The 56,186-nt window shown below is 71.8% G+C and carries 51 protein-coding genes and 2 tRNA genes (1 of these 53 running past the window's edge); 20 read left to right on the top strand and 33 right to left on the bottom strand.

Annotated elements, in window-relative coordinates:
- A protein-coding gene (locus tag LXN57_RS24680) for a hypothetical protein (protein WP_251800549.1) crosses the window boundary here: on the top strand, window positions 1-569 show its 3' portion. 25 nt of this gene lie to the left of the window's left edge; only the last 569 of its 594 coding nucleotides appear in the window; its start codon lies off the left edge, out of view; it ends in the stop codon at window positions 567-569.
- Between the two features lie 93 nt (window positions 570-662).
- Here LXN57_RS24680 and LXN57_RS24675 read toward each other — a convergent pair whose 3' ends face one another.
- From LXN57_RS24675 to LXN57_RS24640, 8 genes are all read right to left on the bottom strand, one after another.
- The gene (locus LXN57_RS24675) at window positions 663-1,418 is read right to left on the bottom strand and encodes an SDR family oxidoreductase (RefSeq protein WP_251800548.1); all 756 of its coding nucleotides are present in this window, start codon (window positions 1,416-1,418) and stop codon (window positions 663-665) included.
- A gap of 13 nt (window positions 1,419-1,431) precedes the next feature.
- Window positions 1,432-2,310, bottom strand: a complete 879-nt coding sequence (locus LXN57_RS24670) for a carbohydrate ABC transporter permease (RefSeq protein ID WP_251800547.1) — start codon at window positions 2,308-2,310, stop codon at window positions 1,432-1,434.
- Complete coding sequence (locus tag LXN57_RS24665) at window positions 2,307-3,233, bottom strand: carbohydrate ABC transporter permease (protein ID WP_251800546.1); 927 nt, start codon at window positions 3,231-3,233, stop codon at window positions 2,307-2,309. Before LXN57_RS24665 ends, LXN57_RS24670 begins: the two co-directional genes overlap by 4 nt.
- A gap of 60 nt (window positions 3,234-3,293) precedes the next feature.
- The gene (locus LXN57_RS24660; protein ID WP_251800545.1) at window positions 3,294-4,652 is read right to left on the bottom strand and encodes an ABC transporter substrate-binding protein; all 1,359 of its coding nucleotides are present in this window, start codon (window positions 4,650-4,652) and stop codon (window positions 3,294-3,296) included.
- Between the two features lie 85 nt (window positions 4,653-4,737).
- Complete coding sequence (locus LXN57_RS24655; RefSeq protein ID WP_251800544.1) at window positions 4,738-5,745, bottom strand: zinc-dependent alcohol dehydrogenase; 1,008 nt, start codon at window positions 5,743-5,745, stop codon at window positions 4,738-4,740.
- Between the two features lie 185 nt (window positions 5,746-5,930).
- On the bottom strand, window positions 5,931-6,917 hold the full coding sequence (locus LXN57_RS24650) for a LacI family DNA-binding transcriptional regulator (RefSeq protein WP_251800543.1): 987 nt from the start codon (window positions 6,915-6,917) through the stop codon (window positions 5,931-5,933).
- Between the two features lie 75 nt (window positions 6,918-6,992).
- Entirely contained in the window at window positions 6,993-7,883 is an 891-nt protein-coding gene (locus LXN57_RS24645) for a tagatose-bisphosphate aldolase (RefSeq protein ID WP_251800542.1), read from the bottom strand.
- The gene (locus LXN57_RS24640; RefSeq protein WP_251800541.1) at window positions 7,880-9,262 is read right to left on the bottom strand and encodes an FGGY family carbohydrate kinase; all 1,383 of its coding nucleotides are present in this window, start codon (window positions 9,260-9,262) and stop codon (window positions 7,880-7,882) included. The genes LXN57_RS24645 and LXN57_RS24640 overlap by 4 nt, the downstream gene beginning before the upstream one ends.
- Window positions 9,263-9,340: 78 nt before the next feature.
- Between LXN57_RS24640 and LXN57_RS24635 the strand changes: the two genes are divergently transcribed.
- The 5 genes from LXN57_RS24635 to LXN57_RS24615 are packed head-to-tail and all read left to right on the top strand — an operon-like array spanning window position 9,341 to window position 13,400.
- On the top strand, window positions 9,341-10,570 hold the full coding sequence (locus tag LXN57_RS24635; protein WP_251800540.1) for an HAD-IA family hydrolase: 1,230 nt from the start codon (window positions 9,341-9,343) through the stop codon (window positions 10,568-10,570).
- 44 nt (window positions 10,571-10,614) lie between these two features.
- Window positions 10,615-11,928 (top strand): FAD-dependent oxidoreductase, encoded by a 1,314-nt coding sequence (locus LXN57_RS24630; RefSeq protein ID WP_251800539.1) that lies wholly within the window; start codon window positions 10,615-10,617, stop codon window positions 11,926-11,928.
- 27 nt (window positions 11,929-11,955) lie between these two features.
- Window positions 11,956-12,102, top strand: a complete 147-nt coding sequence (locus LXN57_RS24625) for a hypothetical protein (RefSeq protein ID WP_251800538.1) — start codon at window positions 11,956-11,958, stop codon at window positions 12,100-12,102.
- 18 nt (window positions 12,103-12,120) lie between these two features.
- The gene (locus LXN57_RS24620; protein WP_251800537.1) at window positions 12,121-12,651 is read left to right on the top strand and encodes an RNA polymerase sigma factor; all 531 of its coding nucleotides are present in this window, start codon (window positions 12,121-12,123) and stop codon (window positions 12,649-12,651) included.
- On the top strand, window positions 12,648-13,400 hold the full coding sequence (locus LXN57_RS24615; protein WP_251800536.1) for a hypothetical protein: 753 nt from the start codon (window positions 12,648-12,650) through the stop codon (window positions 13,398-13,400). Before LXN57_RS24620 ends, LXN57_RS24615 begins: the two co-directional genes overlap by 4 nt.
- A 2-nt stretch (window positions 13,401-13,402) precedes the next feature.
- Here LXN57_RS24615 and LXN57_RS24610 read toward each other — a convergent pair whose 3' ends face one another.
- Window positions 13,403-15,430, bottom strand: coding sequence for a heavy metal translocating P-type ATPase (locus tag LXN57_RS24610; RefSeq protein WP_251800591.1), 2,028 nt, complete (start codon window positions 15,428-15,430; stop codon window positions 13,403-13,405).
- Between the two features lie 329 nt (window positions 15,431-15,759).
- Here LXN57_RS24610 and LXN57_RS24605 point away from each other — a divergent pair, with 329 nt between their 5' ends.
- Together LXN57_RS24605 and LXN57_RS24600 are read left to right on the top strand one after the other, a co-directional pair.
- On the top strand, window positions 15,760-16,563 hold the full coding sequence (locus LXN57_RS24605) for an MOSC domain-containing protein (RefSeq protein WP_251800535.1): 804 nt from the start codon (window positions 15,760-15,762) through the stop codon (window positions 16,561-16,563).
- Window positions 16,564-16,637: 74 nt separating this feature from the next.
- Window positions 16,638-17,588 carry an expansin EXLX1 family cellulose-binding protein gene (locus LXN57_RS24600; protein ID WP_251800534.1) on the top strand — a complete coding sequence of 317 codons (951 nt, stop codon included), beginning with the start codon at window positions 16,638-16,640 and terminating at the stop codon, window positions 17,586-17,588.
- Window positions 17,589-17,646: 58 nt separating this feature from the next.
- Here the strand turns inward: LXN57_RS24600 and LXN57_RS24595 are convergent, their stop codons facing one another.
- From LXN57_RS24595 to LXN57_RS24565, 7 genes are all read right to left on the bottom strand, one after another.
- On the bottom strand, window positions 17,647-18,168 hold the full coding sequence (locus LXN57_RS24595; RefSeq protein ID WP_251800533.1) for a GNAT family N-acetyltransferase: 522 nt from the start codon (window positions 18,166-18,168) through the stop codon (window positions 17,647-17,649).
- Window positions 18,169-18,186: 18 nt separating this feature from the next.
- Window positions 18,187-18,270: transfer RNA gene (locus tag LXN57_RS24590), tRNA-Leu, on the bottom strand.
- A 181-nt stretch (window positions 18,271-18,451) separates the two neighbouring features.
- A complete protein-coding gene (gene bcp / locus LXN57_RS24585) occupies window positions 18,452-18,928 on the bottom strand; it encodes a thioredoxin-dependent thiol peroxidase (RefSeq protein WP_221382936.1) in 477 nt (158 codons plus the stop codon).
- Between the two features lie 60 nt (window positions 18,929-18,988).
- Window positions 18,989-19,969, bottom strand: a complete 981-nt coding sequence (locus LXN57_RS24580; protein ID WP_251800532.1) for a hypothetical protein — start codon at window positions 19,967-19,969, stop codon at window positions 18,989-18,991.
- Window positions 19,966-20,706, bottom strand: coding sequence for a DsbA family protein (locus LXN57_RS24575; RefSeq protein ID WP_251800531.1), 741 nt, complete (start codon window positions 20,704-20,706; stop codon window positions 19,966-19,968). Before LXN57_RS24575 ends, LXN57_RS24580 begins: the two co-directional genes overlap by 4 nt.
- Entirely contained in the window at window positions 20,703-21,197 is a 495-nt protein-coding gene (locus LXN57_RS24570; RefSeq protein WP_251800590.1) for a MauE/DoxX family redox-associated membrane protein, read from the bottom strand. Before LXN57_RS24570 ends, LXN57_RS24575 begins: the two co-directional genes overlap by 4 nt.
- Window positions 21,198-21,273: 76 nt before the next feature.
- Window positions 21,274-21,810: a sigma-70 family RNA polymerase sigma factor gene (locus LXN57_RS24565; RefSeq protein WP_251800530.1), complete on the bottom strand. Its 537-nt coding sequence runs from the start codon at window positions 21,808-21,810 to the stop codon at window positions 21,274-21,276.
- Between the two features lie 70 nt (window positions 21,811-21,880).
- Between LXN57_RS24565 and LXN57_RS24560 the strand changes: the two genes are divergently transcribed.
- The 5 genes from LXN57_RS24560 (at window position 21,881) to LXN57_RS24540 (ending at window position 30,656) form a co-directional block, all read left to right on the top strand.
- Entirely contained in the window at window positions 21,881-23,551 is a 1,671-nt protein-coding gene (locus LXN57_RS24560; RefSeq protein ID WP_251800529.1) for a copper resistance CopC/CopD family protein, read from the top strand.
- Between the two features lie 101 nt (window positions 23,552-23,652).
- Window positions 23,653-28,572, top strand: coding sequence for a hypothetical protein (locus LXN57_RS24555; protein WP_251800528.1), 4,920 nt, complete (start codon window positions 23,653-23,655; stop codon window positions 28,570-28,572).
- 297 nt (window positions 28,573-28,869) lie between these two features.
- Entirely contained in the window at window positions 28,870-29,460 is a 591-nt protein-coding gene (gene orn / locus LXN57_RS24550; RefSeq protein WP_285904667.1) for an oligoribonuclease, read from the top strand.
- Window positions 29,461-29,584: 124 nt separating this feature from the next.
- Window positions 29,585-29,660 (top strand) — tRNA-His (locus LXN57_RS24545).
- A gap of 213 nt (window positions 29,661-29,873) precedes the next feature.
- Window positions 29,874-30,656: a maleylpyruvate isomerase family mycothiol-dependent enzyme gene (locus LXN57_RS24540; protein ID WP_251800527.1), complete on the top strand. Its 783-nt coding sequence runs from the start codon at window positions 29,874-29,876 to the stop codon at window positions 30,654-30,656.
- A gap of 7 nt (window positions 30,657-30,663) precedes the next feature.
- On the opposite strand, the gene LXN57_RS24535 is transcribed toward LXN57_RS24540, so the two are convergent.
- From LXN57_RS24535 to LXN57_RS24490, 10 genes are all read right to left on the bottom strand, one after another.
- Window positions 30,664-32,157, bottom strand: a complete 1,494-nt coding sequence (locus tag LXN57_RS24535) for a response regulator (protein WP_251800526.1) — start codon at window positions 32,155-32,157, stop codon at window positions 30,664-30,666.
- Complete coding sequence (locus LXN57_RS24530; protein WP_251800525.1) at window positions 32,154-32,891, bottom strand: sensor histidine kinase; 738 nt, start codon at window positions 32,889-32,891, stop codon at window positions 32,154-32,156. The genes LXN57_RS24535 and LXN57_RS24530 overlap by 4 nt, the downstream gene beginning before the upstream one ends.
- A 99-nt stretch (window positions 32,892-32,990) precedes the next feature.
- Entirely contained in the window at window positions 32,991-34,862 is a 1,872-nt protein-coding gene (locus LXN57_RS24525) for a CHAT domain-containing protein (RefSeq protein WP_251800524.1), read from the bottom strand.
- Window position 34,863: 1 nt separating this feature from the next.
- Window positions 34,864-35,580 (bottom strand): hypothetical protein, encoded by a 717-nt coding sequence (locus LXN57_RS24520; RefSeq protein WP_251800523.1) that lies wholly within the window; start codon window positions 35,578-35,580, stop codon window positions 34,864-34,866.
- A gap of 115 nt (window positions 35,581-35,695) precedes the next feature.
- Window positions 35,696-35,857 (bottom strand): hypothetical protein, encoded by a 162-nt coding sequence (locus LXN57_RS24515; RefSeq protein ID WP_251800522.1) that lies wholly within the window; start codon window positions 35,855-35,857, stop codon window positions 35,696-35,698.
- Window positions 35,858-35,892: 35 nt separating this feature from the next.
- Window positions 35,893-36,276 carry a VOC family protein gene (locus tag LXN57_RS24510; protein WP_251800521.1) on the bottom strand — a complete coding sequence of 128 codons (384 nt, stop codon included), beginning with the start codon at window positions 36,274-36,276 and terminating at the stop codon, window positions 35,893-35,895.
- Window positions 36,277-36,336: 60 nt separating this feature from the next.
- Window positions 36,337-37,116 (bottom strand): hypothetical protein, encoded by a 780-nt coding sequence (locus tag LXN57_RS24505; protein ID WP_251800520.1) that lies wholly within the window; start codon window positions 37,114-37,116, stop codon window positions 36,337-36,339.
- Between the two features lie 197 nt (window positions 37,117-37,313).
- On the bottom strand, window positions 37,314-37,601 hold the full coding sequence (locus LXN57_RS24500; RefSeq protein WP_251800519.1) for a hypothetical protein: 288 nt from the start codon (window positions 37,599-37,601) through the stop codon (window positions 37,314-37,316).
- Between the two features lie 94 nt (window positions 37,602-37,695).
- Complete coding sequence (locus LXN57_RS24495; protein WP_251800518.1) at window positions 37,696-38,679, bottom strand: polysaccharide deacetylase family protein; 984 nt, start codon at window positions 38,677-38,679, stop codon at window positions 37,696-37,698.
- Between the two features lie 195 nt (window positions 38,680-38,874).
- Window positions 38,875-40,083 (bottom strand): YncE family protein, encoded by a 1,209-nt coding sequence (locus LXN57_RS24490; RefSeq protein WP_251800517.1) that lies wholly within the window; start codon window positions 40,081-40,083, stop codon window positions 38,875-38,877.
- 129 nt (window positions 40,084-40,212) lie between these two features.
- Here LXN57_RS24490 and LXN57_RS24485 point away from each other — a divergent pair, with 129 nt between their 5' ends.
- From LXN57_RS24485 to LXN57_RS24475, 3 genes are all read left to right on the top strand, one after another.
- The gene (locus LXN57_RS24485; RefSeq protein ID WP_251800516.1) at window positions 40,213-40,746 is read left to right on the top strand and encodes an RNA polymerase sigma factor; all 534 of its coding nucleotides are present in this window, start codon (window positions 40,213-40,215) and stop codon (window positions 40,744-40,746) included.
- Window positions 40,739-41,461 carry a hypothetical protein gene (locus tag LXN57_RS24480; RefSeq protein WP_251800515.1) on the top strand — a complete coding sequence of 241 codons (723 nt, stop codon included), beginning with the start codon at window positions 40,739-40,741 and terminating at the stop codon, window positions 41,459-41,461. Before LXN57_RS24485 ends, LXN57_RS24480 begins: the two co-directional genes overlap by 8 nt.
- A 121-nt stretch (window positions 41,462-41,582) precedes the next feature.
- Entirely contained in the window at window positions 41,583-45,167 is a 3,585-nt protein-coding gene (locus LXN57_RS24475; RefSeq protein ID WP_251800514.1) for a S8 family peptidase, read from the top strand.
- 28 nt (window positions 45,168-45,195) lie between these two features.
- Here LXN57_RS24475 and LXN57_RS24470 read toward each other — a convergent pair whose 3' ends face one another.
- The gene (locus LXN57_RS24470) at window positions 45,196-46,134 is read right to left on the bottom strand and encodes a helix-turn-helix domain-containing protein (protein ID WP_251800513.1); all 939 of its coding nucleotides are present in this window, start codon (window positions 46,132-46,134) and stop codon (window positions 45,196-45,198) included.
- Window positions 46,135-46,257: 123 nt separating this feature from the next.
- On the opposite strand from LXN57_RS24470, the gene LXN57_RS24465 reads away from it, so the two are divergent.
- The 4 genes from LXN57_RS24465 to LXN57_RS24450 all read left to right on the top strand — a co-directional run bounded on the left by LXN57_RS24465 (window position 46,258) and on the right by LXN57_RS24450 (window position 50,470).
- On the top strand, window positions 46,258-47,400 hold the full coding sequence (locus LXN57_RS24465) for a type III PLP-dependent enzyme (RefSeq protein WP_251800512.1): 1,143 nt from the start codon (window positions 46,258-46,260) through the stop codon (window positions 47,398-47,400).
- Window positions 47,401-47,478: 78 nt separating this feature from the next.
- Window positions 47,479-47,829 carry a nucleotide pyrophosphohydrolase gene (locus LXN57_RS24460; protein ID WP_438872908.1) on the top strand — a complete coding sequence of 117 codons (351 nt, stop codon included), beginning with the start codon at window positions 47,479-47,481 and terminating at the stop codon, window positions 47,827-47,829.
- An 83-nt stretch (window positions 47,830-47,912) separates the two neighbouring features.
- Window positions 47,913-49,313 (top strand): polyprenol phosphomannose-dependent alpha 1,6 mannosyltransferase MptB, encoded by a 1,401-nt coding sequence (mptB, locus tag LXN57_RS24455; RefSeq protein ID WP_251800511.1) that lies wholly within the window; start codon window positions 47,913-47,915, stop codon window positions 49,311-49,313.
- A complete protein-coding gene (locus LXN57_RS24450) occupies window positions 49,310-50,470 on the top strand; it encodes a glycosyltransferase 87 family protein (protein WP_251800510.1) in 1,161 nt (386 codons plus the stop codon). Before mptB ends, LXN57_RS24450 begins: the two co-directional genes overlap by 4 nt.
- Before the next feature lie 9 nt (window positions 50,471-50,479).
- Here LXN57_RS24450 and LXN57_RS24445 read toward each other — a convergent pair whose 3' ends face one another.
- The 6 genes from LXN57_RS24445 to LXN57_RS24420 form a co-directional block, all read right to left on the bottom strand.
- On the bottom strand, window positions 50,480-51,313 hold the full coding sequence (locus LXN57_RS24445) for an SGNH/GDSL hydrolase family protein (protein ID WP_251800509.1): 834 nt from the start codon (window positions 51,311-51,313) through the stop codon (window positions 50,480-50,482).
- Between the two features lie 67 nt (window positions 51,314-51,380).
- On the bottom strand, window positions 51,381-52,442 hold the full coding sequence (locus tag LXN57_RS24440; RefSeq protein WP_251800508.1) for a vWA domain-containing protein: 1,062 nt from the start codon (window positions 52,440-52,442) through the stop codon (window positions 51,381-51,383).
- Window positions 52,442-53,398, bottom strand: coding sequence for a VWA domain-containing protein (locus LXN57_RS24435; RefSeq protein ID WP_251800507.1), 957 nt, complete (start codon window positions 53,396-53,398; stop codon window positions 52,442-52,444). The genes LXN57_RS24440 and LXN57_RS24435 overlap by 1 nt, the downstream gene beginning before the upstream one ends.
- Complete coding sequence (locus tag LXN57_RS24430; RefSeq protein ID WP_251800506.1) at window positions 53,395-54,297, bottom strand: DUF58 domain-containing protein; 903 nt, start codon at window positions 54,295-54,297, stop codon at window positions 53,395-53,397. Before LXN57_RS24430 ends, LXN57_RS24435 begins: the two co-directional genes overlap by 4 nt.
- 1 nt (window position 54,298) lies before the next feature.
- The gene (locus tag LXN57_RS24425; protein ID WP_251800587.1) at window positions 54,299-55,309 is read right to left on the bottom strand and encodes an AAA family ATPase; all 1,011 of its coding nucleotides are present in this window, start codon (window positions 55,307-55,309) and stop codon (window positions 54,299-54,301) included.
- Window positions 55,310-55,344: 35 nt separating this feature from the next.
- Window positions 55,345-56,178 (bottom strand): S1C family serine protease, encoded by an 834-nt coding sequence (locus tag LXN57_RS24420; protein WP_251800505.1) that lies wholly within the window; start codon window positions 56,176-56,178, stop codon window positions 55,345-55,347.
- Window positions 56,179-56,186: the final 8 nt, after the last annotated feature.

Below are 56,186 nucleotides of genomic sequence, written 5' to 3'. Positions count from 1 at the left end.
TGTACGGCCGGCATGTTCGCGCTCGAATGATCGATTTCTTCACACTTGAAGGACTGCCGTGGCCGCGTCGGTTGTGGGACTTCGGTTTGCTGCTAAGGCATCAACCTGAGATCCCTGACGACCTCTCCCAATCGCTGGCGGCCTGTACGACCAACAGGGAACGAGCGTCCGCGGTGGCCGCAGCGCTGTTGGCAGGGAGCACGTTGAATCTCGCAGACCGGTTCCGGCGTGACGCCGACATTGCGGCAGTGCACAGAATGCGCCGGGTCGTCACCCATCCCCGAGGAGAACTCGCCAACGCGGTCACAATCCTTCGGATCGCAATGAGGCGCCTCTACCGGACCCGCAACATCGTGCTGCACGGTGGTTCCACGCAGGGCGTGGCGCTGAAGGCCGCGCTGCGCATCGCCGCACCGTTAGTGGGCGCTGGGCTTGACCGGATCATTCACGCCACCCTTGTCGAGGGCCTTGACCCTCTCGATTTGGCTGCCCGAGCCGACGTCGGGCTGAAGCTCGTGGGGGGCGAAACTGGCCTGGGCGTAGTCGATCTGCTGGAGCCTCGCCGGTGACAGCCGAGGATAACGGCCGAAGCAAGAGGGCCCCGGCCAAATGGCGGGGGCCCTTGCAATGCTGTAGACAAGTCTACAGCATTCCAGGGAGCGCTAGCGGCTCGTGTAGCCACCGTCGATGGGCAGGCAGACGCCGGTGATCATGGCGGCGGCGTCGCTGAGCAGGAAGACGATGGGGGCGGCGATCTCGTCCTCGGTGGCGTACCGGCCCAGGGGCATCTGGCTGAGGAAGGGGCCCTGGATCTCGTCGCGGCCCCAGTAGGAGGCCGACATGGGGGTCATGACCACCGTCGGGTTGACGCTGTTGACGCGGATTCCGTGCTGGCCCAGCTCGTAGGCGGCCACGCGGGTGATCCCGTCCAGGCCGGCCTTCGAGGCGGCGTACGAGGCGTGCCCGTCCAGGGCGACCAGCGCGGCCTGGCTCGAGACGTTGACGATCGCGCCGCCCCGGCCGCCCGCGATCATGCTGCGGGCGGCGTACTTGGTGACCAGCAGGGCGCCCCGGGTGTTGACCGCCAGCACCTCGTCGAAGACGCCGAAGTCGACCTCGGTCAGGGGGCCCACCACGCCGCCGTACCCCGCGCAGTTGACGACCCCCTGCACCGCGACTCCGGTCAGGGCGTCGCGCACGCTGTCCTCGGCGGCCAGGTCGAACGCGAGTGGGCGGGCGCCGGTCTCGGCGGTGATCGCGGTGAGGCTCTCCGGGGTGGGACCGGCCGCGATGACGTCGGCGCCGTGCCGGGCCAGCAGCCGCACCGTGGCGGCGCCGATGCTGCCGGAGGCGCCGGTGACGAGGACGGTGCGGTCGGTGAAGTCGAACATCGGGTTCCCCACTGTCGGTGTGATCATCTCAGGACCATGCTTACTTGACCGCGCCCATCGACAGGCCCCGAACGAGCTTGTTCTGGGCGAGCCAGCCGGCGATGAGCACCGGCAGCGACACGATCGTCGCGGCCGCGCACAGGCGAGCCAGGAAGGCGCCCTCGGACGAGATGAAGCCGACCAGGAAGATGGGGGCGGTGCTGGCGTTGGTCGCGGTGAGGTTGAGGGCGAGGAAGAACTCGTTCCAGGCGAAGATGAAGCAGATCAGCGCGGTCGCGGCCAGGCCGGGGCTGACGATGGGCAGGATGATCTTGCGGATCGAGGTGAGCAGTCCGGCTCCGTCGACCTCGCCCGCCTCGAGCACCTCGCGCGGCACCTCGAGCAGGAACGAGCGCATCATCCAGATCGCCAGCGGCAGGTTCATGCTCGTGTAGAGAACGACCATCGTCCACACGTTGTCGAGCAGCCCGAGGTGCTTGACAACGAGATAGACCGGCAGGAAAGCGGCCACGACCGGCATCATCTTGGTGCTGATGAAGAAGAACAGCGAGTCGCTCCACTTGGCCACGGGGCGCAGCGACAGGGCGTACGCGGCCGGGGTGGCCAGCAGCACGACCAGCAGGGTCGAGAACACCGAGGCCATCAGGCTGTTCAGCAGGAACGGCATCATGTTGCGGTCGAACACCTGCGCGTACTGGTCCAGGGTCGGTTCGAACACCCAGGTCGGCGGGTTGGTCGCGGCCGCGTTCTCCTGCTTGAAGCTGGTGAGCACCATCCAGATGACCGGGAAGACGAACACGATCCCGGCCGCCCAGGCCACGATTCCCCAGACCGAGTTGACCAGCCGGCGTCGCCCCGGACGGCGCGGGGCGGCGGGCGGCACGACGGCGACCGGTTCGGCGGTGGCGGCGGTGCTCATCGGTTGGCCTCCATCTTGAACAGGCTCGAGATGACGCGCAGCGCGAACGTGGCGGCGATGATCGTCAGGATCACCACGATGACGCCGGCCGCGGAGGCCTCGCCGTACTCGAACTTGCGGAACATCGTCAGATAGATCTCGTACGGCAGGTTGGTCGTCGCCGTGCCCGGCCCGCCCTGCGTGATGGTGAAGACCGCGTCGAACGTGTTGACCAGGTAGATCGAGCCCAGCAGCGCGCCCAGCTCCAGGTACTGCCGCAGGTGCGGGATCGTCATCCGGGTGAAGATCTGCCAGGCGTTCGCCCCGTCGACCCGGGCCGCTTCGAGCACCTCCTCGGACTGTGACTGCAGCCCGGCCAGCAGGATCAGCATCATGAACGGCGTCCACTGCCAGACCAGCGTGGCGATGACCGCCGCCTTCGGATATGAGGACACCCAGTCGGTCGAGCCGCCGAAAAGACCGTTGATCAGGCCGTACGTCGGGTTGTAGATGGTGTGTTTCCACAGCAGCGCGGCCGCGATCGGCATCACCAGGAACGGCGTGATCAACAGCGTGCGTACGACGGACCGACCGACGAACTTGCGGTCGAGCAGCACGGCCAGCGCGAGCCCGAGGGCCAGCGAGAAGATCACCGCGCCGGCCGTCAGCAGCACCGTGTTGAGCAGGGCCGCTCGCAGCCGGGTGTCGGTCAGCACGGTCAGGTAGTTGTCGAAACCGACGAACTCCCGCTGCCCGGGCCGCAGCGCGTTCCAGCCCTGGGTGGAGAGATAGAGCGTGACCAGGAAGGGCAACTGGGTCACAACGATCGCGAAGATCAGGGCCGGCAGGAGGGGCGCCCGGCGGACCCAGCGTTCCTTGGCGCCCCGCTGCGGGGGCGGCGGCACGACGGGCGTGGAGGCCGGCCGGGTGGCAAGATCGGTCATGGTTCGGGGGGCCTTCCGGCTGAGGCGGGCGCGCCCGGCTGGGGGCGCGCCCGCACGGCGCTACTTGTACTTCTTCGCCACGTCCTCGGCGAGTTTCTGACCGGCATCGAGCGCCTGGTCGACCGTCTTCTGACCGGTGAGCGCGGCCGCGATCTCCTGCGACACCTTGGTGCCGAGGTCCTGGAACTCGGGGATGGCCACGAACTGGACGCCCGGGGCGGGCCGCTCCTGCAGGCCCGGGTTCACCGGGTCGGCGTTGGCGATCGAGTCGAGCGTGATGTCCGCGAACGCCTTGGCGGACTCCTTGTACTCCGGGATCGAGTACGTCGAGGTGCGCTTGCCGGCCGGGACGCGGGACCAGCCCAGTTCCTTGCCCACCAGCTGCTCGTACTCCTTGCTGGTGGCCCAGCTGATGAACTTCCAGGACTCGTCGGCCTTCTTGGTGGTCTTGGGCATCGCCCAGTCCCACGACCAGAGCCAGCCCGAGTAGTCGGTCTTGTTGACCGGGGCGTACGCGTAGCCGACCTTGCCCGCGACCTTGGAGGCGTTCGGGTCCTCGACCGTGCCGGCGGCCGACGTGGCGTCGTACCACATGGCCGACTTGCCCTGGCTGAAGATGTTCAGGCACTCGGTGAAGCCGGACTGCGCGACGCCGGGCTCGCCGTGCGCGCGGGCCAGGTCGACGTAGAACTTGGTGGCTTCCTTGAACTCGGGCGCGTTCAGCTTCGGCGTCCAGTCCTTCTCGAACCAGGTGCCGCCGTACGTGTTGACGATCGTGGTCAGCGAGGCGATGCCCTCGCCCCAGCCGGGCAGACCGCGCAGGCAGATGCCCGCGACGCCGTTGGCCTTGTCGTCGACCTTGGCGGCCAGGTCGGCCACCTGCTGCCAGGTCGGCTTCTCGGGCATGGTGAGGCCCTTGGCCTCGAACATCTCCTTGTTGTACATGAGCAGCGACGACTCGCCGTAGAACGGTGCGCCGTACATCTTGCCGTCCTCGCCGCTGGCCACGGTGACCATCGGCTTGAGCAGGTCGGCCTTGTCGTAGGCGCTGTCCGCGTCCATCTGCGTCGACAGCTCGTGCAGCCAGCCGTTCTTCGACCAGATCGGCACCTCGTAGGCGCCGATCGTCACCACGTCGTACTGGCCGCCCTGGTTGGCCACGTCCTGCGTGACTTTGTCGCGCAGTTCGTTCTCGGGCAGGATCGTGTACTTGACGGTGATGCCGGTCTGCTTGGTGAAGTTGTCGGCGGTCAGCTTCTGGATGTCCTCCATCTGCGGGTTGCCGACCATCAGCACCGTGATCTCTTTGGCGCCGCCCTCGCCGCTGCTGCTGTCGCCGGAGGTGCCGGCGCCGGAGCAGGCGGACAGGGCCAGGGCGCACGCCGCGACGGCGGCGAGCGTTATTCGTGATCTCCTCATGACATGACCTCCGTTAGGGACGCATGTACCAGCCGGGGAGGGCTCTCTCCGGTGGAAGGTTCGTGGGTCGCTGGAAAGGGGACGTTCAGCCGGCGGTGACGACGACCTTGACGTGACGGCCGCTGCTGGCGGCCGCGAACGCCTCGTCGATCTCGTCGAGCGGATAGCGGGCGGTGACGATCCGGGCCGGGTCGACGGCGCCGGCGGCCAGCAGGGCGATGGCCTGGTCGATGTCCTCGCGGGTGTAGGTGGCGCTGCCCTGAAGGCGCACCTGGAGGTCCTGGATCTGCGGGAGCGGCACGGTGACGGGCGCGGCCGGGACGCCGACGATCATCACGGTGCCGCCCTTGACGGCGATCGCGATCGCCTGGTCGACCGTGCTCTGCACGGCCACGCAGTCGAAGACCACGTCGGCGCTGGTGCCCAGGTCGTCGCGGATGTCGCGGACGAGGCCGGGGGCAGCGGCGTCGTGGACGGAGTCGGCCCCGAGTTCGAGCGCCAGTTCTCGCTTGTCGGGCGAGAGGTCGCTGACCGCGATGCGGCTCGCGCCGGCGTGCCGGGCGGCGGCCAGGGTGAGCAGGCCGATGGTGCCGGCGCCGAGGACGGCGACGGTCCGGCCGGTGAGGTCGGGCCCGGCCAGCCGAACGGCGTGCACGGGCGTGGACAGCGGTTCGATGAGCACCGCGTGCAGGTCGCTGAGCTCGTCCGGCACCGGCACGAGCCGGTCGGCCGGGACGGCGAAGCGGTCGGCCAGGCCGCCGAAGGCCGTCGTGCAGCCGAAGAACGCCATGGTCGCGCACAGGTTGTAGCGGCCGTCGAGGCAGTACTTGCAGTGTCCGCAGGACATGATCGGCTCGACCACGACCCGGCGGCCGTCGCTCTCGACGACGCCGACGATCTCGTGGCCGGGGGAGTAGGGCAGGGACACGAACGGGTGCCGCCCGTGAACGGCGTGGACGTCGGAGCCGCAGATGCCGACCATCCGCATGCGGACCACGGCCTCGCCCCGAGCCGGCGTGAGCGCCGCGGCGCGTCGCAGCTCGACGACTCCCGGAGCGGTGACGACGGCCTGACGGTTGACGGTGCCGGTCATCAGTGTGCCCCCTTCCTGAGCAGTCCGTTAACTCGTTTGAAACGCACAGTAGGTCATGTCATCGGTGTTTGTCACCGGTGTCATGGACGAAAAGTTCGTCAGTATGTCATCGGTGTCATGGCAGCCGGAGCGGCCCACGGCGAAGCGCTCCCGGCGGGGTCACCCCGGGAGGATTCGGGCTGCTGTCAGGGCCGGGCGGTCCGGCAGGACTCGCGCTCGACCAGCGTCACGTCGAGGATGGTGGTGCGCCGCAGCCGGCGCTTCGGGTGGTCGACCCGTTCGAACACGCGGGTCGCGGCGGACCGGCCGATCTGATCCGGGTCCTGGTCGATCACGGTCAGGGCGGGGCGCAGGACGTCGGCCATCGGGAAGTCGCCAAAACCGACGACCGCCAGCTCGTCCCGGGGGATGGCGTGGACCAGCAGCATCGAGGTGCGCGCGTTGGACGAGAAGATCGCCGTCGGCGGGTCGGGCAGCGCCAGCAGCCGGGTCACCTCGGCCTCGACGGTGGCCCGGTCGTGCACGTACGCCGAAACCAGCTCGTCGTCGGGCTCGAGACCGGCCTCGCCGAGCGCGCGGCGGTAGCCGGCCAGACGGTTGACCTCGGTCGACAGGTGCATGATGTCGCCGACGTAGGCGATCCGCCGGTGCCCGTGGCCGATCAGGTGGCTGGTGCCCAGATGGCCGCCGGCCTCGTCGTTGTCGGCGAACGTGTCGGCCGACAGGCTGATCGGCGCGCGGTCGACGAACACCACGGGAGTGCTGTCTTTCCACCGCTTCAGCCACGAGTGGTCGGTGCCGACCGGTGCCACGATCAGCCCGGCCAGCCGCCGGCTCAGCAACGACTCGAGGATGTCGCGTTCGCGCCCCGGGTCGTCGCCGAGGTTGGTCAACAGGGTGGCCACGCCCCGGTCGCGGGCGACGCCGTCGACCGCCCGGGCGATGGCCGCGAAGAAGGGGTCGACGATGTCGGGCACGGCGACGCCGATGGCCGACGTCTTGCCGGAGCGGAACGTCGTGGCCAGCACGTTGGGCACGTAGTTCAGTTCCTGCATGATGCGTTCCACGTGGGAACGGGTCTCGGGCAGCACGTGCGGGTCGTCGTTGAATACCCGGGAGACCGTTTTCGCGCTCACCCCGGCGCGTGCGGCTACGTCCCGCATCGTCGCCATGGCCACCTCCGCGTCGTTTCCTGTGGGCGCCGCCGCAGCATATCGGACCTGCCGGGACGTCCGGACCCACCTCGTTCAGCGGTGTCCGTCGACCACCCCAGCTAGTTCGTGCAGCCGCGGCAGGGCCCGCTTGGTCAGGTAGTCCTTCCGCAGATCGGCCGAGACCGAGAGGCTGTCCTTCCACAGCGAGCGGCCGGCCATGGCCCCGCCGGCGCCGTTGGCCATCGCGGTGCCGACCTGCCCCAGGAACGTCTCGTGGTCGACCCCGGCCGACAACACGGCCCACGGCACGCCGTCGGCGGCGGCGGTGACCGCGGCGCAGCCTTCGGCCGATCCCGGGTACTGCAACTTCAGCACCTTGGCTCCGCACTCGACGGCCAGCCGCGCGCCCTCGGCCACCAGACCCGGGAACGCGTCCGCGTACTGCTCCTCGGTCTCGTCCTCGAGCCGGTAGGTGAGCAGCTCGACGATCAGCAGCACCCCCTCCTCGGTGCAGGCCCGGATCAGCTCGCGCATCTCGGCGGCGACGCGCGAGTCCGCCCCCTGCTTGTCGGGGCGCACGTACCAGAGCATCTTCGCGGCGTCGCCGCCCAGCTCGCGTACGCGGCGAGCGGTCACGCCCGGCACGAACCGGGTGTAGCGCAGCCCGTCGACGGTCTCGAAGCCGGACGCGTCCATGCCGACCACCAGCGAGGTGCCCCGGATCAGGACGCCGTCGTCGACCACGGCCGGCAGCGCGACCTCCGGGTCGAGCAGGATGGCGGGGGCGTTGTTGGCCAGGTAGCGCACCAGGTCGGCCTTGGCCGCGGCCAGTTCGGCGGCGCTGATCGAGTCCGGCCCGCCCGGGGCGTCGTTCATGGCGGCCTTCATGCCGTTGCGCTGGTCGGCGGCGACGATCAGCATCCGGCCGCCGGGGGTGGAGATCGCGGACAGGCCGCGTCGTTCGATGGTGGTCAGGGCATTCACGGTGCGGTTCCAATCTTTGGAGGGGTCGTGCTGAGCAGACGGAGGGCGGACCGGGTGGCCCCGTAAGCGGTTTCCTGGTCGCGGGCCGAGGCCGTCACCGACGGCAGGACGCGGGCACGGGCCCGCCGCACAGCCGCCATGCCGGCCCAGCCGCCGGTCAGGGTGGCCGTGACAGCCGGCGGCAATTCCCGGTCCATGGCCTCGATCAGCAGGGAGATCTCGTCGTTGCTGTGCCGCAGCACCGCGCCGAAGACCTCGGCCGGACTGACGCCGTCGGTGCGGACGGTCAGGTGCAGGACGCCGTCGTCGTTGCGGGCCCCGGACACCTCGATGGCGTCGCCGGGCAGCAGTCCCTCGTACGGCAGAGCCATGACGGCGCCGTCGAGGTCGTCGCGGCCCCGCCGGTCGTGGATGCCGGCCGTCTGGAGCACCCGGCGCAGCAGCAGGCCGGTCTTGACCCCGGCCACCAGCACGTGTTTGCCCGGCACGACGTGGCGGACCTCATTGATCAGATGGTCGGCCAGCCGGCGCCGCGCCGCGTAGCCGAGCGGGGCGTCGATGACCCGCAGCAGCACCTCGGCCGTGCCCATGGAGACGTGGTAGTGGTCGGCCGGCAGCCCGCCGGTGGCCTCGGCCGCGACCAGGTGGTCGTGCCCGGCCACGGTCAGCAGCGCTCCGGCCATCGCGTCCGGAACCGTGCCCGCGCGGGCCTCGCCGAACGGGCTGCCCGCGTCGACCAGCGGGGGCAGGAACGCCTCGTCGAGGCCCAGGGCGTCGAGCATCTGCGGCCACGGATGCCCGGTGTCCTGGTCGAGCAGTCCGGTCCGCGAGGTCAGCGAGAGTTCGAGGGCGGTGCGGCCGCCCAGCGCGGCCGCGACGAACTCCGGCAGGTTGAGCCAGCGCCGGCCGGTCAGGCTGACTCCCTGGTCGCGCAGCCAGGCCAGCTTGGCCACGCTGACCTGGGCGCCGAGCGGCAGCCCGGTGCGGCCGGCGAACTCGTGGCGGATCCCGGGTGGGAGGGCCGCGGCCTGTTCGGCGCCGCGCGGGTCGAACCACGCCATCCCGGGAGCGACCGCGGCGCCGCCGGCGTCGATCACCATGCCCGTCTCGGCCATGCCGGCGATCGCGACGGCGGCGATCGGCGCCGGGCAGACCTTGGCGGCCTCGTGGGTGGCCGCGCCGATCAGCGACCACACGGCGTCGAGCAGCGCTTCGGCGGTCATCTCGGTGCTGCCGCCGGGACCGGAGCGCCACGGCGTCGGCACCTGTGCGGCGCCGATCTCGGTGCCCGCCTCGTCGGTGACGAGCATCTTCAGGCTCGTGCTGCCCAGGTCCAGACCGGCGACCAGGCGTGACGGGGCACCAACAGGGTCTGCCACAGGGGGTCTCCCAACCGCCGGAGTTCTCGTCATGTCACCGGTGTCGCGAGAAGCCATGACACCGGTAACATGCGCATCATGATGTGGCGCTCCTCGCAGGCTTGTCAACCGGCCGAAGCTCTCGTCGTGGCCGTCGCCGGCATCGCCGGCAGCGGCAAGTCGACGCTCGGCCGAGCCCTGGCGACGACGCTCGGCGCGCCGCTGCTGGACCTCGATTCGCTGACGAATCCGCTGCTCGACAGCCTTCCCACGGAGGCGCTCGGCGGGCACTGGCTGGCCTCGCCGCACAGCGAAGCCATCCGCGAGGGTCGCTACTCCGTCCTGCGCGCGGTGGCCCGTGACGTCGTCGCCACCGCGGGCCGGGCCGTCCTGGTCGCCCCGTTCACCGCCGAGCTGCGGGGTGGCGAAGCCTGGGACCGTCTGCGCGACGCTGCCGGCGACGCCGACCTGTGCATGGTTCACATCGACGGCGACGCGGACCTGTTCGCCGCCCGCCGGGCCGAACGGTCCGAGAGCCGGGACAGACACCGGAAGCCGCAGCCGCCGGCGCCGCCGCCGGCTGCGCCCGTCGTGGCCGTCGACGGTGAGCTCAGCACCGGGCAGCAACTCCTGCGGATCCTGACCGTGCTGGGGCACCGGGCCGCCGCCGAGCCGTCCGAGGCTCTGCTCCGGCGGACGTTCGACGCCGTCCTGTTCGACCTCGACGGCACGCTCATCGATTCCACCGCCTCGGTCCTGCGGTCATGGCGGCGGCTGGCGGCCGAGACCGGCATCCCGCCCGGCGCGGTCGCCGCCCACCACGGCCGGCCCGCCCGCGACCTGCTCGCGATGCTGCTGCCGCCTCGCAAGGCCGCAGCCGGGCTGGCCCGGATCACCGAGCTCGAGGTGGCCGACGCGGTGACGGTGCAGTCCACGCCGGGCGCGCTCGCCCTGTTCACGAGCCTGTCCGAGACGCGGCGGGCCATCGTGACCTCCGGGTCGGCTCAGCTGGCGGCGGCCCGCATCCGCGCGGCCGGCCTCCCGGTGCCGTCGGTCATGGTGACGGCCGACGACGTACGCCGCGGCAAGCCGGACCCCGAGCCGTTCGAGCTGGCCGCCCAGCGCCTGGGCGTCGACCCCCGCCGGTGCTTGGCCGTGGAGGACGCGGTGGCCGGGATCCGGTCGGCCCGGGCGGCGGGATGCGCGGTCATCGCCGTGACCGGCACGTCGGCGGCGCACGAGCTGAGCGAGGCCGACCTGGTGGTCGACGGCCTCGACCGGATCCGGCTCGACCAGGGCAAGGGCACGCTCCGGCTGTCGGTGTCGTGATAGCGGGGTCGCGGCGGTGCCGAATCCTCGGTTGACTGTTCCTCGTGGACAAACAAGCAGTGGTGATCGGGGCCGGAATGGCCGGGCTGACCGCCGCTCGGGTGCTGAGCGAACGGTACGACCAGGTGACCGTCCTCGACCGGGACACGCTGCCCGGCGAGCCGGTGCCCAGGCGCGGCGTGCCGCAGGGGAACCATCCGCACATCCTGCTGGCGTCGGGCCTGCGGGAGCTGGACGCGCGCTTCCCGGGCTTCGAGGCCGAGCTGATCGCCGCCGGCGGCACGAAGTTCGACTCCGGTACGGGCTTGTGCGCCTATCGCCTCGGCCGGCGCTGGCCGCCGGCGCCCACCGGGGTCGCGCTGGTGGCGGCCACCCGACCCCTCATCGAAGGGCTACTGCGGGACAGGGTGACGAAGCTGCCCGGCGTGACCCTCCGCGACCACGTGGCGGTGTCGGGGCTGGCCGGTTCCGCGGCCGGCGTGACTGGTGTCGTCCTCGACAGCGGGGAGACCATCGGCGCCGGTCTGGTCGTCGATTGCACCGGGCGCGGAGCACGGTCCGACCGGTGGCTCACCGCGCTCGGACTGCCCACCCCGGCCCAGGTCGAGGTCAAGGTCGGGGTGGCGTACGCGTCCCGGCTCTATCGCCGCCGTCCGGGTGACCTGCCGGATTGGGAGGCCGTCTTCACCCTGCCCACCGCGCCCCACGAGCGGGTGGACGGCCTGGCCCTCCCCGTCGAGGGCGGCCGTTGGCTGGTGGGGATCGGCGGCTGGCATTTCCCGGAGGTGCCGGCCGACGCCGAGGCCTTCGAGCAGTTCGCCCGCGACCTGCCGGACCCGCTGCTGGGCGAGCTGATCGGTCGCGCCGAACCGCTGAGCGACGTCATGGTGGCGAAGTTCCCGTCGTCCCGCCGACGGCTGTTCGAGAAGCTGGCGGAGCCGCCGTCGGGCTATGTCGCGCTCGGTGACGCCATCTGCAGCTTCAACCCGATCTATGGACAAGGCATGAGCTGTGCCGCCTTCTCGGCCCGGGCGCTCGGGGCCGCGCTCGACAAGCATTCCGGTACGGCCATGGCCCGCGACTACTACGCCGCGGTCGCCGGCATCCTGGAGACGCCGTGGCAGTTCGCGGTGGGCGGCGACTTCGCCTATCCGCAGACGACCGGGCCGCGCCCGCGCGGCATCAAGCTGCGCAACTGGTATTCGCGTCAGATCGCGTACGCGTCGCAGATCGACTCCGGCGTCAACCGCGCGTTCTCCCGCGTACAGCACCTGATCGACCCGCCATCGACGTTGATGAAGCCTGCATTCGTGTTGCGCGTGCTGCGGAAAGCGAGGGAACGTCAGCGGCGTGGGTGACTACCACTTCGGGGCGCTGGAACGCGAATGGCGGCCGGCATCACCGCCGTCGAACTGGAAGAGCTCGCGCCGGCCGCCGTCGGCTTCCGCCCAACCCGGGTGATCGTCCGTCCGCCCCACCTCGTCGACGTGCTGACCTCCTCGGAGCGATTCGGGTGTGGCAGTGTGCGGTGAGCCGGACAGGTAGGGGTCATGGACCACCAGGGAACAGCCGAGGAACGGTTTCGTGCGTTGCACGAGGACACGTTCGCCGACCTGCTCCGCTTCGTCGAGCGGCGGGTGCCGCCCGACGAGGCTGAGGACATCGTTTCGACGGTTTATCTGACCGCCTGGCGTCGCCACGCCGAGCTGCCGGAGGACGCGCGGCCCTGGCTGTTCGCCGTGGCCCGCCGGACCATGGCGAACCAGACACGCGGCTGGTTGCGGCGCCGGGCCCTCGACGTGCGGCTCACCGCGACCGAGCAGCACGAGGTGCCCGACGGAAGCTCCGGCACAGCGGCGCGGCTCGACCTTCAGCGCGCCTGGCGCTCGCTGAGCGCCGCCGACCGCGAGGTGCTGGCGCTGGTCGCCTTCGACGGCCTGACCGCCGACCAGGCCGCCACCGTGCTGAACTGCCGCCGCTCGGCGTTCACCATGCGTCTCGGACGGGCCCGCAAACGGCTCCAGAGCGCGCTCGAACCCGCCACCCCTGCCCACCCCCGCACCCTCCAGGAGCTGTCATGAACGACCTCGAAGAACTCGCCGTCCTCGACCCCGCCCGCCACAACGAACCCACCCCTGCGCAGTGGGCCCGCTCCCGGAACTTCGTCGAGCGCACCATGGCCGGCCGGGCCGCCTCCGCCCCGGTGCGGCGGCGCTGGGTTGGCGCGGGAGCCGTCACGGTGGCCGCCGGCCTGGTCGGCGCGGTCGTGATCCCGTCGCTGATGCCCGGCGTAACCGGAAAGGCCGTCGCTTCCTGGACCGCCGTGCCGACCGCGCGCACCGGCGACCAGGTGCTGCCGCAGGCCGAGGCGTGCGGGGCCAATGACGTCAGCGGCAGCTCGACGAAGGTGAGCGCATCCGACGTGATCCTGGCCGAGCAGCGCGGCGACGCGACGATGCTCATCATGCGCAAGACCAACGGCCACATCGTCGAGTGCCTGGGCGTGGGCGACGACCGGTTCGCGTCGATGGGCCTGACCGACGGCACGCCCCTGCCGCCGCCGCCCGCCGGCAAGCTGACGCTGGAGACCCGCAGCTCCTACGGCGACGGCGACGACATGTTCTCGAACATCGTCGGCCTGGCCGGTCCCGGGGTCACCAGCGTCGAACTGCGCCTCAACGACGGCGGCACCGTGCACGCCAGCGTCAAGGGTGGTTGGTGGGGCGCCTGGTGGCCGGGGCCCGAGGGCGGCGAGGGAACCGACGAGTTCACCGTCATCGCCCACAGCGCGAGCGGCGACACCACCTACCTCCCCACCCAGATGCCGTAGCGTTATTGATCTTCGGGGGCGAGGCGCACGCGGCGGAGGAGCTGGGCGTTGAGGGCTACGACGATCGTCGAGGCGCTCATCATGATGGCTCCCACGGCCGGGCTCAGGGTGAAGCCGGTCCAGGCCAGCACCCCGGCGGCCAGGGGAATGGCGACGACGTTGTAGCCGGCGGCCCAGGCCAGGTTCTGGATCATCTTGCGGTAGGACGCCCGGGACAGCTTGATCACGCTGGTCACGGCCCGGGGGTCGGACGAGGCCAGCACCACGCCGGCCGACTCGATGGCCACGTCGGTGCCGGCGCCGATGGCCAGGCCGACGTCGGCTCGGGCCAGGGCAGGGGCGTCGTTCACGCCGTCGCCGACCATCGCCACGGTGAGGCCGCGTCGCTGCAGGTCGGCGACCGCCTTGTCCTTGTCGGCCGGCAGCACCTCGGCGAAGACCTCGTCGAGGCCCAGGTCGGCGGCCACGGCCTCGGCCACGGGACGGGCGTCGCCGGTGATCATCACCAGCTTTCCGATGCCGTGGGCGCGGAGCTGCTGGAGCGCCTGGCGCGCCTCGGGGCGGATCTCGTCCTCGAGGGCGAACGCGCCGATCACCTGCGGACTACCCTCGCCCAGGCGGACCAGGTGCAGCACGGCGGCTCCGCGGCGGGACCAGGACTCGGCGGGGGCGAGCAGGTCGGCCGGTGGTTGTGCGGACAGTTCGCGGAGCAGGGCGGGACCGCCTACGGCGTAGGTGGCACCGTCCACGGTGGCCTGGACGCCGCGGCCGGTCAGGGAGCGGAAGCCGGTTGCGGTGGCGGTCAGGTCGCGGTCGCGGGCGACGGTGACCAGGGCCTTGGCCAGCGGGTGCTCGCTGTCGCTCTCGACGGCGGCGGCTGCGCGCAGCACCTCGTCCTCGGTGTGGCCGGCGGTGGCGGCAATGCCGGTCACCGTGTGGGCGCCCTTGGTCAGGGTGCCGGTCTTGTCGAAGAGAACGGCGTTCACGGTACGCATCCGCTCGAGCGCCAAGCGGTCCTTGACCAGGATTCCGGCTCGGGCCGACAGGGCCGTGGACAGGGCGATCACCAGCGGGATGGCCAGACCGAGGGCGTGCGGGCAGGCGATGACCAGCACGGTCACCGTACGCACCACGGACTGGTCGAGGCTGCCGAGCGACCACCACGTCACAAAGGTGATCAGGCCGGCCGCCGCCGCAACATAGAACAGCCAGGCGGCGAAGCGGTCGGCCAGCACCTGCGCCCGGCCACTGGCCGCCTGGGCCTGCGCGACCAGGCGGCCGATGCCGGCCAGGGCGGTGTTGTCGCCCACGGCGTCGACGTCGATCCGGACGGCCGAGTCGGTGGCGACCGTGCCCGCCACTACGCGGTCGCCCGGCGTACGGGAAACCGGCCGGGACTCTCCGGTGATCATCGACTCGTCCATCTCGGCCGTGCCCTCGACGACGCGCCCGTCGGCGGGGACCCGGCTACCCGAGCGCACGAGCACGCGGTCGCCGACCTTCAGGGCCGATACCGGTACGTCCTCGGTCGTGCCGTCGTCCTTCACGAGCGTGGCCTCGTCGGGCAGCAGGGCGGCCAGCGCGGAGAGGGCGCCTTGGGCCTGGCCGATCGCCTTCATCTCCTGCCAGTGGCCCAGCAGCATGATCGTGACGAGGGCGGCCAGCTCCCACCAGAAGTCCAGCTCGAACAGTCCCACGCTGGTGGCGAGCGAGGCGGCGTACGCGACCGTGATGGCCATCGCGATGAGCAGCATCATGCCGGGGGCGCGGCTGCGGATCTCACTGACCGCGCCGGTGAGGAACGGCCGGCCGCCGTAGAGGAACACGAATGTGCCGAGCACCGGGCCGACCCACGTGACGCCGGGGAAGTCCAGCGAGTAGCCGAACCACTCCATGACCATGTCGCTGGTCACGATGATCGGCACGGTGAGGGCCAAGCTCAGCCAGAACTTCCGCCGGAAGACCGCCGGATCATGCCCGGCATGACCTCCGTGCCCGCCATGGCGGCCATGCTCGTCATGGCCGGCCATGGCTCCGCCCGCGGGCAGGCCGGGCTCATCGTGGCGGTGCTGATCGGACGGCGCATGTGGGTGTGTCTCGGTCATGGCTACCCACCTCCCTTCGTGAACCTATACCCCCAGGGGGTATAAAGTCACGAGCCGGACGACGGTCCAAGAAATGGCGTGCAGCACATTGGATGTATCCGGCAGTCGACCCTGGCCGCGGTGGGCCCGGGTCTTCCTGGACCGCCGGAGCAAGCCGGCGGGGGACGACGACGACTCTTCGGCAATCCGCCCGGCGAGGCCGGGTTCAAGGGTGTTCGCATGCCGTACCGAGCCGGCCGTGCGACCCTTCGGGGATGCGCATCACGGCCCTGTACACGCACCCGGTCAAGGGGTGTCATCGCGTCGAGCGTGCCGCCGCCCGGGTCGAGCCGTGGGGCCTGGCCGGCGATCGCCGGTGGGCGATGGTCGACGCGGAGGGCGTCGCCATCACCCAGCGCGACGCGGCTGTCCTCACCCAATTGACAGTCACGCCCCGGCCCGGTGGCCTGCTGCTGAACGCGCCCGGTCTGCCGCCGCTGGCGGTCGATGAGCCGGTGGACGGGCCCGAGGAACACGTGCGGGTGTTCCGCCGCAAGCCTCCGCTGCCCGCCCGCGTGGCCGAGAAGGAGTGGAGCAGCCGGTTCCTCGGCTGCGACGCCCGGCTCGTCTGGCAGGCCGACCCGTCCGGGCGGTCGATCGAGTCCCACGCCCGGCCCGGCGAGCCCGTGAATCTGGCCGACGGATTCCCGGTGCTGCTGGCCAACGAGGCCTCGCTGTCGGCGCTCAACGACTGGCTGGCCGAAGCGGGGGAGGAGCCGGTGCCGATGACCCGGTTCCGGCCCAATCTGGTGGTCGGCGGGGCCGAGCCGTGGGCCGAGGACGGCTGGCTCGGCGGCCGGCTGCGGATCGGCGCGATGACCTTCCGGGCGGCCAAGGAGTGCTCGCGCTGCCTGGTCACCACGATCGATCAGGAGACGGGGGAGACCGGCCGGCAGCCGCTGCGGGTGCTGGGCGAGCGGCGGCGCTTCGAAAACGGCCTACTCTTCGCTATCAATCTCATTCCGGATCAAACGGGCGAATTGCACGTCGGCGACCTGGTGGAGGTCCCGACCGGGTGAAGCAGGCCACCCGAGTCTTAGGAGTGTCTTAGGAAAGTGGCGCTGCGGTCGCCGTCCGCGCAGGATCGCTGACCGTGACCGCTTCTCGTCTGTTCTCGCCCCGCTGGCTCGCCCTCGGTGGCGCCGGCGTCCTCGCCGCCGTCCTCGGAGTGGCGCTCGTGCTGCAGAACAGCGGCTCGGCCTGTGCCGCCCCGCCGTCCACCTCGGCGGCCAAGGGGAAGGCAACGTACTTCTTCATGGAGGGCACGCTCGGCAACTGCTCGTTCCCGAGCGTTCCCGCCGACGACCTCTACGTGGCGCTCGGGCAGAAGAACCAGTACTCGAACGGCGCTGCCTGCGGCACGTACATCGACGTCACCGGGCCCAAGGGCAAGGTTCGTGTCAAGGTCATCGACTCCTGCCCGGAATGCCCGGTGGGTCACCTCGATCTGAGCCTCACGGCGTTCAAGAAGATCGGCAAGCAGTCGGACGGGATCATCCCGATCACCTACAAGGCGGCGCCCGGCGCGGCGGTGCCCGGGCCGATCTCCGTACGGGTGAAGGAAGGCTCCTCGCAGTACTGGCTGAGCGTGCTGATCGACAACCACTCCAACCAGCTGGCCTCGGTGAGGATCGCCGGCAAGGGCGGCAGCTTCAAGTCGGCCGCCCGCGAGGACTTCAACTACTGGACGCTCCCGAGCGGCGTCGGCAACGGCCCCTTCAAGGTCAAGATCACCGATGTGTACGGGAACTCGGTGACCGCCGGCAACATCAAGCTGGCCGTGGGAAAGACCCAGAAGACGACGGTCAGACTGGCCGGCAGCATCAAGGCGCAGCCCGAGAAGGCCAAGGCGACCAAGAAGGCCGTCAGCAAGAAGGCGACGCCGAAGCCCACCGCGACCACGGCGTCCCCGAAGCCGAAGGCGTCGTCCTCGTCCGCGGCGGCTCCGCTGCTCGAGTCGACGGTCGAGGCGGCGCCGCCCGCCGTCACTCAGCCGGCGGACCTCGACGCGAATCTGGCCGCCAACACCCCCCGCTGTTCCTGACAGTTCCCCACCGCACCCGGCCGGACGCGATCTCCCCGTCGCGCCCGGCCGGCTGCGATCAGGGCTGCAGCGGGCGCCAGAGCAGGTACTCGTCGCGATCGTCGCCGGGGCCGACCCGCAGCGCTCCGGGGATGCGCCCGACCTGCTGATAGCCGAGCCGCTCGTAGAACTTCTCGGTGCCGGCGCCCCCGCGCACGGTGACCTGGAGGGCTTCGAGGCCCAGGTCGCGGCCGAGCTTCTCGGCCTCGCGCATCAGGGCGGCGCCGTAGCCGCGGCCCTGATGCCCCGGGGCGACCATGACGCGCTTGAGCACCCGCCAGTGCTCCTTGAGCGCGAACTGGTTGCTGACGACGAAGAGCAGGGCGACCAGTTCGCCGTCGTCGAACCCGGCCAGCAGATGATCGATGCCCGCTTCGACCGCCGTGAAGGCGGCGTGCGCGACGGGCGCGACCTGCGTACGGGAAACCGGCGCGACGAAGCCGACCGCCCCGCCGGCGTTGGTGACCTCGACCCAGAGCGCGACGATGCCCGCGCGCAGGGCCGGGGTCAGCGGCGGATCCACTGCGAACTCGATTGCCATGCCGCCATCATTCGCCAGTGCGGAAGGGGGGACTTGAACCCCCACGCCCTTTCGGGCACGGGCACCTAAAACCCGCGCGGCTGCCGATTACGCCACTCCCGCCCGGGCCGCCCACCGGGCGGCCACGTGCACCAGAGTCTAGACGGTCGAGGGCCGGATCGAACGGGCCGGATAGGCACGGCGGCCGCCTCGCGGATCATGCCGCGTGACAGCCGCCGTGGTCAGAGGGGACCGTCAGAGGGCCCTGCCGTAGAGATCGGCCGCCGTGGGACCGACCGTAGGGTCAGTCGATGCCAAGATCGCGCCGCAGCTTGGCGACGTGGCCGGTGGCCTTCACGTTGTAGAGCGCCCGCTCGACGACGCCGTTCTCGTCGATCACGAAGGTCGACCGGATGACGCCCATGACGGTCTTGCCGTAGTTGTTCTTCTCGCCGTACGCGCCGTACGCCTTCAGCACGCTCTTGTCCTCGTCGCTGACGAGAGGGAACGTGATGGCGTCGCGCTCGCGGAACTTGGCCAGCTTGGCCGGAACATCGGGGGAGATGCCGACGACCTCGTAGCCGGCCGCCTGCAACGATCCCAGCGAGTCGCGGAAGTCACACGCCTGGGTGGTGCAGCCGGGCGTCATCGCGGCCGGGTACGCGTACAGCACGACCTTGCGCCCGCGCAGGTCCTTGAGGGTGAGCCGGTCGCCGTTGTCGGTCGGCAGGCTGAACTCGGGCGCGGTGTCGCCGGCGGAGAGGCGAGCGGTCTCAGTCATGCCGAAGACGATAGACCGCCGGTCCGCAAGCGCGACGAAAAGCCCGCCCGGCTCACACAACTAGGCCGCGGGCGCGGGCTCGGGCGTACGGGCCGGGACAGCGGCGTGCATCCGCAGCAGGCCGGTCAGCGCCAGCCCGGCGCCGAGGCCGAGCGACAGCACGACCGCGAGCCGCACCGCCCAGCCGGGGCCCGTCGTCGGCACCACGGCGGCGAAGAACACGCGGGTCTCGTTGAAGCCGGCGAACAGGGCGACCACGGCCCCGGTGAGGGCCAGGTAGAACGGCGGGTGGCGGTAGGCCGCCGCGAGCGCCATCAGGCCGGCCAGGAACAGCACGGGCGAGGGCGTCGTGCCGTCCAGCAGACTCATCACTCCGTACGCCAGGGGAGCGAGACCCGCGACCAGGGCGACCGCCAGCACGGATCGCGGCCACCGATAGGCCAGGGCCGCCGCCGCGAGACCGGCCAGGGCCGCGCCGGCCCACCACAGCCAGGCCACCGGCGGCGGTTCCCAGTCGAGCGTGCCGCGGATCTCGTACGCCGTGGTCTGCACCCGCAGCGGCACGCTCCAGTCCCGCAGGCGGTGGCTGCGCGACGGGTCGGCGACTGCCTGCGGCGGCACGGAAGGGTTCAGCCACTGGGTCCGCTGGTCGTGCCAGCGCACCGTCGTGGAGCTGGAAAGCTTGCGCCACGAGGGCGGCGCGGTCACGTCGGCGGTCGCGGGCACCGGCGTGTCGCCGTTCGCGGTCTCGTTGAGATAGGCGGCCGGCGAGTTGACGTTCTGCCACGTGCCGTCGGGCCGGACCTCGAGGTAGGGCTCGTCGGCGTAGCCCAGCACCTCGACCGGGCGGCCCGTCTCGTTGGACAGTTCGAGCCGCGCCCCCGCCTCGACCGCGCGCACGGAGACGCCGGGCGCGGAAACCGCGGTCACCGCCGTCCGGTACGCCGTGGCGCCCGGGATGTCGCCGGCGTGGGCGAACGCGGGGGTGGCCGGCACGAGCACCGCGCCGGCCACCGCCACGATCAGGGCGAACCGTCTCACCCGGCGGCCGCCGTGACGGCCTGGGTGAAGATCTCGGTGGTCGGCAACGTCTCGTTGGGGCCGGTCACCTGCTTGCCGTTGACGACGATGGTCGGCGTGCCGTTGAAGCCGCGCGACGAGAACGTCTCGGTGGCCTTGGTGACCCACGAGTCGTACGTCTGGTCGTTGACGGCCGTGGCGAAGGAGTCACCGAGCCCGACCGACTTGCCCAGCTCGATCAGCTTGGCGTCGTCGAGCCCGTCGCTGCCCTCGGCGGGCTGGTTCTCGAAGAGCACGTTGTGGTACTCGAGGAACTTGCCGTCCACCGCCGCGGCGGCCGCGGCCGCGGCCGCCCGGGTCGAGTACTTCGTGCCGTTCGACGCCCGGTCCAGGATGGACACCGGGTGGTAGCGGACGGTGACCTTGTTGTCGGTGACCAGCTGGGCGATGGCCGGACCGGTCTGCTTCTCGAACTCGTTGCAGATCGGGCACATGAAGTCCTCGTAGATGTCGACGGTCACCGGCCCCGACCCGACCGCGAACGCCGTGCCCTCGTCGACCGCCACACTGGGCGTGCTGCCCCCGGAATCGTCCTGATTGGCGAGGACGCCCCAGCCGATCAGGCCGGCGATCAGCAGCACGGCGACGACGCCGACCGACGTCCAGATCGTCACCCGGCGGCGGCGTTCGGCCGCCTTCTGCTGTTCGACGATCCGCTTGGCCGCCGAGCGGTCGCGCCCCCGATTACCCTTGCTCATCTCTCTCCCAACAGAACACCGTCGAGCGAGAACCTGGACCTCGGCTTCCAGATCAGAATGCCGGCCAGCGCCAGGAAGCCCACGTCGCGCAGGATTTCCAGGCCGTACTGGGCGGTGCGCCCGCCGGTCAGTTCCCCGCCTTTGCTGAAGCAGCCACAGTCGATCTGCAGCCCGCGCGCCCAGGCCGAGATGATGCCGGCGATGAAGATCACCATCAGCGCCGCGGCGATGATCGCGCTCAGCCGGGTCGCTATGCCGATCAGCAGCAGCAGGCCCAGTGCGATCTCCAGGAACGGCTGTACGGCCCCGATCACCTTGGCGGTGTCGTAGGACATCAGGTCGTACGCGTTCACCGCGCGCGCCGAGGCGGCCAGGTCGGTCACCTTGAGCCCGCCGGCGATCAGGAAGACCGCCGCCAGGCCGAGACGCGCGAGGGTGGAGATCCACGGCCAGGCCGCCGCGAGCCGGTTCGGCTGCTGCCTCAAGTCCATGGTCACGCCCGTTAGTCGAAGCAAATGTCGCGCAGGTTCCCTCAAGTGTGCTGAGGTTTGCCTGGGAACTGCCTGATCAGACGGCTCTCGCCTGAGAGACGGCGGTTACCAGCTCGTCACGGGCACGCGCGACACGGGACCGGATGGTCCCGACCGGGACATCCTCTACCTCGGCCGCCTCGGCGTAGGAGAGTCCAAGGACCTGTGTCAGCACAAAAGCGGTACGACGTTCCTCGCCGAGGCGGCCCAGCAGATCGGCCGTGGTGAGCCGGTGGGCGGGGTCGGGTGAGGACGACGCCGTCCAGGCCTCGGCGGTGAGGCGGGCGTCGAGCCGGCGGCGGCGGATGACCGTGCGCAGGTGGTCGGCGCAGGTGCGGCGGGCGATGCCGAGCAGCCAGGTGCGCGCCGTGGAACGGGCCTCGAAGGCGGGCAGCGCCTTGAACGCGCGCAGGAACGTGTCCTGCGTCAGGTCGTCGGCTGCGCCGGGGTCGACGAGCGCCGCTGTGAACCGCCAGACCTCGGCCTGGGTGGCGCGCACGAACGCCGCCAGGGCGGCTTCGTCACCCTCGCGGGCGGCGAGGGCGAGCGCGGTGATTTCGTCCAGGCCGTCCATGGCCCGACATCGTACGCCCTCGGGCGCTCCGGCCACCCGTGGTGGGCACTGAGCGATCCGATCGGGCAGCATGTCGGGCATGACTGTTGATCGGCGTCGGTTTTGTCGCGGTTTGGCGGCTCTGGCAGGCTTGTTGATCGGGTTCTTCGCCGTTCTCGCCGGCCCCGCCGCGCCCGCGAGCGCCCATGCCGCGCTGGCCAACAGCGACCCGGCCAACGGGACGATCGTGCCCGACGCCCCGAACAAGATCACGCTCAACTTCACCGAGTCGGTCCAGCTGCTCAACGGCAAGATCCAGGTGCTCGCGCCGGACGGCTCCCGCGCCGACCAGGGCGAGCCGGTCGCCGAGGGCGGCACCGTCACGATCCCGCTGCGCTCGGGTGGCGGCCGGGGCACCTACCTGGTCAGCTACCGGGTGATCTCGGCCGACAGCCACCCGGTCGGCGGCAGCATCACCTTCTCGGTGGGCGCCGCGTCGGCCACGCCCGCGGCGACGATCGACGACGAAACGGTCGACCCGGTCGTGCGCGCGCTCATCCCGGTCGGCAAATATCTCGGGTACGCCGGTCTGGTGCTCCTGGTCGGGCCGGTGCTCGTGCTCGCGCTGCTCTGGCCGCACCGGCTCAGCCGCCGCGGGCCCGGCCGCCTCGTGTGGCTCGGGCTCGGGCTCGTAGCGTTCAGCACCCTGGTGGCGATCTGGCTCCAGGCGCCCTACTCGACCGGGTCCGGGCTCTTCGACGTACGGGTGGGCGACCTCCGCGACGTGCTGGGCAGCACGTTCGGCGCGATCATGCTGGTGCGCCTGGGGGTGATCTGCGCGGCCGCCCTGCTGCTGCGACCCCTGCTGCGCGGCACCGGCAACGACTCCAAGACCGACCTGGCCCTGCTCGGCGTGCTGGGCGTGGCCGCCCTGGCCACCTGGCCGCTGACCGGGCACCCGACCGCCTCCCCGGTGGCCGGCGTGTCGGTGGTGGTCGACGCGATCCATCTGGCCGCCATGGCGGTGTGGCTGGGCGGGTTGGTCATGCTGGTCGGCTTCCTGCTGCGCCAGGCCGACGAACGTGAACTCGGGGCGATCCTGCCGATCTGGTCGCGCTGGGCCGCCACGGCGGTGGCGGCGCTGATCGTGGCCGGTGTCGTGCAGGCGCTGATCGAGGTCTCGTCGCTGGACGGGCTCTTCTTCACCACGTACGGCCGCCTGATCCTCGTCAAGGTCGGCTTGGCTGCCGTCGTGCTGGTCATGGCCTACTTCTCGCGACGGCTGGTGCGCTCGAAGGCGGCCGAGGCCGAGCCGAAGGGCCTGCGGCGGGTGGTGTGGGCCGAGCTGGCGGTCACCGCCGTCGTGCTCGGCGTCACCTCGGCCCTGGTGCAGATCCCGCCGGCGCGTTCGGCCGAGGCGTCCCAGACCGCCGGCGTCTCCACCACGGTCACCAAGACGCTGACCGACAACAAGATGGCCCTGCAGATCGACGTCTTCCCGGCCGCGGTCGGCAACAACAGCATCCACCTGTACGCCTACACGCTCGACAACAAGCCGCTGACGGTGGTCGAGTGGACCGCCACGGCCGCGCTGACGGCCAAGGGCATCGAGCCGATCGAGGTCCCGTTGCTGCGGATCACCGACTTCCACGCGGTCGGCGACATCGCCCTGCCCGCCGCGGGCGAGTGGACCTTCAAGGTCACCGCGCGCACGAGCGACATCGATCAGTCGACGCTCTCCACGACCGTCACGATCAACTGAGTCTCACTTCTATCAGCGAGTTAGCCACTATTTGACCACTTTGGGGTTATTTGGACTTGTATGGTCGGGCCGTTACCGCCTGAGCTTTGAGGGGAGAAGCGATGCGGGTGTTCCGGACCATCCTCGGCATGCTGGCGCTGACCATCGGTCTGCCGTCGCTGCTGGCCGGCGCGGGCCTGTGGGCCGCCATGCAGCACCGCGACGAGGGCGGCGCGTTCAGCGGCCGGTTGCAGCAGCTGTCCACGCCCGGCTACGCGCTCGTGATCGAGGACGTGGACGGCCTGCTGCGCTCCGACGCGCCGTTCGCCCGCCTCGGCGACACCCAGCTGCGACTGCTCGGCCAGACGCAGAAGGGCCCGGCGTTCTTCGGCCTCGCGCCCACCAACGCCGTGCGGGATTACCTGGTCGCCGTGCAACACAGCAGGGTTCGTACGGTCGACATCGGCACCGGCGCCCTGCCGGTCGCCACGACGATCGTCCCCGGCACGACGGCGCCCCGCGTCCAGCCCGGCCAGGCGCCGTTCTGGACCCGCGCGAACAGCGCCGGCCAGATCTCGTGGACCCCGTCCGAGGTGCGGGGCGGCCCGTACAGCCTCGTCGTGATGAGCGCCGACGCCACGCCCGGCGTGCAGTTGCGGGCCACCGCCGAACTGCGTCCCGGCTGGCTCAACTCGAGCGCCTGGGGCCTGCTGACGCTGGGCACGCTGCTCGTGATGGTCGGCATGGTCGTGCTGGCCTGGCCCGCGCGCCGCCGCGAGATCGTCTACGTGGTCGAGCCGAGCCAGGTGCCCGACCTGATGCGCGCCATCGGAGCCCCGATGCCGGCGCTGCCCACCACCAGCCGTCCCGTCGGAGCCCACCGGCCGCGCTCGCTGGCCGACGCCCACCCCGGCCCGGCCCCGGCCGTCATGGCCTGGCCGCCGGCGCCCGCGCTGACCGCCGCAGCGATCTCGTCGCCGGCCGCCGCCCCCGGAGTCCCGCCCGACCCGGCCGAGTACGCCGCCGCCACCGCGATCCCGGCCCGCCAGCCGGCCCCCGGCGAGCCGCTCCAGTACCTGGGGGCGGGCGCGGCGCCGCTGCCGCAGGGCGAACCGTCGACCGACCAGTCCGCCACCCGCCGCCCCGCCGCGAAGCGTTCCACGCCGGTCCCCGGCGACATCCCGATGTTCCAGCCCTCCGCCGTCGAGGCGTGGGTGGCGGAAACAGCGCCGGTCCGGGCCCGCGAGACCGAGGCTCAGGCCGCCGCCCGCCTGGCCGAGGCAGCCCGCCGCCGAGCCGCCGCCGGCGCTGACCGGCCCGGTGCGGCTTCTCCCGCTTCCCCGCGTACGCCCATGGCCGCGGACGCGGCCGCTCCGGTGGCCGATCCGGCTTCCCGCGCGGGGGCCGCGGTCTCGGCTGCCGCGGCCGCGTCGATCGCCGCTGCCAGCGCTGCCACCAAGGTGGGCGCTCGTGCCGCTTCCGCGGTCGACGCTCCGGCCTCGGATGATTCCGCTGCCCAGGCCTCCACCGAGACGGCCGCCCCGGCCGCAGCCACGACTCCTGCTACGGCGGCTCCTGGTTCTGCTAGCACGGTTTCTGCTTCTGCTGCGGCCGCTCCGGCCGCGCCGGGCTCCGCTGCTGCTGCGCTGGCTGCCGCGGGTTCCGCCCCGGGCTCTGCTGCTGCGCCGAATTCGGCGCCGGGCTCCGCTTCCGCGGCGCCGGGCTCCGCTCCGGCCGCGCCGGGCTCCGCTGCTTCCGCTGCCGCCGCGCCGACGTCCACGGGATCCGGTCCGGGCTCTGCTGCCGCTGCGCTGGCCTCCGCTCCGGGCTCTGCTGCCACAGCTTCTCAGCCCGGCGCCGCGGCACCGGGCGCGTCCAACGAAGACCCGGCCGAGGTAGGCCACCCAATCGACGCCGTGGCCGCCGCTTATGCGGCCGGCGCCGCCGACGCCCGCGCAATCCGCGAGGATGCCATGGACGAAGGCCGCGACCCGCGGATGGCCAACCAGAAGGTCTTGGTGGTCACCGGCCCCGGCGCCACCGACTGGTCGGCGACGGGCATGCCCCGCACGGACCCACCGCGAGCCGGACGCCAGTCCGAGCCCGCAGGTCGTCCGTCCTCCGGCCGCCGCCCCTCGCCCGGAGGCCGTCCCGGCCGCCCGTCGCCCACCGGCCGAGGCCCGTCCCCGGACCGCGAAGCCGCGGACGCACCCAGCCCGAACCCGGGCGTGGCCCCGACTCCGCCGGCTGATGCCGGCCACCCGGCTCCCGGCCGCGACGAAGCGCCGGCCGGCCCCGCCCGCCGACCTGGCCCCCCGTCCGCATTCCCCGGCCGCCCAGCGACCGGCGCCGGTCGTCCGGTCGCCGGCCCGGCGGGCGCTCCCAACAGCACGCGTGCTGGCACCGGCGGCGCGGGTGTTTCCGACCGTGCGACTCCCGATGCCGGTCGCGGGGGTGTTTCCGACCGTGCCGGTGCCGGTGGCACTGGTGCTTCGGACCGTCCGGCTGCCGGTGCGACCGGCGTTTTCGGCAGTGCGGCTGCAGGTGCCGCTGGCGCGGGTGCTTCCAACCGTCCGGCAGCCGCGGCGGGTAACCCGGCGGGTGCCTCTGATCGTCCGGCTACCGGCCCGAATGACGTGGCGGGCGTTTCTCGCGGTGCCTCTGTCGGCGGCGCTGCTTCTGATCGTGCCGGTGGCTTGGCAGGTGCTTCCGACGGTGCGGGCGGCACGAATGCCTCCGGCCGCCCAGAAACTGGCGCTGGTCACCCAACGGCCGACGCGGGTCGCCGGGTAGCGCCCGAGCCCACCCTGGCCTCGGCCGCCGCCGACCAGCGGACCTCTTCGGCTGACGCGAGCCGTTCCGCTCCCGCAGCCGATGCGGGCCGTTCGGCCCGGGCAACGGACGCGAGTCTTTCGACCCCTGCCGCGGACGTAACGCCGTCGGTTGCCCCAACCACCAACCGTCCGAGCTGGGCGGCCGGTCTGTCCCGCCCGTCTCCGGCAGCCGGCCGGTCGGCGTCCGTAGCCAACGGCAGCGCTGCTCAGCCGGCAGGCTTCGACGCGGGCCGTGGCAACGCCGGTGAAGCGACCCACCCCCGTACGTCTGGACCGACCAGCCCGGCCATGACTGATCCCGCAGCGTCGGCGAACTCCGACCCGGCGACCCGCGCCTCGGACACGAACCGTCGGGCCGGCAACGGCTCCCGCGCTGACGCCGACCGATCAGCCGGTTCCGGAACCCCGGCCGACGGCTTCCGGGCCGGTGCCGATCGCAGCGCCGGCACCGAATTCCAGGCCGACGCGGGTGTCGCAGCTGACGCCCTCAGCCCTGCGAGCGCGGGCCGGGCCGGCGCGCGGACCGGCGAGTCGCCCCGGGCGGCCGCCAAGAACGGCACCGAGCCGGCCATCCCATCCGCCAGTGGGGTCCGCCCGGCAGCGGGGGCCGGCACCGAGCAGGTTGCCCGGAGCAACCGCCCGGTGCCGGCTTCCGAGCCGCGCACCCGGAACCGGACGGTCGGCACACCGTCCGCAGACGTCGACGAAGCGATTCCGGCAGTCGACGCGGGCAAGCCGGTTGTCACGGCGCCCGCCTCGACTGAGGACGCCCGTCCGGCGACTGCAGCGGCCGACGCCGGTTCGCCGGCGGCCGATTCGGCCGGTCCCGAGCGGGCGGAGAAAGGCGACGAGGAGTCCGGCTCCGGAACTGCGCACGCCACGACCGCCCCGGCGCCGCCCCGGCCCACCGTTCCTCGGCCGCCCGCTCCGACGCGTCCGATCGTGCCCTCGCCGGCGCGGCCCGGAACCTCGGAGCAGCCGGCCGACGGCGGCGCCGTGAACGGCGGCGGGGCGGTTCGGCCGGGCAGTCCGGTGCCGGCCGGGGCGTCCGCTTCTCAGCCGTCCGGGGCCCGGATCGCGGGTGCGGCTGCTACCAACGGCGTGTCGCAGGCGACGGCTCCGGGGCACCGCGCAGAGGCGTCGGCGGTGACGCACGCCGGCGACCGCGTGGAGGCGTCGGCGGTCACGGACGCCGGCGACCGCGTGACCGCTGACGAGTCACATGTTCTCGCCACGGCGTCGGGAGATGACGGGGTGGGTTCGGCCGGGGGCGGTGCGGCCAACGGCCGTACGCCGGGACCGGGCAGTCCGTCCTCGGACAGGACGGACGTCGGTGGGTCGCCGGGTGGGGCCGAAGAGCACGAGGCGCCGGGAGCCGAGCGTGACCCGGTCGAGGGACGGCCGGCGGCCTCTTCCCCGCACCAGCGGTCCAAGCCGACGGCGGCCACCGCCGACGACGAGCCGGTGGGCAAGGAGTCCGGGCGCCGGGGCGCGGGGCGGCCCGAATCGGAGCGGGACCTCATGGCGCAGGCGCAGAGCCGGACCGAAGGGGGCGTGACGTCTTCGTTCTCGGGACGGCTGCCCGGCGGCGGCGCGGGACGGCCGGCGCCCGCGGCGTGGCGCAAGGCCGCTCAGACGGTGGCGGCTCGAGCGGCCGCGGCGGCCGAAGCCGGTTCGGAGCCGGCTGCGGACACGCTCGACGACGAAACGGCCGTACCCGCCAAGACGGCCAAACCGAAGGCCAGGACGACCCGTACGCGAACCGCGAAGCCCAAGCCCGACGCGGAGGCCGAGGCCGAGAAGCCGGCCAAGTCCGCCGCTGCGGCGAAGACGAGGTCGACGACGGCCAAGGTCCCGGCGGCCAAGGCGACCCCCGCGAAGACCCGGGCGACGGCCAAGCCCGCCACCCCGGCCAAGCCGGCCGCCCGCTCCACCGTCAAGCCGGCGACCGCAGTGAGCCGCCCCACCCGCCCGGCACCTGACGTGCCGGTGCGCACCAGCACGGGGGCCATTCCGGCCGGTAGCGGCACCCCCGCCGGCTGGCTGGCCGCGTACCAGAAGGAAGCGGCCGAACTGCTCGCCGGCAACACCGAGCGTCGCCGCCGCCGGATCACCGCGACCGGCGCTATCAATGAGCACCAGGACGAGGACCAGGAACGCCCGTCGGCCCGTCGCCGCCCGGCGCCCGGGGCGCAGCCCGAAAGCTGATCCTCGAAGACCCGAACCGGGCCCTCCGCGCTGCCTGCGCGGAGGGCCCGGTTCCGTGTCCGAGCAAGCACAGCTGAAAGGGCCCTCCGCGCTGCCGACGCGGAGGGCCCTTTCCCGGGGGAACGGAGTAACCGATAGGGGGCTTCGTCCGTTAAGCCCAGTTTAGCCGTTTAGCAGCACGAGTGGGAGTTCATCGCCCGAAAGCGGACAAAACACGTGGCTGCGAGGGTTGTGTCCGCACGGGTGTCCCGAAAAGACGAGACACCGGTCCATGCGGTCGCGGCGTAGGCTGTCCGGGTGGCTGATCATTTGGTGTGGATCGACTGTGAGATGACGGGCCTCGACCTGGGCAAGGACAAGCTCATCGAGGTGGCCGCGCTCGTCACCGATGCCGATCTGAACGTGCTGGGCGAGGGCGTCGACCTGGTCATCCACGCCGACGACGCGGCGCTCGACGCGATGCCGCCCGTGGTGCGCGACATGCATGCCAAGTCCGGGCTCACCGAAGAGGTGCGCCGGTCAGCGATCACCATGGCCGAGGCCGAAGAGGCCGTTCTCGCGTACATCCGCGAGTTCGTCCCCAACCCGCGCTCGGCCCCTCTGTGCGGCAACTCGATCGCCACCGACCGCGGCTTCCTGGCTCGCGACATGCCCGCGCTCGACTCGTTCCTGCACTACCGCATGATCGACGTCTCCTCGATCAAGGAGCTGTGCCGCCGCTGGTACCCGCGCGTGTACTTCGGCCAGCCGGCCAAGGGTCTGGCCCACCGGGCGCTGGCCGACATCCGCGAAAGCATCCGCGAGCTCGAGTACTACCGCCGCACGATCTTCGTCCCCCTGCCCGGCCCCGACGTCGAGTCGGCCAAGGCGATCGCCGCCGAGCTGTAGCGTCGCGGGGCTGCCCAGCAGGGCAAACTGGTCACCCGACCGTGCCGGTAACCCGCTGGACGGGCACCGCCGGAGTTCGGCTATGCTTGTCCGGCACCACGGGGTTGGTTCCTCGTGCGCAATGGTGGTCGTAGCTCAGTTGGTAGAGCACCTGGTTGTGGTCCAGGGGGTCGCGGGTTCAAGTCCCGTCGATCACCCCAAGCGGTAACGAAGGCCCGGTCACGCTGACCGGGCCTTCGCTTTTTTCCGTACGGCGATTCGCAGCGCAGCCCGAGGCCGAGGCCCACGACGAAGCCCGTGCCGGGGCCGCGCGATGCAGGTGAGCATCCGGCCACGCGGATCGACCGGACCGATGAGTTCGACCGTCGCGGCGGGTCATCAGAGCACACCGAACTCACGGAGCGGAGAATCCCATGATCGAGCTCAGCCCGGATCGAGCCCGCCGGGCGATCGTCGAACACACGGGCCGTATGGCCGAGGCGGCCGCCGCAGCCGGGCCGGGTGCCGCCGTGCCGACGGCCCCGCAGTGGACCGTCACCGAACTGGTCGAGCACGTCGGTCAGACACAGAACTGGGTCGCCGAGATCATCGAGCGGCGCGTCACCGATCCGGCCCGGCTGCCCGCGGAGATGGCCGTCCTCCCCGTCGATTCCCATGACTGGCCGACGTGGCTGTCGGAGTCCGCGCAACGGGTCGTGGACGCGTGTTCCGACGACGCGCTCGACGCGCCGGTGTTCAACGCCGCGGGCGACGAACGGACCGGCGGGCGGTTCTGGCTTTCCAGCGTGCTCAACGAGACCGTCGTCCACGGCTTCGACGCCGCCGCCGCGGCGCACCGGCCGCCCGACATCGAGCCGGACGTCGCCGCGGCGCTCATCAGCAACCACTTCGCGATGCTGACCTCGCCCACGTGGCAGATGTACCGGTCCGAGTCCGCCCACGCGATCCGGGGCGCCGGCCAGACCCTGCAGTGGCGGGCCACCGACACCGCGGAAGGCTGGTTCGTCGAGCGGCGGCCCGATGGGGCGACGTGGCAGCCCGGCACCCGGAAGGCCGACGTGACGGTGACCGGCCCGGCCCAGTCGCTGCTGCTGATCCTGACCCGGCGACTGCCGCTCGCCGGCCACGGAGCCGTCGACGGCGACGCCGCCCTCGCTCAGCACTGGCTCGATCACACGGCCCATGTCGCCGACTGAACAGTCCTCAGTGGAGCACGGTGTGCAGGGCGTTGAGCAGGTTCTCGCTCTGGAAGGGCTTGTGCAGCAGCGGCGCGTCGGCCGGTAGCTCCTCGCCGCCGGGGGCGGAGCCGCTGGTGTAGCCGGACATGAAGACGACCGGCAGGGCGGGGCGGATCTTCCGCAGTTCGGCCGCCAGCTGGGTGCCGTACATGCCCGGCATGATGATGTCGGTCAGTAGCGCGTCGAGCTCGAGTCCGTCGTGGACCAGGCGCAGCGCTTCGACCGGGTCGTCCGCGGCGTGCACCTCGTAGCCGGCCCGGCGCAGGATGCGGCCGACGATGTCGCGTACGCCGTCCTCGTCCTCGACCACCAGGATGCGGCCCGTCGTCGAAGGGGGCCGCCTCACCAGGGTCGAGGCGGGCGCCGCGATCTCGGCCGGGGGCAGGCAGATGCGCAGCGTCGTGCCCTCGCCGGGCCGGGAGTCGAGGCTGATCGTGCCGCCGGCCTCGGTGATGACGCCGTACGCCGTGGCCAGGCCCAGGCCGGTGCCCTTGCCGCGTCCCTTGGTGGTGAAGAACGGCTCGAAGGCGCGTGCCGCCACCTCGGGCGGCATGCCCCGGCCGCTGTCGATGATGGACAGACAGACGTGGCCGGTCTCGCGCACCACCTCGGTCGACACCGTCAACCGGCCGTTCGACGGCATCGCCGCCCGCGCGTTCATGGCGGCGTTCATGATGACCTGTTCCAGCTTGCTGCGGTCGATCGTGATGCGCGGCAGGTTCAGCGACAGCATCGTGGTCAGCTCCACGTCGTCGCCCAGCGTGCGGGACAGGACGCGCTGCATGTCGGTGGCCACGACGTTCAGGTCGAGCAGTTCCGGGCGGGACGGTTCGAGGCCGCTGAAGATGAGCAGCTGGCGGGTCAGACCGCTGCCGCGCGCCGCTGCCTGCTCGATCGCCAGCGCGTCGGCGTGCAGTGCGTGGTCGGGGCCCAGTTCCTCGTTGAGGATCGTGGCGTAGCCGGAGATGACCGCGAGGATGTTGTTGAAGTCGTGGGCGATGCCGCCGGCCAGCTGACCCAGCGAGTCGAGGCGCTCGGCCTGGCGCAGCTGCTGTTCGGTGTGGCGGTGGCGGCGGCGTTCGGCGGCCTCGTGCAGTTCCCGCTGCACGGCCGGGGCGAGCCGGGTCAGACGGTCTTTCAGGACGAAGTCGCGAGCGCCCGCGCGCATCAGGTCGGCCGCCTTCTCCTCGCCGACCTGGCCCGAGACGAGCACGAAGGGCAGGTCCGCGTCGTGCTCGCGGACCTGGACGAGCACGTCCTCCGCCCGTACGCCGGGAAGGTTGTAATCGCAGATGACCACGTCGACCGGTCGCCCGGCGAGCGTGGCCGTCACCTCCTCGGAGGTCTCGGCCCGGGTCAGCCGTACCGGCAGGCCGGCCCGGGACAGCGAGTGCCCGATCAGCACGGCGTCGTCGTCGTTGTCGTCGACCACGAGCACCTCGATCTGCGCTGCCGTCATCGCAGCTCCCAGCCGGCCGGTCCGGGGGTCAGGCTGAAGCGCACCACCGCACCCGCGCCGGGCTCGCCCGACGCGGTGATCTTGCCGCCGTGCCGGGCCACGATCCGCCGGACGATGGCCAGGCCGACACCGGTGCCCTCGAACTCGGCGGCCAGGTGCAGCCGCTGGAACGGGTCGAACATGCGGTGCGCCTGGCGGGGTTCGAAGCCGGCGCCGTTGTCGCGCACCGCGTAGACGTCGACGCCGTCCTGGCGTTCCGAGTCCAGCTCGATCAGCGCGTCGGGCCGCTTCGCGGTGAACTTGTGCGCGTTGCCGAGCAGATTCTGCAGCACCAGCCGGATCAGCTGCGGGTCGCCCGGCGCGACCAGCCCCTCGGCGATGGCGAAACGCACCGGACGGCCCGGATCGGCGGCGGTCAGCTCGGCCGCCACCTCGCGGGCCAGGGCGCTGATGTCCGTGGTCTGCCGGTGCAACTGCGACCGCGCGGCGTGCGACAGTTCCAGCAGGGCGTCCATCATCTCGGTCATCCGTTCGACGTTGGCCCGGATGCGCTCGAGGTAGCGCCGGCCCTCGTCGTCGAGGCCGGCCGCGTGCTCCTCGAGCAGGATCTGACTGAACCCCTCCAGGCTGCGCAGCGGCGCGCGCAGGTCGTGCGACACGGAGTACGCGAACGCGTCGAGCTCCCGGACCTGCTCCGCCAGCTCGTCGTGAAGATCGCGATGCCCGGTGGTCATGGTCGCCTCACCGCCCGTCTCGCCCGCCAGACCGGTCTTCCGAAGATACGCGCGGATCACACCAAAAATGAGCCTTTTACGCATTCCGGCCCGGCGGGCTTACGGATCCACCATGGACGGTGGTGCTGAACGGGATGGCGCCGGCAAGGCACTGAGCCCTTCCAGCAGCCGCGAGGCGTCCTCGGTCAGATCGCCGCCGGGGAAGTCCGGGAAGTAGCCGTGACGCCGGGTCCACCAGCGGACGTACCGGTCGAGCTGGCGGCGCGTGGAGTCGATCGGCACGGGACCCTCGGCCCGGCGGGCCAGCTCGGTCAGCTGGCGCTCCGCCTGCGGCAGGGCCGGGGGCAGACCGGCCAGCGGCGCGAGCAGATAGAGCTCGGCCAGTGAACCGGGCGCCCAGATGTCGTCGTCCGCCTCGGCCGCCTCGACAGCGGCGTACCACTGACCGGGCCGCCCGATGCGGCCGGTGAGCGCCGCCTCGATCGAGAGCGCCTGCACGCCGTGCCAGTGGTGGGAAAGACTGCTGGTGAAGCCCCGCAGGTACCAGCGGCGGGCCTCGCGCAGGGCCCCCCGGGCTCCGTCGGGATCGTCGCGACGGAACGAGAGTTCGGCGTACCGCTTCTGGGCGCTGCCGAGGATGCCGAAGTTCTCGAGCCGGGCCGCCTCGGCCGGCGCTGCCTCGCCGTCCCCGACGTAGCGGGTCAGCGAGGCGATCCGCGACCGCAGTTGCTCGGCCACCGTCTCGAACGCGGCCGGGTCGGTGACGCCCTCGTTGACCAGCCTGTCCGACCACAGCTGGGCGGTGCGCAGCGACGCCATCTCGGCCTGCATCGCCACCTCGTACAGCCTGTCCTGGTAGTCCTCGGGCAGCTGCACGTACGCGACCAGGCTGGCCCAGTCGTGCTTGGTGTCGGCGCCCTCGGTGTGCAGCCGGCGACGGGTGCGGTGCAGGGCGGTACGCACATCGCCGCCGGCCAGCAGCTCGCCGTAGAACTGCCGGGCGAACGTGATCGAGCCGGCGAAGGTGAGCGGGAACTGCGAGGCCAGCACGACCGGCACGCCGGACTCGTGCAGCTCGTGGGCCAGGCTGCCGCCGCCGGTCACGCTGTTCGACTGGTTGCCGCCGTCGCACACCGCGAGGGTGACGACGACCGGGCCGGGCTCGATCGACTGGATCACCGCCCGCAGGTCGTCCGGCGTGACGTCGGCCCGTGTCTTGTCGTCGTCGGCGAACAGCGCGACGCCGAACTCGGGCTCGAACTGGTCGCCGACGTTGCTGCCGTGGGCCAGCACATGCAGGTGGGTGTACGGGCGGCCCTCGGCCACGGCAGCCCGTGCGGCCGCGGCGATCCGGCCCAGGCTCGCGCGGTCGAGGGTGGTCAGCACGCGGCGGTTGTCGCGGACGGCGTCCTGCATACCCTCGATCGGCAGCGGCTCGCTCCACGGCTTGAGCGCCTCGCGCAGCGCCGTCCGGTGCTCGCCGACCGGCACCGGCTTGCCCGCTCCGGGCAGGGAGGCGGCGGCGAACAGCACACGCGGCGTCGACCACCAGACGTGGCGGGTGCCGTGCAGGCCGGTGCGCACCCGGCGGGTCAGCACGAGTGGGGGATCCGACACCGCGAACACCGGGCGGTCGTCGGCGTCCCGGGCGAGTTCGAACGGCAGGGCGCTCAGCTCGGCGGCGTTGGTCACCAGGTCGATCTGGATCGGCTCGTTCGGGCTCTCGCAGACACCCAGCACCTGGGTGACCACCTCGGCCAGGTCCCGCAGGGCCGCCTCGCGGCGGTCGGCGTCGTTCTCCATCTCGTACCGGAGGTGGTCGAGCCGGCGCAGGAAGTCGCTGTGGCGGATCGGGATGTGCACCTCGGCGACCGGCTCGTTGCCGCGCGCCCGCAGGTAACGGTCGCCCATCCGCAGCATGCCTGAGTCGGGGGAGTCGAAGCGGAAGAACTCGATCAGCTCGGACCGCATGTCAGAGGTCGTCCTCCGGGTCGCCCGGGGCCTCGTACTCGATCTCGTCGTCCGGCTCGCCGGTGTGCAGGACGTCGGTGCCGCCGGTGAGCTGCCGCAGCTTGAACAGGCGCAGCCCGACGACGCCGGTCGCGCCGATCACCTCGAGGCCGGCCGCCGACTCGCCGGAGAGCGTGATGCCGCCGGTGGCCTTGCCCAGCTCGAGCAGGCGCAGCACGTCGGCCGTGGCGCTGAGCTCGAAGGTCGAGTTGGCCTTGCGCGACGAGATGACCGTGCAACCCTGGCCCGTGTACGTCGAGAAGACCACCTTGTGCCGGCGGCGCCAACCCTCGACCTCGCGCAACGCGGCGCCGACCCGGGCGACATCCTCGATCGAATCGACGGTGAGCACGGGCGCGTCGACGTAGAACGAATCCGACGCCGAGAACTCGATGCGGATCGAGGCCTCGAGGTCGACCTGCGGGATGTTCGGCACCTCGGCCCCGGCGACGAACCTCGTGACCCGTACGCCGTCGGACCGGAACCGCAGCCGGGCCGACGGGCCCGAGGCGGTGGCGAAGGTGATCCCGTACTCGGCGATGTTGCCCGTCTTGACGAAGACACCGCCACTGATCACGCCGTAGTCGCCGAGCGCGAACGTGTTGGTCACGGGCACCCACGCCGCGTGCACGTCGAGCTCGGAATGCAGAATCTGGCCGAACTTCCTGGCGGTGCCCATGCGGCTCATCCTGGCCCGCTCCGCGTCCGTGCACAACGGACCGGCCGGGGAATATGATCCGCGCGCTATAGATTGGCAGCCATAAATGGGCGGTGCGAGGGTGCGTGCCATGCGCTTACGACGTGCTCTCGCTCTCGCCGCCGCCACGGCCGCCGCCATCACCGGCGTCGTGGCCGGACCGGCCCCCGCCCAGGCGGTCGCCGCCACCACCCTGGCGTCCACCATCGCGCTGGTTCACCACGTGCCTGACCACGAGCCGCACGATCGACCTGAACAAGTCCAGCTGCCTGCTCACGAGGCCGTAGCGCGGTCTCAGGCGACGCAGAACTCGTTGCCCTCGGGGTCGAGCATCACCACGTGGCCGAGCTGGTCGCCGTAGTGGTGGTCGCGGACCTCGGTCGCGCCGGCCGCGCGCAGCTCGGCGACCCTGGTTCGGATGAGGCGCTCGCGGGCGGGCATGTCCCACGGGGGCTCGCCGGCCACCCGGAGGTCGATGTGGAGGCGGTTCTTGCTGGTCTTCGGCTCGGGCACCCGAAGGAAGCTGATCGCCGGGCCGCGGCCGCCGGGGTCGATGAGCGAGGCGCCGTCGGGGTCGTCGTAGCCGGGCTCGGCGATGTAGCCCAGCGCCGTCGCCCAGAAGGCGGCCAGCCGGTGCGGATCGGCGGCGTCCCCGCCGAGGGTCCAGTGCGTCGACATGTCCTGCACGTTAGCCCCGCCAGGCGGGCGGTACAGGCCCGAACCGGGGCTGGGGCAGGGTCAGCGCCACGCGGCGGCGAACGTGGGCTCTGCGGCGGGCTGAGCCTCGGTGAGGCCGGCCGGCAGGTGGCGGTGCAGTTCGGCGGCCCGGGTGGTGGCCAGCCAGGACTCCTGGCGCAGGCTGTCGCGAGTGCGGCGGGCCAGTTCGGCGTCGTGGGCGGCGGCACGCTCGGTGGCCACGGCGCGCTCGTAGTGGTCGCGCAGGTGGCCGGCGGCGGCGCGGAAGACGACCAGTTCCTGCTCCAGCGGGTGCAGGCGCGCGTCCCAGCCGGCCCGCCCGGCCAGCGCGTCGGCCACCGCCGCGGCCGGCAGCCAGCCGTTGTCGGCGGCGGTGCGGACGGCCTTGTGCAGGAAGCGCTCGCGGGCCGCGTACTCGGTGGGGGTCTGCGCGCTCCACGGGATGCCGAAGGCGGCGCCGGCCCGGCGGGTGCGCAGCCGGGCGTCGGCGTCCAGCCAGGCCTGCCAGGCCTCGGTGACCTCGTCGGAAGCGAGCTCCCAGCGCTCCTGCCAGCGGTCGGCGGCCAGCGCGGCCCGGTCGGCGGCGACGCGCACCTCCTCGGCGAACTGGGTGGCCGCGATGGCCTCGAGGGCCAGTTCGCGGCGCTCCTCGGTGCGGTCGCGCAGCCACGAGAACGTCTCGCGCAGCGCCTGCATCGGGTTGGCCATCGCCCGCGGGCTGGCCAGCAGCAGCATGGCCGGCAGGGTGAGGATCCACAGGGTCACCCAGATGGCCGCCGGGGCCGGGGTGGTCAGCAGCATTTCGGCAACAACGTTGTTCATCGCCAGGAAGTCCTGTCCGCTCGGGGATGTCGGGCTGTGCGCCGACGAGGCGCGAATGGGGTGTGACGAGGCCGACGAGGGGACGGGAATCCGCTCCGCCGAAGGCCGTTCAGCTCCGCGCGGACCGGAGCACAAGGGCAGCCGGAGGCGCGGAGGCGGCGACCACGGGCACGGCCGCGAGGGCCGTCAGCGCGTGATCAGGCGGAGTGGAAAGGCGGGGCGCGGGAGCCGGAGACACCGGCGGTGCGCTGCGCCCGGAGAGCCCGCGTACGGTCGGCGACGGGCGCCGCCGTACGGGTTTCTGCCTCGACCGGCTCGGTGGCCGGAGTGTCGGCAGTGGAATCCGCGGCGGGGGCGGTGTGCGCCACGCCCGCGGAGGAAAGCACCTGTGATGTCGTCTGCGGCGCGGTCAGGCCCAGCGTCAGCAGCAGGAGCAGAAGTGGCAACGACCGCAGCAGAGCGCCGCGGACTGAGTTCGTTGCCATGCGTCCCAATCTACCCACTCGGGCACGAAAGGACAGACGCCACTCCGGATGATCAAGCGTGGGGATGCGGAACCCGCACCCCCACGCCCGACGGTCAGCCCACCCGGCAGCTCAGCGACGGCCAGTTCCAGTTACCGCCGTGCTGAATGGTGAGGCCGAACGTGTTGCCGTTCCCGTTGGGCCGCGCGGTCAGCACCAGTCCGGTGCTGTCGTAGGTGACCGACGCGTTCCAGGTGGCGAGGACCCGCTGCGGCGAGCGCAGGGTCACGGTGACGACCCAGTTGCTCGTGCCGCTGACGGCCACCGAGCCGTTGAAGCGGTCGGACCACTGCTGCCCGGCTGTGTACGTGGTGGTGCAGGCGCCGCTGGTGGGCGGGGGGTTGGTCGGCCCGGAGCCGCCGTCGGGGGCCACGGCCCGGCCGGTGGACGGCGAGATCGTGCCGGCGCACAGGCCACGCTGGGCCAGGCCGGCCGCGATCTGCGGGATGGCCGCGATGGTCGTCTGGTAGTTGTCGTGCATCAGGATCAGTTGGCCGTTGGTCAGCCGCGAGGCGGCCTGCACGATCTGCGCGGTGCTCGCCCCGTTCCAGTCCTGCGAGTCGACATCCCAGGTGACCGTGCGCAGGCCGAGCGCCGAGGCGGCCGACTGGAGCGTCGAGTTGGTCTCGCCGTACGGGGGCCGGAAGATCGTCGGGGTGCCGCCGCCGGCGTTGCGGATGGCCGTCTGGGTGCGCGACAGCTCCGACGACATGGCCGACTGGCTCAGCGTGAGCATGTGCGGGTGCGTGTAGCTGTGGTTGGCGACCCACATGCCGGCCGACACCTGGGCCGCCACGAGGCCGGGATTGGCCGCCGCGTTCTGCCCGGTGTTGAACATCGTGGCCCGCAATCCGTTGCTGCGCAACGTGTTCAGCAGCGACGTGGTGGTGCCCGGGTTGGGCCCGTCGTCGTAGGTGAGGCCCACGTAGCCGTTGGCGCAGCTGGCGGCGGCCTGCGCCGGGGGGATGAGGGCGACCGCGCCGGCGCCGGCCAGCAGCGCCGCCGCGACGGTCAGTAACAGGGATCGAGGACGGATCACGGGGGACTCACCTTCGTCGGTTTCGGGGGAGTGTGGCGGCGGACAGCCGGTGGAAGCCGTCCGCCGTCACGCGATCGACGATCGTCGCTGGATTCATCTTGGGAGCGCGTCCACGATCCGTCAACCTCTAACTTCCGGCGAATTATCGGCTGGTGGGACCGCTGATCATGGCGACAAGAAGTCCGAAACTTTCGGTCATCTGACGGAAAGCACGTCGGTCAGGCCGTCCACCCTGGCCCGGCCTCGAAGCGCGCCCGAGCCGGCGTCCAGCCAGACCACTCCGTTCTCGCCCCCGGCATAGAGCCGCGATCCGTCCGCGCTGAGCCGCAACCCGCGTACGGCCGACGGCAGCACCCACGTCGCCAGGGCCTGGTCGGTGGTGCGGTCGAGCGCGTGCACGGTGGCGCCGTCGGCGGCCAGCAGCCGGGCGTCCGGGCTGAAGACGAGACTCGCTGCGCCCCGGCCCGCCCCGATCCGGGCCACCCGCTCGATCCGCAGCGTTTCGGTGTTCGCGTGCGCGATCGACCCGGATGCCGTGTCCAGCACCGCGAGCCGCGTCCCGTCCACCGCCAGCGCGTGCCCCTCGGCCGGCCCCTGCCCGAACGGATCGGGCAGATCCAGGCAGTACGCCCAGCGCTCGGCCAGGTGCAGCACGTGGACGAACGCGTGCACGTGGCTGCGGGTGCCGTTGAGCAGGTTGCGGGTGTGCTGGTGCTCGGGCTGGTGGGTGTAGAGCGTGTACAGCGTCTGCCTGTCCGGCGAGTAGACCGCCTGCCGTCCACGGCCCTGCATCTGCTCCTCGGCGCCCGCGGGCACGGGCGTCTTGTCGCGCGTGAACAACGGGTGCAGCTTGCCGTCGTTGAAGTCCAGCAGCCGTACGCGGTAATGCCCGGGCCGATCGGCGGGCAACCAGTCGAGCACGAACAGGCCGGTGCCGTCGGACGTGAAGGCGTCCGGCTCGACGCACCCCGGCAGGTTGAACTTCTGCCGCCGGCCGGCCCCGATCACCAGCAGGCCCGAGGTGGTGCGGGCGGCCGGCGGCTCGCCCGGCGGAGTCGTCAGCAGGACGCACAGATCCGACGACTCGGCAACCACCCGGGGCACCCACCCACCCCCGATCGACTGCTTCCGGGCGGGTGCCCCGGTCACCGCGTCCACCCGTACGAGGCTGTCGCCGGCGACGGCGTACGCGGTGTGGCCGGACCGGCTCAGCACCGACTGCGCGCCGATCGGGCGCACCTCGGTTCCGCTGAGCCGCACGACCCCGGAACGGCTGCCTGCCAGCAGCACATCGGGCACCGAGGACGACAGTGCGGCGGCTGCCTCGCGCTCGCGGCAGCCGGCCAGGGCGGAGGCGGCGAGCACGCCACCGGAGAGCGTCAGGAACGAGCGGCGTGTGGTCATGTCTTGCTGACACCACAACTTCGCATCGGGTTCCGGGAACCGTTCCGCCGCGGCCGGTGTCAGTGCAGTGTCGGTGCGAATAAGGAGCCGAGGCTGAGAGAGGCCATCGAGATCGACGATGCGACGGCGGTGAGCCGGGCGCGGGGTGGCGACCTGGGGGCGTACGAGATCCTGGTCGCCCGCTACACCGTGCCCGCGCACCGGGCCGCCGTGCTGCTCGGCGCGGGTGACGACGCCGACGACGTGGTGCAGGAGGCGCTGGTGAAGGCGTACCGGCAGTTGTCGCGCTACCGCGGCGAGTCCGGCTTCCGCCCGTGGCTGCTCGCGATCGTGGCCAACGAGACGCGCAACCTGCACCGGTCCCGCCGGCGCCGTGACGGCCTCGCCCTGCGCGCCGCCTCGGCGTCCGAGCCGCTGCCGGACGCGCCCGACCCGGCCGACACCGTGCTGGCCCGCGAGCGCCGGCAGAGGCTGGTCGACCGGCTGCGGTTGCTCGAGCGGCGCGATCAGGACGTGCTCGTCTGCCGCTTCCTGCTCGACCTCAGCGAGCAGGAGACGGCGGCGGCCCTGGGTGTGCCCAAGGGCACGGTGAAGTCGCGGACCTCGCGGGCGCTGGCCCGGTTACGCGAGCACCTGCGGGCCGAGGAGGTGCCCGGTGCCTGAACGCGACGACGACCTGATCGCCGAACTGCGCGGCCTCGACGGCTGGCTGGCCGTGCCCGAGGCGGCCGACCAGCGGGTGGCCGTCCGCGAGCGCCTGACCGCCCGCCGGGGCAGCCGGTGGCGGGTCTGGCTCGCGGCCGTCGTGGCGGCGGTCGCCGTCACCGTGGTCGCGGTCGAGCCGGCCCGGGCCGCCGTCGTCGACGTGGTCGCCTCGGTGCTGCGGGTGGCGGGCATCGAAGTACGCCGGGAAGCCGCTCCGCCGATTCCGGAAGCAAGCCCCAGCCCGCTGCCCTCGGCCGGTGCGGTCAGCCTCGAGGCGGCGAAACAGCGGGCTCCGTTCGTCGTGCGGATGCCGGCCGCACTCGGCCCACCCGAGCGCGTCGAGGTCGCCGATCCCGACGACAACGGAGTGCCCCGGGTGGTCAGCGCCCTCTATCGCGGCGGCACGGTGCGGTTCGACCAGTTCGACGGGTCCGCAGGCGCCTTCTTCAAGCAGGCGAGTGAGGCCGAGTGGGTCGAACTGGGTGGCGACATGGCGATCTGGCTGCCCGGACCGCACACGCTCACCTACGTCGACCGCACCGGGGCCGAGCGCAGCGCGACCGCCCGGCTGTCCACGCCCACCCTGATCTGGGAGCGCGGTCGGGTGACGTACCGGCTCGAGGGCTTCACCAGCCGCGACGAGGCCCGCGCGGCCGCTCTGTCACTTTCCTGATCAAGGTCGTTCAGGAGCTGTCCACATCGCGCCATGTCGTCTCTGCGGCACCGCGAAGACCTCCCGGCCAGACATCGGCGCACTTCAAAATGCGTGGCAACCCCACGCTAAGGAGTCGGCCTTGTCACCACACAAGCGCCTCACCCGCGCACTTGCCGGCGTCCTGATCGGAGCCGGCAGCGTCGCCGGGTTCCCCCCAGGACCCGCCGCTGCCACCCCGGCCGCACCCGCGCCCGCTCGCGCCGCAACCCCTCCGGCCGCGCAGGCGATCACGCTCGTCACCGGCGACCTCGTCCAGCTGGCTCCGGCCGGCGAGGGCCGGGTGGCGGCGACGGTGCGGCCGGGCCCCGGTCGCGAACGCATGTCGTTCACGACCACCGAGACCAAGGACGGCATCCGGGTCGTCCCGCGTGACGCCGTGCCACTGATCGCCGACGGACGCGTCGACGCGGAGCTGTTCGACGTGCAGCGCCTCGTCGACGAGGGCTACGGCGACGCGGCCAGCCCGACTCTGCCGCTGATCGTGCAGTCGTCGCCGGGCGCCCGCGCCCTGAGCGCCGCCCCGGGCACCGATCTGCCCAGCCTCGGCGCCGTGGCCGTGCGCGCCGACAAGAAGTCGCTCGCGGACTTCTGGCGTACGCAAGCTGGCGCCGAAACCGGCTCACGCACCGCACCCACCGGCAAGATCTGGCTCGACGGCAAGGTCGAGCCGGTGCTCGATCGCAGCACCGCGCAGATCGGCGCGCCGGATGCCTGGAAGGCCGGCCTGGACGGCGCCGGCGTCAAGGTGGCCGTGCTCGACACGGGGGCCGACCAGACCCATCCCGACCTGTCCGGGCGCGTTCTCGAGGCCCGGGACTTCAGTGGTAGCAACACGGGCACGACCGACCACTTCGGACACGGCACACACGTGGCCGCCACCGTCGCGGGCTCGGGCGCCGGAGCGAACGGCGCCCGCAAGGGTGTGGCGCCCGGCGCACGGCTACTGATCGGCAAGGTGCTCGACGACAGCGGCTCCGGCTACGAGTCCGGCATCATCGCCGGCATGGAGTGGGCGGCCGGCGCCGGCGCCAAGGTCGTCAACATGAGCCTGGGCGGCGGCGCCACCGACGGCACCGACCCGATGAGCGCGGCCGTCGACGAGATCAGCGCGGCCACCGGCGCCCTGTTCGTGGTGGCGGCGGGCAACGAGGGCCAGGACTACACCGTCGGCACGCCCGGCGCCGCGCCCTCGGCCCTGACCGTGGGCGCGGTCGACCGCGACGACCGGATGGCCGAGTTCTCGAGCCGGGGCCCGCGCTTCGGCGACGAGGGCCTGAAGCCCGAGATCACCGCGCCCGGCGTCGGCATCGTCGCCGCCCGCGCCGAGGGCACCGCGATGGGTGAGCCGGTCGACGCGCTCTACACCGCGGCCAACGGCACCTCGATGGCCACGCCGCACGTGGCCGGCGCGGCCGCCATCATCGCCCAGCAGCACCCGGACTGGACCGGCGCCCAGATCAAGAACGAACTGGTCAGCACGGCCCGGACCCAGGCCGACACCTCGGTCTACGCGCAGGGCGCGGGCCGGGTCGACCTGACCCGGGCCACCACCCAGCAGGTGTACGCGACCGGAGTGGCCGACTTCGGGCTGCGCGCCCTCGACGACACCCCGGCCAAGGTCGAACGCACCGTCACCTACACCAACACGGGCGCCGCCCCGGTGACGCTGGCCCTGAGCAAGAACGTCGCCGCGGTCAGCCTCTCGGCGGCCACGGTGACCGTTCCGGCCGGCGGCACCGCCGACGTCACGCTCACCTTCGACATCGCCGCGGCCACGCCCGGCCAGTTCAGCGGCTGGCTCACCGCCACCGGACCGGGCGACGTCAAGGCCACCACGGCGATCGGCGGCACCCTGGACAAGGAGCGCCACCTGGTCACGTTCAAGGCCGTGAACCGGGCCGGGGAACCCGCGGCCGTGCCGGTGCTGCAGGCGTTCGGTGACGAGCACCGTTACGACATCCTGAACTACCTCATGACGGGTCAGGAGAAGACGTTCCAGGTGGGCGCGGGCGACTACCTGGTCGACGCGACCATCCAGGACGGCGACCGCTCGGACGAGCAGGACAACCTGATCACCATCCCGGAGCTCCGGGTCGACCGCGACCTGACCGTGGTGCTCGATGCCCGTACCGCCAAGCCGATCCGCATCGAGACGCCCAAGCCGGCCGAGCAGCAGACGGTGGAGAGCTACTACGTGCACCGGGTCACCGGCGCCGGTCGCAGCGTCATCAACGGCTTCATGAACTTCAGCACGATCCAGAAGATCAACGTGACGCCGACCGCGAAACTCCGCGCGGGCAGCTACGAGTTCTCGTCGCGCTGGCAACTGGTCGCTCCGCTGGCGCAGGCGACCATCCCGGGCGTCACTGGGGAGCTCGACGTCAACCCGGTCGTGACCTCCCCGATGTACGACGGCACGCGCCGCTTCGACCTCGTGAAGGGCCTCGGCGGCAAGGCCCGCGGCAAGGCGGTCGTGATCGAGGCCGACAACCAGGAGGACGCGTCGCAGGCCGCGGCCGACGCCGGCGCGGCTCTGGCCCTGGTCGTGGTGCCGGCCGACCGCAGCGCCTGGCAGCCGTGGGAGCCCAGCAGTCCGAGGCTGCCGATCCCGACCGCGCTCGTGCCGAACGACGACGGACAGCGGATCCTGGCCCGGGCCGCCAAGCCCGGCGCGAGCATCTCGTTGACGCTCACCCCGAACAGCCCCTACCTGTACGACGTCTTCCAGGTGACCAGGAACCAGGTGCCCGCGGCCGGGATCGTGCACAAGGTCACCGCGGCCAACTCGCACCGGGTCACCGCGAGCTACCCGGACAACGGCGGCCTCGAATGGATCAAGGAGCAGCGCTTCGCCTGGCGCCCGGCCCAGGAGTACTCCTGGAACGACACGTACCGTCAGGTCCGCACGCCGTCGGTGCGCGAGGAGTGGGTGTCGGTCGGTGACACCGTGTGGCAGCACCAGGTGCACCACGAGTTCTCCTGGATCAACTTCGGCGGCAGCCTGCTGGGCGGCATCGAGGAGGACCCGGTCTCGTACCCGAAGGCCGGCGCCTCGTCGGAGACGTGGAACAAGCCGGTCGTCCGGCCGGCCACGCCCAGCGGCTACACCAACACCCGCGAGGGCAACACGCTGAAGTTGCGGATCGCGTCCTTCGTGGACAGTAGCGACACACACCACCTGGTCGAGGCGACCCCGACGACGCTCTCCCGCAACGGCGCCGAGATCGCCACGCTGAACGACGGATGGCAGGACGTGCCGGTGCGGGCCGGGACCGCCACGTACAAGCTGGCGATGACCACCAAGCGGCTCAGCATGGACGCCGCCGACTGGCAGTACGGCACGTCCACGGCGACCGAGTGGACCTTCAAGTCGGGCGGCGCGGGCACTCTGCCGCTGCTCCAGATCGGTTACGACGCGCCGGTCACCCCGACCGGCGTGACCACGAGGCTTCCGCATCTGCTCGGCGTCAAGGCGCCGAACGCGCGGAAGGTGAAGGTGGAGACCTCGGCCGACGAGGGCAGAACCTGGAGAACGGCTCTGACCATCGGCTCGGCGGTCGTCGTGCCGGCCGGGAAGGGAACGGTGTCGCTGCGGGTGACCGCCTCGGACCGGTCCGGGAACTCGGTCACGCAGACCGTGATCCGGGCCTACGGCCGGGCATGAAACCGCTCGCCGAGGACCGGTGGCCGGCCTACAGCCAGCCCCGCCGGGCGGCCTGGAACGCCAGGCCGGCCCGGGTGTCCACGCCGGCCGCCTCCATCAGGCGGTCGAGCCGGCGCTGGACCGTCCGGCGGCTGACGCCGAGCTGGGTGGCGATGGACTTGTCCGGCAGCCCCGCGACGAAGAGCGACAGCAGCAGCTTGTCGGGCTCCTCCTCGGTGCCGTCGGGCAGTAGCGGAGTGGCGCGCTCCCAGTAGCTCTCGAAGAGAGCGACGAGGGCGTCGAGGAGCTCACTGGGGCGGATCAGCGCCGCGGTGGGCTCCCCGACGCCGCGTGAGGCGTCGGGCACGAGCGGGCAGATCGCGAGGTTCCGATCGGCGATCGCCAGGCGTACGGGCAGGGTGGGAAGCGTCCGCGAGAGCTCGCCCAGCCGCATCGCGTCGACGATGCTGTCCAGCTCGCCGGGCTTCTCGAGCAGGTCACGTTCGTAGATCGCCCGGTAGCGGACGCCGCGTTCCAGTGCCCCGGACTCCTCCTCGTTGTCCGGGCCCTGCATCGCTATCGGGTTGGCCCGGCAGAACCAGAGGATCTCGTCGCGGGCCGAATCCTGCATTTCTCGTAGCCGGCCGCGCAGGGCCGGTGCGCCGACCACGATCTCGACCAGGTGGTCGGAGTTCCGCCGGCGGGTGTTGGTGCGGTACTCCTCGCTGAGCGCGGCCACCATCTGCCGCGACGACTCGAGGGCCTGCTGCTCGCGCAGCAGCGTCTCGCCCAGCGCGACGTCGGCCGGCAGGGCGTGAAACAGCGGGCCGGGCGTGGCCAGGCCCTTGCGGTGCAGGGCTTCGAGCAGCGCGGAAGCCTCGACGGGATCGAGGCCGGCCTGCGCCGCCAGATCCGTCGGGGCAGCCCCGGCCATCCGCACGAGCAGGCGGTAGGCGTGCTGCTCCGGTGTGGAGAGCAGGTCGGACACGCGGTAACTGTAGTGAGCGTTCCGAATCTTTCCGGATATCGATATCTGGCAAACACGCAGAGCATTGATGGAAGTACGCTGAGTGTCTTCGTTGCCCCCGTCATCGATGAGGACACCGCAGCCATGACAGTGACCGCAGATGAGACAGCGCAGCCGGCGATCGCGGCCGGCCCGCATCAGACACCGTGCCTGGTGATCGACGTCGACGTGGCCCGTGAGCAGTACAGACGGATCGCCGACGCCTTCGCCGGGGCCCACATCCACTACGCAGTGAAGGCCAATCCCGAGCTGCCCCTCCTGCAAGCGCTGGTCGCCGCCGGGTGCCGGTTCGACGTCGCCAGCCGGGCCGAGATCGACCTCTGCCTGGCCGCCGGCGCCTCTCCGGGTGACCTCAGTTACGGCCATCCGATCAAGAAGAGCGAGGATATCGCGTACGCGTACGCCCGTGGGGTACGCATGTTCGCCTTCGACAGCGAGGGCGAGCTCGACAAGATCGTCCGGCACGCGCCCGGTTCCTCGGTGCTGTGCCGGGTGCTCGCCTCCAGCAAGGGGGCGCGCTGGCCGCTGAGCCGCAAGTTCGGGTGCGTGCCCGAGATGGCGGTCGACCTGATGAAAGTGGCGGCGTTGCGCGGGCTCGACCCGGCCGGCATCGCCTTCCACGTCGGGTCTCAGCAGCTCTATCCGGAAAGGTGGGAACCGAGTGTCGCCACCGCCGCGGCAATCTTCACCGAGCTCCGCGAATCGGGCATCTCGCTCCGCATCCTGAACGCCGGGGGCGGCTTCCCGGTCTCGTACCGCACACCAGTCGCGCCGATCTCGGCCTACGCGGCGGCGATCGGGGCGGCCGTGCGGCGGCACTTCGGGCTGTTCACACCGTCGCTCATGATCGAGCCGGGCCGGTACGTGGCGGCGCCCGCCGGGGTGCTGTACACCCAGGTCGTGCTGGTCGCGCGCAAGTCCTATGACGACGACGAGCCGCGCTGGGTCTACCTCGACGTGGGCCGCTTCGGCGGGCTCGCCGAGACGGAGGAGGAAGCCATCCAGTACGAGCTGTCGACGGTCCGGGCCGGCCCGGACGGCCCGGTGATCCTGGCCGGACCGACGTGCGACAGCGTCGACATCCTCTACCAGCACGCACCCTACGATCTCCCGCTGGACCTGGCGGCCGGCGAGGTGATCCGCATTCTGGGGACGGGTGCTTACACGGCGACGTACTCGTCCGTGGGGTTCAACGGGCTACCACCCCTGCGGACGGTGGTCCGCTGACCTCCCGTTTCCCCCGTCGCGGCCGTGGCTGTGCTGCTCCCGGGCACGGCCACGGCCGGCGTCTGATAGGCATGGCTCGTGTCTTCACTGCCTGAATTGACCGAGTCGGTGCGCGAGTTCGCGCGTGCGCGCGATTGGGAGAGGTTCCATACGCCCAAGAACCTCGCCATGGCCCTGGCCGGAGAGGTGGGGGAGCTGCTGGCCGAGCTGCAGTGGCTCACGCCCGAGCAGTCGGCCGCGGTGATGAGCGACCCCGAACTGGGGCCGCGGGTGCGGGCCGAGATCGGCGACGTGACGATCTATCTCGTCCGGCTGGCCGACGTGCTCGGCGTCGACCTGGTCGAGGCGGCCGCCGACAAGCTCGCTGACTCCGGTCGCCGCTACACCGTGGAGGCCGCGCGCGGCTCGGCGGCGAAGATCGAAGACTGAGCGGAGTGAGGGGACGGAAGCCGGTCACTTGAGCGACGGCATCTCGTCCCCGCAGCGACACCCTTCATTGAGAGGGTGCGGCGGTGCTGAAAGATCACGCCGCGCGCCTCACGGGATTCGCGGGGTCCTGCCTGATCGCCCTCGGCGGGCTCGGCGCGGGGGCCCTCCCGGTCGGCATCCCGTTCTTCGCCGGGCTCAAGCACGTGCGGATCGGGCTGTTCGCGGTCTACGGCGGCCTGATGCTGCTGTTGCTCGCCTGGTGGTGGCTCGGCCGGCTGAGCGCGGCCGGTGACACCCGCGCGATGTGGCGTACCGCCGCGCTCTGGTCCGCGCCCCTGCTCGTCGCGCCGCCGATGTTCAGCCGCGACGTCTACAGCTACCTCGCCCAGGGGCTGATGCTCGGCGACGGGATGGACGTCTATCGAGCCGGGCCGTCGGCGCTGGGTGGCTTCTTCGCCGAGCAGGTGCCCGCGATCTGGCAACACACGCCCAGCCCGTACGGCCCGGTCTTCCTGCTGACCGCTCAGCTGGTCACCGCGCCGATCGGCGGGCACCTGCTGACCGGCGTGGTCGCGATGCGGTTGCTGGCCGTCGGCGGCCTCGCGCTTCTGGCGTACGTGCTGCCGACGCTGGCCACCTCGGCCGGAGTTCCCCCGCACAAGGCGGTGTGGCTCGCCGTCCTGAACCCGCTCGTGCTGATCCACTTCGTCGGCGGCGCGCACAACGACGCGTTGATGGTCGGCCTGCTCGCGGCCGGGCTGGCCGCCGCCGTCCGGAACCGGCCCCTGGTGGCGACGCTGCTGATCGTGGCGGCCGGGCTGATCAAGGCGCCGGCCGTCCTGGGCCTGGTGGCGGTCGCGGTGATCTGGGCGTCGCGGATCGACGGCCGGCTACCCCGGCTGCGCGCGTCGGCGGCGGTGGGCGCCACCGCGGCCGCGGCCACCGCGCTCCTCACTCAGATCGCGGGCACCGGCTACGGCTGGATAGCCGCCCTGGACACGCCGATCTCACCGCAGAACCTCTCGTTGACCAGCGTGCTCGGCCGCTGGACGGCCGGCCTGTTGCGCGAGGACGGCGTCGGCGAGGTCTTCGCGCTCAACCTGTGGCGCTGGCTGGGTGTGCTGGCCACGCTGGTGGTCGCCGGTCTCGTCTGGGCCTGTCTCGACCGCCTGGGTCCGCTGTACGGGCTGGGATTGGTGCTGATCGCACTCGTGGCGTTCGGCCCGGCGCTGCGCCCCTGGTATCTGATCTGGGGCCTGGCGCCGCTGGCGGCAGCGGCCGGTCATCGCTGGGTGCGGCGCGCTCTGGCTGCCGTCTGCGGGGTGATGACGCTGGTGGTGCTGCCCGACGGCTTCGCTGTGGACGGCGGGGAACTGTTGCTGGCGACGCTGGGCGGCCTGGCCGGATGTGCCGCCTTCCTGGTAGTGCGCCTGGCCGCCGCTCCGGCCGCCGACCGGCTCGTCCCCGCCCGGGCCGCCCGATGACGCGCCTCCGGGTGTCGATCGTGGTGGTGGCCGCGATCGCCGTCGGCGTCTTCCTGGTCACCGTGCCGACCTTCCGGGAGTTCTTCGACCTCGGCGTCTACCGCGGCGCGGTGCGCTCGTGGCTGCTCGACGGCAACGAGCTGTACGACTTCCTCTATCAGGACACTCAGTACGGCTTCACCTATCCGCCGTTCGCGGCGCTGGTCCTGGGCCCGCTCGCGTTGACCAGCTGGCCGGTCGCGATCGCCTCGAGCGTCGTCGTCAACGCGGCGGCGGTGGCCCTGCTGCTGCGCTGGTTCCTAGCTCCGGTCGTACGGCGGCACGGCGGCCCGATGTGGTTCGTGTGCTCGCTGGCCTTCCTGGCAATCCTCGTCTTCGAACCGGCCCGGGACACGTTCAGCTTCGGCCAGGTCAACCTGGCCCTGCTGGTGCTCGTGCTGGCCGACCTGCGCGCCCTGACCACGGGCCGCCGCTGGGCCGGCATCGGCATCGGCCTGGCCGCCGCGATCAAGCTGACTCCGATCGTTTTCATCGGCTACCTGATCGTGACGAGGCAGTACCGCGCCGCGGCGACCGCCACAGCCACCGCGGCCGCCGCGACGCTGCTGGCCGTGCTGGTCGCCCCGGCCACGTCGGCCCAGTTCTGGCTGACCGCGCTCTGGGACACCGACCGCGTGGGCCGCCTCGAATACGTCTCCAACCAGTCGCTGCGCGGCGTCGCCGCCCGCCTCGAGCTGCCCTCGACCTGGTGGCTGGCGGCGGTCGCGCTGATCCTGGCCGTGTGGTTCCTGCGCGTACGCCTGCTCCGCGACACCCCCGACCACGCCGCCGGCTTCGCCGCCACCGGCGCAGTCGCCTGCCTGATCAGCCCCGTCACGTGGGTGCACCACCTGGTCTGGCTGCTGCCGGCGTTGTTCCTGCTGGTGGACGCCGCCCTGCAGTCCCGTTCCCGCCCCCGCCTGGCCGTCCTGGCCGCCACCTACGTGATCCTGAGCAGCAGCGTGGTCTGGCTCTGGTGGGCCGGCGCCGACGGCTTCCCGGCCGCGATCGGCAGCAACACCTACGTCTGGATCAGCATCGGCCTGCTGCTGACCGTTCCCTTCCGGGCCGCCGTCCCGGCTCCTGACTCGTCAGATCTACTCACCGAAAGTCACTGACCCCGAGGCTCAAGCTGCTGAGCGGCTACGGGGTCGAGTTCGCGCAGGGGTTTCGGTGCGGGCGACCGATGCCGGTGAGTCCGGGGCGTGCCGCACCGTGCTGAGCGTGGTCAGGCACTCGCGGGCGGCCAACCGGGCCAGGGTGGGGAGCAGGTCGGTGGAGCGGCGCAGGAGCCAGCGGTTGCCCTTGGTGGCCATCCACCAGACCCGTTCGCCGAGGCTGGGCTCGGGGTTGGTGGCGGCCAGCCCGGGCAGGTGGCGGACGGGGTGGCCGGCCTCGCGCAGCGCGCCGGCGAAGCGGTGGGCCAGCAGGCGGTGACCGCGCTCGGAGGGGTGCAGGCGGTCGACGCTCCAGTTGGTGCGGGCGTAGGCGGCGCCGGCCAGGTCGACGTGGATGGTGTCGTGGGTCTCGGCGATCCCGTCGAGAATGTCGTTGAGGGCGTTCATCCGCCGGCCCAGCGGCCGCGCGATCACACCGGGCAGGCCGAACATGCGGCCGGGGTCGGGCAGGCGGGCGGTCAGCACCGTCGCGCCGGTCGCGGAAAGGGCCGCGACCATGTGGGTGAGGGAACGGCCGAGGACGCCGGGGTCGAAGTCGCCGCGGAGGGTGTCGTTCATCCCGACCAGCACGGAGGCCAGGTGCGGGCGCAGGTCGAGGGCGGCCGGCAGCTGACGCTCGGCCACATCGCCGATGCGGGCGCCGCTGACGGCGAGGTTGTGGAAGTCGGTGTCGGGCGGGAGGGCGTCGGCGAGCAGAGCCGCCCAGCCACGCCGGCCGCCGCCGGGCATCGGATCGCCGTACCCGCTGGTGACGGAGTCACCCAGGGCCGCAAAGCGGATCATAAGCAAACTGTGGACCAGCTGGGGGTTCGCCGGATCACACTGCCGTGTCCGTGTGGCGAAGAGCTGGCTAAGTCGAGTGATGCCCTGACCCGGGCGCTCGGTTCCACCAGAGCGAAAGCCCCACACCGCCCAGCACCAGAACCGAGGCGGCCAGCACGAACCAGAACGTGATCTCGACTTCCTGCTTGCGGAGGGTGAACTCGCGGGGCAGGTCGGTGAGCACGTCCACCAGCTGGTCAGCGTCCTCGGCGCGGAAGTACCGGCCGCCGGTCGTGTCGGCCACCTGGGTCAGGGCATCCTCGTCGATCTGCATGTTGCGGCCGCCGCGGCCACCGCCCCAGCCCCGGCCGCCACCGAACGGGGAGTCGTCGCCGATCTGGTCGGCGGTGCAGACCATCGGCGCCGGCTCCGTTGTGCCGAAGCCGATCGTGTAGACCCGCAGCCGTCGAGCCGCCGCCTGTTCGGCCGCGGTCACCGGGTCGACGCCGGTGGTGTTGGAGCCGTCGGTCAGCACCACGATCGTGTCCGGCTCGTAGTCGCCCGGCTGCCCCGGCGCGTTCAGGTCGACACCCGTCTTGGCCACCCGCGGATTGCTCTCGGCAACAGCGTCGATCGACGTGAGAATCGCCTGGCCGATGGCGGTGCCCCGGCCGGTGCGCAGAGTTCCGATCGCATCCAGCAGCGAGTCCTTGTCGGTGGTGGGCGCTACCAGCAGGCCCGCGATGCCCGAGAAGGCGACCAGCCCGATCCGGGTGCCGTCCTCCTGCTTCTCGATGAACTGCCGGGCCGCGTCGGTGGCGACTCTGAAGCGGTTCGGCTCGATGTCGGTCGAGCACATCGAGCCCGAGACGTCGATCGCCAGCAGCACCGACGTGCTGTTCGAGGGCACGGAGACCGACGACTGCGGACGGGCCAGCGCGCCGCCCAGCGCCAGCAGTCCGGCCAGGAACAGGAAGACCGGGAGGCGCCGGCGCCACGACGTGCGGCCGGGGAGCGCGGCCCGGATCAGCGCGACGCTCGACACCGTGACCGCCGCCCGCTTGCGCCGCCGGTTGAACCACCAGCGGATCGCCAGCAGCAGCGGCACCGCCAGCAGGGCGGTCAGGGCCCACGGCCAGCTGAACGACATCAGATGATCCTTCCGTGCCAGCGGGAGCCGAGGACGGCGCCCAGCATGAGCAGCAGCAGGGCGGCGCCGGCGAACGGCGCGGTCAGTTCGAGCGGTTCTTTCTTGGCGGTCAGGCGCAGGTCGATGCCCTTGGTGGTGTCGGTCAGCGTGGCCGCGTCGCCGGAAGGCAGATAGGCGCCACCCGTCGTCTGGGCGACCGTGGTGAGCAGAGCCGGGTCGAGCGCCGTGCCCAGTTGGAAGCCGTCGACCTCGACTGTCGCGCCGCGTTCGGTGCCGACGCCGACCGTCTGGATGCGCACCCCGGCCGCCGCCGCCAGTTCGGCCGCGGCCACCACATCGGGCCCGCCGGTCTCCTGCCCGTCGGAGAAGACGACGATCGTGGCCGACGGCCAGTAGCCCAGGTCGGGCGGGGCCGCGCCCTCCTCGGGCAGGGTGATCGGCTTACCCGTGATCGTGCCCAGCGCGACCAGGATCGCCTTGCCGAGGGAAGTGCCGCCGCTGGCCGAGAGCCGGTTGATCGCGGCCAGCGCGGCCTGGTGGTCGTCGGAGGGGGCCTGGGTGAGCAGCGCCTGGTCGCCGAAGACGAGCACGCCGACGTCGACCGTGCTGGGCTGCTCGTCGACGAACGCGCGGGCGGCGGTCTGGGCGGCGCCGAGCCGGGTGGGCTGCACGTCGCCGGCCCGCATGCTGTTCGACACGTCGAAGGCGAGCAGCACCGTTCCCGAGACGCGGGGCACGGTGACCTCGGCCTGCGGCCGGGCCAGCCCGACGAGCAGGACCGGCAGGGCGAGGAGAACGAGCGCGTACGGGAGATGGCGGCGTAGCGCTCCCGTCGGCGTGAACCCGGCTTTGCGTAACGCGGCCGTGCGCCTCTTCTGCAGATTCACGTACGCGTAGACGGCCGCCGCCGTCACGAGCAGGGCGACCGCGAGCACGACCGGATACAGGAAGCTCACCGGCGCCCCCGCCCCGAACGTTGCACCAGGTCGATGAGGGCGGCCAGCAGGTCCTGGTCGGTGGTGACGCGCTGGGCGCTCACCCCGGCCCGGCGCATGCCCGCGGCCAGTTCCGTCTCGCGGGCGCCGGCCTGATCGGCGAGCCGGCTGCGCAGCAGCGGATCACTGGTGTCGACCAGCAGTTGTTCGCCGGTCTCGGCGTCCTCGACCAGGATGACGCCGAGGTCGGGCAGCTCGACCTCGGCCGGGTCGACCACCCGGATCACCACGACCTCGTGCCGGTGGGTGAGCCGGGCCAGGGGTCTGTCCCACCCGGGGTCGCCGATGAAGTCGCTCATCACGAAGATCAGGCTGCGCCGGCGGGAGGTGGTGGTCGCGGCCAGCTGCAGCATGGCTTCCAGGTCGGTGGTCTTGCCGAGCTTGCCCCGGGGCGGCGGTTGCAGCAGCTCACGGGTGATCCGCAGCACCTGGTCGCGGCCGCCGCGGGGCGGGATGACCTGGTGGCCGGCGTTGTCGTAGAGGATCGCCCCGACCCGGTTGCCGCCCCGCGAGACCAGCCGCGCGATGCTGACGGCGAGTTCGGTGGCGGTCGATTCCTTGCCGGCGCCGCCGCTTTCGGAGGGACGGCCGAACCGCATCGAGGCCGACCGGTCGATCACCAGCCAGGCGGTGAGCTCGCGGTCCTCGGTGTACTGCCGCACGTACGGCTCGTCGAGGCGGGCCGTGACGTTCCAGTCGATGTGGCGCACGTCGTCCTCGGCCGTGTACAGCCGCAGGTCGGTGAAGTCGATGCCGGCGCCGTGCCACACCGTGCGGTAGTTGCCCTGCAGCCGCCCGTCGAGCCGCCGCCCGAGCCGCCATTCCAGGCGCCGCAGCAAACGATCCGGGGCTGAGCTCATGTCAGCGGCCCCGGCCCGCCGGCTCCGGGATCGCCACGTTGGCCAGCACCTTCTGCAGGATCACGTCGGCCGTGACGTCGTCCGAGAGGGCTTCGTACGAGAGCACCAGCCGGTGCCGCAGCACGTCCAGGGCCAGGTCGCTCAGATCTTCCGGTACGACGTACTCGCGGCCCCGGATGAAGGCGAGCGCCCGCGCGGCCAGCACCAGGCTGATCGACGACCGCGGGCTGGCGCCGAACGTGACGTACCGGGCGAGGTCGGTCAGGCCGATGCGAGCCGGGTCCCGGGTGGCGTGGGCGAGCTGCACGGCGAACTCGATCAGTGACGGGTCGACGTATACCTGGTCGGCCTGCTGCTGGAGGGCGACCAGCTTCCCGGGGTCGATGATCTTCTGGATGACCGCGGCCGGGGTGAGCGCCCGCTCGACGACGACGAACTCCTCGGTGACGCTCGGATACCCGACCAGCACCTTCATCATGAAGCGGTCGATCTGGGCCTCGGGCAGGGGATAGGTGCCCTCGGTCTCGATCGGGTTCTGGGTGGCCATGACCAGGAACGGGTTGGGCACCTGGTGGGTTTCGCGGCCGATGGTGACCTGTCTTTCCTGCATCACCTCGAGCAACGCGCTCTGCACCTTGGCCGGCGCCCGGTTGATCTCGTCGGCCAGCAGCAGGTTGGTGAAGACCGGGCCCAGCTGCACCTGGAACTCGCCGGTGGGCTGGTGGTAGACGCGGGTGCCGACGATGTCGGCCGGCACCAGGTCGGGGGTGAACTGCACCCGATGGAACTCGCCGCCGATCGCCTCGGCCAGGGACTTCACGGCGAGGGTCTTGGCCAGGCCGGGTACCCCCTCGACCAGGATGTGGCCGCGCGCGAGCAGCGCCACCAGCAGCCGCTCGAGCAGGTGGTCCTGGCCGACGATCGTCTTCTTGACCTCGTACAGCACCTTCTCGATCGGCCCGGCCGAGGCCGGCAAGGCGTCGTTCCAGTTGTAGGCGCCGCGTGCCGGCATGTTCATGCGTCCGTCCTTCTGGTGGGCCGAGGTGGTCACAGCGGTGGGTTGCGGCCGTCGCCCTCCCCGGCGCCGAGTGCGGCGCCGATCGGGACGGCGAAGCCGATGCCGATGAATGTGCCGTCGTCGGTCGGGTTGGCCAGCGCCACCACGATGCCGATCACCTGGCCGCGGTCGTTGAGCAGCGGGCCGCCCGAGCTGCCCGGGTTGACGGCCGCGTCGAACTGGATGAGCCCGGCGATGTCGCCGCCCCGGTCGCGGCTGAGCGTGCGTTCGAGGCCGGAGACGACGCCGCTGGTCGTGGTGGCGGTCAGCCCGAGCGGGTTGCCGATGGCCACCACGTCGTCGCCGATCGCCGCGCCGCCGCCGAGCACCGCGGGCACCAGGGTCTCGGGGAGCGTGGCGGGTCGCAGGGTGGCGATGTCCTGAGCGGCGCTGGAGGTGACCACCTCGGCCGGCGACTCGGTGCCGTCGGCGTACGCGACGGTGATGTTCTTCGCCCCCTCGACGACGTGGAAGGCGGTGAGGACGGTGCCGTCGGCGTTGGCGATCACTCCGGTTCCGGTGTCGGCCCCCGCGCCGCTGCCGGTCGCCTTGATCAGCACGACCGAGGGGCGGAGCGCCTGATAGAGCTGGGGAACGGTGAGGGGCCCGTCGGAGGCCGAGGGCGTGGCCGACGGGAGCGTCCGGGCCGGAGACTCCGGATCGCCGTCGTCGCGCAGCAGCACCACAGCCGTGATCGCGACGGCCCAGACCGCCACGGCGCCGATCAGCAGCTTCCGGCGCAGATCGGACTTCTTCCGCGTAGGCGCCGGAGCCTCGGGTGGTGCCTGCTCCGGGTCCGGGGACCGGAGCACCTCCATCTCCATCCATCGAC

The sequence above is a fragment of the Paractinoplanes hotanensis genome (assembly GCF_023717965.1).
GTDB classification, from domain to species: domain Bacteria; phylum Actinomycetota; class Actinomycetes; order Mycobacteriales; family Micromonosporaceae; genus Actinoplanes; species Actinoplanes polyasparticus.
The sequence above is the reverse complement of the archived record's forward strand: the minus strand, read 5'-3'. Positions and strand labels throughout refer to the sequence as shown.

Excerpts from the sequence above, each read along its gene's own strand:
- LXN57_RS24555 (WP_251800528.1), top strand. The coding sequence starts at position 23,653 with ATGCGGGTGTTCCGGACCATCCTCGGCATGCTGGCGCTGACCATCGGT.
- LXN57_RS24615 (WP_251800536.1), top strand. The coding sequence starts at position 12,648 with ATGAACGACCTCGAAGAACTCGCCGTCCTCGACCCCGCCCGCCACAAC.
- LXN57_RS24450 (WP_251800510.1), top strand. The coding sequence starts at position 49,310 with ATGACGCGCCTCCGGGTGTCGATCGTGGTGGTGGCCGCGATCGCCGTC.
- LXN57_RS24530 (WP_251800525.1), bottom strand. The coding sequence starts at position 32,891 with ATGACCACCGGGCATCGCGATCTTCACGACGAGCTGGCGGAGCAGGTC.
- LXN57_RS24420 (WP_251800505.1), bottom strand. The coding sequence starts at position 56,178 with ATGGAGATGGAGGTGCTCCGGTCCCCGGACCCGGAGCAGGCACCACCC.
- LXN57_RS24510 (WP_251800521.1), bottom strand. The coding sequence starts at position 36,276 with ATGTCGACGCACTGGACCCTCGGCGGGGACGCCGCCGATCCGCACCGG.
- LXN57_RS24425 (WP_251800587.1), bottom strand. The coding sequence starts at position 55,309 with ATGCCGGCACGCGGCGCCTACAACTGGAACGACGCCTTGCCGGCCTCG.
- LXN57_RS24535 (WP_251800526.1), bottom strand. The coding sequence starts at position 32,157 with ATGACGGCAGCGCAGATCGAGGTGCTCGTGGTCGACGACAACGACGAC.
- LXN57_RS24525 (WP_251800524.1), bottom strand. The coding sequence starts at position 34,862 with ATGCGGTCCGAGCTGATCGAGTTCTTCCGCTTCGACTCCCCCGACTCA.
- LXN57_RS24445 (WP_251800509.1), bottom strand. The coding sequence starts at position 51,313 with ATGATCCGCTTTGCGGCCCTGGGTGACTCCGTCACCAGCGGGTACGGC.
- LXN57_RS24540 (WP_251800527.1), top strand. The coding sequence starts at position 29,874 with ATGATCGAGCTCAGCCCGGATCGAGCCCGCCGGGCGATCGTCGAACAC.
- LXN57_RS24490 (WP_251800517.1), bottom strand. The coding sequence starts at position 40,083 with ATGACCACACGCCGCTCGTTCCTGACGCTCTCCGGTGGCGTGCTCGCC.
- LXN57_RS24655 (WP_251800544.1), bottom strand. The coding sequence starts at position 5,745 with ATGACCGGCACCGTCAACCGTCAGGCCGTCGTCACCGCTCCGGGAGTC.
- bcp (WP_221382936.1), bottom strand. The coding sequence starts at position 18,928 with ATGACTGAGACCGCTCGCCTCTCCGCCGGCGACACCGCGCCCGAGTTC.
- LXN57_RS24670 (WP_251800547.1), bottom strand. The coding sequence starts at position 2,310 with ATGAGCACCGCCGCCACCGCCGAACCGGTCGCCGTCGTGCCGCCCGCC.
- LXN57_RS24675 (WP_251800548.1), bottom strand. The coding sequence starts at position 1,418 with ATGATCACACCGACAGTGGGGAACCCGATGTTCGACTTCACCGACCGC.
- LXN57_RS24520 (WP_251800523.1), bottom strand. The coding sequence starts at position 35,580 with ATGGGCACCGCCAGGAAGTTCGGCCAGATTCTGCATTCCGAGCTCGAC.
- LXN57_RS24665 (WP_251800546.1), bottom strand. The coding sequence starts at position 3,233 with ATGACCGATCTTGCCACCCGGCCGGCCTCCACGCCCGTCGTGCCGCCG.
- LXN57_RS24565 (WP_251800530.1), bottom strand. The coding sequence starts at position 21,810 with ATGGACGGCCTGGACGAAATCACCGCGCTCGCCCTCGCCGCCCGCGAG.
- LXN57_RS24500 (WP_251800519.1), bottom strand. The coding sequence starts at position 37,601 with ATGGCAACGAACTCAGTCCGCGGCGCTCTGCTGCGGTCGTTGCCACTT.
- LXN57_RS24560 (WP_251800529.1), top strand. The coding sequence starts at position 21,881 with ATGTCGGGCATGACTGTTGATCGGCGTCGGTTTTGTCGCGGTTTGGCG.
- LXN57_RS24605 (WP_251800535.1), top strand. The coding sequence starts at position 15,760 with ATGCGCATCACGGCCCTGTACACGCACCCGGTCAAGGGGTGTCATCGC.
- LXN57_RS24610 (WP_251800591.1), bottom strand. The coding sequence starts at position 15,430 with ATGGCCGGCCATGACGAGCATGGCCGCCATGGCGGGCACGGAGGTCAT.
- LXN57_RS24595 (WP_251800533.1), bottom strand. The coding sequence starts at position 18,168 with ATGGCAATCGAGTTCGCAGTGGATCCGCCGCTGACCCCGGCCCTGCGC.
- LXN57_RS24620 (WP_251800537.1), top strand. The coding sequence starts at position 12,121 with ATGGACCACCAGGGAACAGCCGAGGAACGGTTTCGTGCGTTGCACGAG.
- LXN57_RS24505 (WP_251800520.1), bottom strand. The coding sequence starts at position 37,116 with ATGAACAACGTTGTTGCCGAAATGCTGCTGACCACCCCGGCCCCGGCG.
- LXN57_RS24440 (WP_251800508.1), bottom strand. The coding sequence starts at position 52,442 with ATGTCGTTCAGCTGGCCGTGGGCCCTGACCGCCCTGCTGGCGGTGCCG.
- LXN57_RS24570 (WP_251800590.1), bottom strand. The coding sequence starts at position 21,197 with ATGGACTTGAGGCAGCAGCCGAACCGGCTCGCGGCGGCCTGGCCGTGG.
- LXN57_RS24635 (WP_251800540.1), top strand. The coding sequence starts at position 9,341 with ATGATGTGGCGCTCCTCGCAGGCTTGTCAACCGGCCGAAGCTCTCGTC.
- LXN57_RS24650 (WP_251800543.1), bottom strand. The coding sequence starts at position 6,917 with ATGGCGACGATGCGGGACGTAGCCGCACGCGCCGGGGTGAGCGCGAAA.
- LXN57_RS24660 (WP_251800545.1), bottom strand. The coding sequence starts at position 4,652 with ATGAGGAGATCACGAATAACGCTCGCCGCCGTCGCGGCGTGCGCCCTG.
- LXN57_RS24430 (WP_251800506.1), bottom strand. The coding sequence starts at position 54,297 with ATGAGCTCAGCCCCGGATCGTTTGCTGCGGCGCCTGGAATGGCGGCTC.
- LXN57_RS24575 (WP_251800531.1), bottom strand. The coding sequence starts at position 20,706 with ATGAGCAAGGGTAATCGGGGGCGCGACCGCTCGGCGGCCAAGCGGATC.
- LXN57_RS24465 (WP_251800512.1), top strand. The coding sequence starts at position 46,258 with ATGACAGTGACCGCAGATGAGACAGCGCAGCCGGCGATCGCGGCCGGC.
- LXN57_RS24625 (WP_251800538.1), top strand. The coding sequence starts at position 11,956 with ATGGCGGCCGGCATCACCGCCGTCGAACTGGAAGAGCTCGCGCCGGCC.